Origin of the sequence: Caballeronia sp. GAWG1-5s-s (assembly GCF_023631445.1) — a bacterium.
In the GTDB taxonomy this organism is placed as follows: domain Bacteria; phylum Pseudomonadota; class Gammaproteobacteria; order Burkholderiales; family Burkholderiaceae; genus Caballeronia.
In genome coordinates this window covers 115,064-172,086 of sequence record NZ_JALQDC010000024.1, presented here as the reverse complement: position 1 = coordinate 172,086, position 57,023 = coordinate 115,064, and the positions used below count along the sequence as shown (strand labels likewise).

Annotated in this window: 52 protein-coding genes and 1 pseudogene (3 of these 53 only partly in view); 40 read left to right on the top strand and 13 right to left on the bottom strand. The window is 63.0% G+C overall.

Going from position 1 to position 57,023, the window contains the following annotated elements; all coding sequences use genetic code 11:
* A protein-coding gene (locus NCR34_RS18600) for a lysophospholipid acyltransferase family protein (RefSeq protein WP_250500870.1) crosses the window boundary here: on the top strand, positions 1-13 show its final stretch. Its footprint begins 779 nt before the window's first position; 13 of the gene's 792 nt are visible here — the last part of the coding sequence; its start codon lies off the left edge, out of view; the stop codon is at positions 11-13.
* Positions 1-293: the 3' portion of a phosphopantetheine-binding protein gene (locus tag NCR34_RS18595; RefSeq protein WP_250500869.1), read on the top strand. 7 nt of this gene lie to the left of the window's left edge; 293 of the gene's 300 nt are visible here — the last part of the coding sequence; its start codon lies beyond the left edge, outside the window; the stop codon is at positions 291-293. The genes NCR34_RS18600 and NCR34_RS18595 overlap by 20 nt, the downstream gene beginning before the upstream one ends.
* Positions 294-295: 2 nt before the next feature.
* The gene (locus NCR34_RS18590) at positions 296-547 is read left to right on the top strand and encodes an acyl carrier protein (RefSeq protein ID WP_250500902.1); all 252 of its coding nucleotides are present in this window, start codon (positions 296-298) and stop codon (positions 545-547) included.
* Positions 547-1,185, top strand: coding sequence for a COG4648 family protein (locus NCR34_RS18585; protein ID WP_250500868.1), 639 nt, complete (start codon positions 547-549; stop codon positions 1,183-1,185). The genes NCR34_RS18590 and NCR34_RS18585 overlap by 1 nt, the downstream gene beginning before the upstream one ends.
* Positions 1,182-2,873: an ApeI family dehydratase gene (locus tag NCR34_RS18580; protein ID WP_250500867.1), complete on the top strand. Its 1,692-nt coding sequence runs from the start codon at positions 1,182-1,184 to the stop codon at positions 2,871-2,873. Before NCR34_RS18585 ends, NCR34_RS18580 begins: the two co-directional genes overlap by 4 nt.
* Positions 2,870-4,630: a glycosyltransferase family 2 protein gene (locus NCR34_RS18575; protein WP_250500866.1), complete on the top strand. Its 1,761-nt coding sequence runs from the start codon at positions 2,870-2,872 to the stop codon at positions 4,628-4,630. The genes NCR34_RS18580 and NCR34_RS18575 overlap by 4 nt, the downstream gene beginning before the upstream one ends.
* Positions 4,614-5,054 carry an acyl-CoA thioesterase gene (locus NCR34_RS18570; protein ID WP_250500865.1) on the top strand — a complete coding sequence of 147 codons (441 nt, stop codon included), beginning with the start codon at positions 4,614-4,616 and terminating at the stop codon, positions 5,052-5,054. The genes NCR34_RS18575 and NCR34_RS18570 overlap by 17 nt, the downstream gene beginning before the upstream one ends.
* The gene (locus NCR34_RS18565) at positions 5,051-5,707 is read left to right on the top strand and encodes a LolA family protein (RefSeq protein WP_250500864.1); all 657 of its coding nucleotides are present in this window, start codon (positions 5,051-5,053) and stop codon (positions 5,705-5,707) included. The genes NCR34_RS18570 and NCR34_RS18565 overlap by 4 nt, the downstream gene beginning before the upstream one ends.
* Positions 5,707-8,121 carry an MMPL family transporter gene (locus NCR34_RS18560; RefSeq protein WP_502800107.1) on the top strand — a complete coding sequence of 805 codons (2,415 nt, stop codon included), beginning with the start codon at positions 5,707-5,709 and terminating at the stop codon, positions 8,119-8,121. Before NCR34_RS18565 ends, NCR34_RS18560 begins: the two co-directional genes overlap by 1 nt.
* Positions 8,118-9,302: a beta-ketoacyl-[acyl-carrier-protein] synthase family protein gene (locus NCR34_RS18555; protein WP_250500862.1), complete on the top strand. Its 1,185-nt coding sequence runs from the start codon at positions 8,118-8,120 to the stop codon at positions 9,300-9,302. Before NCR34_RS18560 ends, NCR34_RS18555 begins: the two co-directional genes overlap by 4 nt.
* Positions 9,303-9,304: 2 nt before the next feature.
* Positions 9,305-9,796: an ApeP family dehydratase gene (locus NCR34_RS18550; RefSeq protein ID WP_250500861.1), complete on the top strand. Its 492-nt coding sequence runs from the start codon at positions 9,305-9,307 to the stop codon at positions 9,794-9,796.
* A complete protein-coding gene (locus tag NCR34_RS18545) occupies positions 9,793-10,518 on the top strand; it encodes a 3-ketoacyl-ACP reductase FabG2 (RefSeq protein WP_250500860.1) in 726 nt (241 codons plus the stop codon). The genes NCR34_RS18550 and NCR34_RS18545 overlap by 4 nt, the downstream gene beginning before the upstream one ends.
* The gene (locus NCR34_RS18540) at positions 10,518-11,744 is read left to right on the top strand and encodes a beta-ketoacyl-ACP synthase (protein WP_250500859.1); all 1,227 of its coding nucleotides are present in this window, start codon (positions 10,518-10,520) and stop codon (positions 11,742-11,744) included. The genes NCR34_RS18545 and NCR34_RS18540 overlap by 1 nt, the downstream gene beginning before the upstream one ends.
* Positions 11,741-12,988, top strand: coding sequence for a beta-ketoacyl synthase N-terminal-like domain-containing protein (locus NCR34_RS18535; protein WP_250500858.1), 1,248 nt, complete (start codon positions 11,741-11,743; stop codon positions 12,986-12,988). Before NCR34_RS18540 ends, NCR34_RS18535 begins: the two co-directional genes overlap by 4 nt.
* A 50-nt stretch (positions 12,989-13,038) precedes the next feature.
* Positions 13,039-13,464 (top strand): hypothetical protein, encoded by a 426-nt coding sequence (locus tag NCR34_RS18530; protein ID WP_250500857.1) that lies wholly within the window; start codon positions 13,039-13,041, stop codon positions 13,462-13,464.
* A gap of 25 nt (positions 13,465-13,489) precedes the next feature.
* Positions 13,490-13,924: an excinuclease ABC subunit A gene (locus NCR34_RS18525; protein WP_250500856.1), complete on the top strand. Its 435-nt coding sequence runs from the start codon at positions 13,490-13,492 to the stop codon at positions 13,922-13,924.
* A 57-nt stretch (positions 13,925-13,981) separates the two neighbouring features.
* On the opposite strand, the gene NCR34_RS18520 is transcribed toward NCR34_RS18525, so the two are convergent.
* The gene (locus NCR34_RS18520; RefSeq protein WP_250500855.1) at positions 13,982-14,725 is read right to left on the bottom strand and encodes a class I SAM-dependent methyltransferase; all 744 of its coding nucleotides are present in this window, start codon (positions 14,723-14,725) and stop codon (positions 13,982-13,984) included.
* Positions 14,726-14,852: 127 nt separating this feature from the next.
* Here NCR34_RS18520 and NCR34_RS18515 point away from each other — a divergent pair, with 127 nt between their 5' ends.
* The 5 genes from NCR34_RS18515 to yjfF all read left to right on the top strand — a co-directional run bounded on the left by NCR34_RS18515 (position 14,853) and on the right by yjfF (position 21,673).
* Positions 14,853-16,100 (top strand): NAD(P)/FAD-dependent oxidoreductase, encoded by a 1,248-nt coding sequence (locus NCR34_RS18515; protein ID WP_250500854.1) that lies wholly within the window; start codon positions 14,853-14,855, stop codon positions 16,098-16,100.
* Between the two features lie 932 nt (positions 16,101-17,032).
* Positions 17,033-17,968, top strand: coding sequence for an ABC transporter substrate-binding protein (locus NCR34_RS18510; RefSeq protein ID WP_248323310.1), 936 nt, complete (start codon positions 17,033-17,035; stop codon positions 17,966-17,968).
* A 71-nt stretch (positions 17,969-18,039) separates the two neighbouring features.
* On the top strand, positions 18,040-19,554 hold the full coding sequence (locus NCR34_RS18505; protein WP_250500853.1) for a sugar ABC transporter ATP-binding protein: 1,515 nt from the start codon (positions 18,040-18,042) through the stop codon (positions 19,552-19,554).
* Complete coding sequence (locus NCR34_RS18500; RefSeq protein WP_250500852.1) at positions 19,551-20,588, top strand: ABC transporter permease; 1,038 nt, start codon at positions 19,551-19,553, stop codon at positions 20,586-20,588. The genes NCR34_RS18505 and NCR34_RS18500 overlap by 4 nt, the downstream gene beginning before the upstream one ends.
* On the top strand, positions 20,585-21,673 hold the full coding sequence (gene yjfF / locus NCR34_RS18495; RefSeq protein WP_250500851.1) for a galactofuranose ABC transporter, permease protein YjfF: 1,089 nt from the start codon (positions 20,585-20,587) through the stop codon (positions 21,671-21,673). The genes NCR34_RS18500 and yjfF overlap by 4 nt, the downstream gene beginning before the upstream one ends.
* Before the next feature lie 95 nt (positions 21,674-21,768).
* Here the strand turns inward: yjfF and andR are convergent, their stop codons facing one another.
* Entirely contained in the window at positions 21,769-22,737 is a 969-nt protein-coding gene (gene andR, locus NCR34_RS18490) for an anthranilate 1,2-dioxygenase regulatory protein AndR (protein ID WP_250500850.1), read from the bottom strand.
* 190 nt (positions 22,738-22,927) lie between these two features.
* Here andR and andAc point away from each other — a divergent pair, with 190 nt between their 5' ends.
* The 7 genes from andAc to catA are packed head-to-tail and all read left to right on the top strand — an operon-like array spanning position 22,928 to position 28,675.
* Positions 22,928-24,199: an anthranilate 1,2-dioxygenase large subunit AndAc gene (gene andAc, locus NCR34_RS18485; RefSeq protein ID WP_248323026.1), complete on the top strand. Its 1,272-nt coding sequence runs from the start codon at positions 22,928-22,930 to the stop codon at positions 24,197-24,199.
* Between the two features lie 15 nt (positions 24,200-24,214).
* Complete coding sequence (gene andAd / locus NCR34_RS18480) at positions 24,215-24,688, top strand: anthranilate 1,2-dioxygenase small subunit AndAd (protein ID WP_250500849.1); 474 nt, start codon at positions 24,215-24,217, stop codon at positions 24,686-24,688.
* Between the two features lie 10 nt (positions 24,689-24,698).
* A complete protein-coding gene (gene andAb, locus NCR34_RS18475; protein WP_175942182.1) occupies positions 24,699-25,022 on the top strand; it encodes an anthranilate 1,2-dioxygenase ferredoxin subunit AndAb in 324 nt (107 codons plus the stop codon).
* Positions 25,012-26,235 carry an anthranilate 1,2-dioxygenase system ferredoxin--NAD(+) reductase gene (gene andAa / locus NCR34_RS18470; protein ID WP_250500848.1) on the top strand — a complete coding sequence of 408 codons (1,224 nt, stop codon included), beginning with the start codon at positions 25,012-25,014 and terminating at the stop codon, positions 26,233-26,235. The genes andAb and andAa overlap by 11 nt, the downstream gene beginning before the upstream one ends.
* Before the next feature lie 14 nt (positions 26,236-26,249).
* Positions 26,250-27,389, top strand: a complete 1,140-nt coding sequence (locus NCR34_RS18465; protein ID WP_284506607.1) for a muconate/chloromuconate family cycloisomerase — start codon at positions 26,250-26,252, stop codon at positions 27,387-27,389.
* Positions 27,390-27,402: 13 nt separating this feature from the next.
* A complete protein-coding gene (catC, locus tag NCR34_RS18460; protein ID WP_175942180.1) occupies positions 27,403-27,693 on the top strand; it encodes a muconolactone Delta-isomerase in 291 nt (96 codons plus the stop codon).
* 46 nt (positions 27,694-27,739) lie between these two features.
* Positions 27,740-28,675, top strand: coding sequence for a catechol 1,2-dioxygenase (gene catA, locus NCR34_RS18455; protein WP_250500847.1), 936 nt, complete (start codon positions 27,740-27,742; stop codon positions 28,673-28,675).
* A gap of 38 nt (positions 28,676-28,713) precedes the next feature.
* Here catA and NCR34_RS18450 read toward each other — a convergent pair whose 3' ends face one another.
* Positions 28,714-29,751, bottom strand: coding sequence for a LacI family DNA-binding transcriptional regulator (locus NCR34_RS18450; RefSeq protein ID WP_250500846.1), 1,038 nt, complete (start codon positions 29,749-29,751; stop codon positions 28,714-28,716).
* Between the two features lie 170 nt (positions 29,752-29,921).
* Here NCR34_RS18450 and NCR34_RS18445 point away from each other — a divergent pair, with 170 nt between their 5' ends.
* A complete protein-coding gene (locus tag NCR34_RS18445) occupies positions 29,922-31,355 on the top strand; it encodes an MFS transporter (RefSeq protein WP_284506606.1) in 1,434 nt (477 codons plus the stop codon).
* 103 nt (positions 31,356-31,458) lie between these two features.
* Entirely contained in the window at positions 31,459-32,802 is a 1,344-nt protein-coding gene (gudD, locus tag NCR34_RS18440; RefSeq protein ID WP_502800106.1) for a glucarate dehydratase, read from the top strand.
* Between the two features lie 89 nt (positions 32,803-32,891).
* Here gudD and hmpA read toward each other — a convergent pair whose 3' ends face one another.
* The 3 genes and pseudogenes from hmpA to NCR34_RS18425 all read right to left on the bottom strand — a co-directional run.
* Positions 32,892-34,106: an NO-inducible flavohemoprotein gene (gene hmpA, locus NCR34_RS18435; RefSeq protein ID WP_250500844.1), complete on the bottom strand. Its 1,215-nt coding sequence runs from the start codon at positions 34,104-34,106 to the stop codon at positions 32,892-32,894.
* A 102-nt stretch (positions 34,107-34,208) separates the two neighbouring features.
* Positions 34,209-36,095 (bottom strand): putative bifunctional diguanylate cyclase/phosphodiesterase, encoded by a 1,887-nt coding sequence (locus NCR34_RS18430; RefSeq protein WP_250500843.1) that lies wholly within the window; start codon positions 36,093-36,095, stop codon positions 34,209-34,211.
* 55 nt (positions 36,096-36,150) lie between these two features.
* Positions 36,151-37,728, bottom strand: a pseudogene (locus NCR34_RS18425) (methyl-accepting chemotaxis protein); the annotation flags it as partial.
* Between the two features lie 318 nt (positions 37,729-38,046).
* On the opposite strand from NCR34_RS18425, the gene NCR34_RS18420 reads away from it, so the two are divergent.
* Positions 38,047-39,156, top strand: coding sequence for a GAF domain-containing protein (locus NCR34_RS18420; RefSeq protein WP_250500841.1), 1,110 nt, complete (start codon positions 38,047-38,049; stop codon positions 39,154-39,156).
* Between the two features lie 12 nt (positions 39,157-39,168).
* Here NCR34_RS18420 and NCR34_RS18415 read toward each other — a convergent pair whose 3' ends face one another.
* Positions 39,169-39,807: a LysE family translocator gene (locus NCR34_RS18415; protein WP_250500840.1), complete on the bottom strand. Its 639-nt coding sequence runs from the start codon at positions 39,805-39,807 to the stop codon at positions 39,169-39,171.
* Positions 39,808-40,056: 249 nt separating this feature from the next.
* On the opposite strand from NCR34_RS18415, the gene NCR34_RS18410 reads away from it, so the two are divergent.
* The 5 genes from NCR34_RS18410 (at position 40,057) to NCR34_RS18390 (ending at position 47,039) form a co-directional block, all read left to right on the top strand.
* Positions 40,057-41,091: a methyltransferase gene (locus tag NCR34_RS18410; protein ID WP_250500839.1), complete on the top strand. Its 1,035-nt coding sequence runs from the start codon at positions 40,057-40,059 to the stop codon at positions 41,089-41,091.
* A 255-nt stretch (positions 41,092-41,346) separates the two neighbouring features.
* Positions 41,347-43,515 carry a hybrid sensor histidine kinase/response regulator family protein gene (locus NCR34_RS18405; protein WP_250500838.1) on the top strand — a complete coding sequence of 723 codons (2,169 nt, stop codon included), beginning with the start codon at positions 41,347-41,349 and terminating at the stop codon, positions 43,513-43,515.
* Between the two features lie 164 nt (positions 43,516-43,679).
* Positions 43,680-44,396: a phosphatase PAP2 family protein gene (locus NCR34_RS18400; protein WP_250500837.1), complete on the top strand. Its 717-nt coding sequence runs from the start codon at positions 43,680-43,682 to the stop codon at positions 44,394-44,396.
* Positions 44,397-44,914: 518 nt separating this feature from the next.
* A complete protein-coding gene (locus NCR34_RS18395; RefSeq protein WP_250500836.1) occupies positions 44,915-46,006 on the top strand; it encodes a lipopolysaccharide biosynthesis protein in 1,092 nt (363 codons plus the stop codon).
* Between the two features lie 121 nt (positions 46,007-46,127).
* On the top strand, positions 46,128-47,039 hold the full coding sequence (locus NCR34_RS18390) for a LysR family transcriptional regulator (protein WP_248323043.1): 912 nt from the start codon (positions 46,128-46,130) through the stop codon (positions 47,037-47,039).
* A 7-nt stretch (positions 47,040-47,046) separates the two neighbouring features.
* On the opposite strand, the gene NCR34_RS18385 is transcribed toward NCR34_RS18390, so the two are convergent.
* The 5 genes from NCR34_RS18385 to NCR34_RS18365 form a co-directional block, all read right to left on the bottom strand.
* A complete protein-coding gene (locus tag NCR34_RS18385; RefSeq protein WP_250500835.1) occupies positions 47,047-48,351 on the bottom strand; it encodes an MFS transporter in 1,305 nt (434 codons plus the stop codon).
* Between the two features lie 89 nt (positions 48,352-48,440).
* Positions 48,441-49,250 carry a class II aldolase/adducin family protein gene (locus tag NCR34_RS18380; RefSeq protein ID WP_250500834.1) on the bottom strand — a complete coding sequence of 270 codons (810 nt, stop codon included), beginning with the start codon at positions 49,248-49,250 and terminating at the stop codon, positions 48,441-48,443.
* A 115-nt stretch (positions 49,251-49,365) separates the two neighbouring features.
* The gene (locus NCR34_RS18375; protein WP_250500833.1) at positions 49,366-49,659 is read right to left on the bottom strand and encodes a DUF4148 domain-containing protein; all 294 of its coding nucleotides are present in this window, start codon (positions 49,657-49,659) and stop codon (positions 49,366-49,368) included.
* Positions 49,660-49,687: 28 nt separating this feature from the next.
* Positions 49,688-50,260: a DUF4142 domain-containing protein gene (locus NCR34_RS18370; protein ID WP_250500832.1), complete on the bottom strand. Its 573-nt coding sequence runs from the start codon at positions 50,258-50,260 to the stop codon at positions 49,688-49,690.
* Between the two features lie 151 nt (positions 50,261-50,411).
* Positions 50,412-51,611 (bottom strand): GGDEF domain-containing protein, encoded by a 1,200-nt coding sequence (locus NCR34_RS18365; protein WP_250500831.1) that lies wholly within the window; start codon positions 51,609-51,611, stop codon positions 50,412-50,414.
* Between the two features lie 421 nt (positions 51,612-52,032).
* Here NCR34_RS18365 and NCR34_RS18360 point away from each other — a divergent pair, with 421 nt between their 5' ends.
* From NCR34_RS18360 to NCR34_RS18350, 3 genes are read left to right on the top strand one after another with little or no spacing between them, the layout of a single operon-like run.
* Positions 52,033-53,121 carry an HlyD family secretion protein gene (locus NCR34_RS18360; protein WP_250500830.1) on the top strand — a complete coding sequence of 363 codons (1,089 nt, stop codon included), beginning with the start codon at positions 52,033-52,035 and terminating at the stop codon, positions 53,119-53,121.
* 10 nt (positions 53,122-53,131) lie between these two features.
* Positions 53,132-54,706, top strand: a complete 1,575-nt coding sequence (locus tag NCR34_RS18355) for a DHA2 family efflux MFS transporter permease subunit (RefSeq protein ID WP_250500829.1) — start codon at positions 53,132-53,134, stop codon at positions 54,704-54,706.
* 34 nt (positions 54,707-54,740) lie between these two features.
* The gene (locus NCR34_RS18350) at positions 54,741-56,153 is read left to right on the top strand and encodes an efflux transporter outer membrane subunit (protein ID WP_502800105.1); all 1,413 of its coding nucleotides are present in this window, start codon (positions 54,741-54,743) and stop codon (positions 56,151-56,153) included.
* Positions 56,154-56,267: 114 nt separating this feature from the next.
* On the opposite strand, the gene NCR34_RS18345 is transcribed toward NCR34_RS18350, so the two are convergent.
* Positions 56,268-56,543: a hypothetical protein gene (locus tag NCR34_RS18345; RefSeq protein WP_250500827.1), complete on the bottom strand. Its 276-nt coding sequence runs from the start codon at positions 56,541-56,543 to the stop codon at positions 56,268-56,270.
* Between NCR34_RS18345 and NCR34_RS18340 the strand changes: the two genes are divergently transcribed.
* On the top strand, positions 56,533-57,023 hold the 5' portion of the coding sequence (locus NCR34_RS18340; protein ID WP_250500826.1) for a glycosyl hydrolase. It continues 451 nt past the right edge of the window; the window shows 491 of its 942 coding nt (coding positions 1-491); the start codon lies at positions 56,533-56,535; its stop codon lies off the right edge, out of view. The two genes, NCR34_RS18345 and NCR34_RS18340, sit on opposite strands and share 11 nt — an antisense overlap.

Sequence of the window (57,023 nt, the reverse complement as noted above, 5' to 3'; positions counted from 1 at the left end):
CTTTAAAGCTTGAAATCAAACGGCTTCTGATCGAAGCACTGGATCTCGAAGACCTGACGCCCGACGATATCGCCGACGATGCTCCGCTCTTCTCCACCGATGGCGTCGGTCTCGACTCCATCGACGCGCTCGAGATCGGCATCGTGCTGCGCAAACACTATCAATTGACGATCGCCGCCAACGACGAGCGCACGCGCGAGCACTTCCGCTCGATCAACACGCTCGCCGAACTGGTCGCAAGCCAGCGCGAGACTGCGCGTGCATCGGACGACACTGCAACAAGAGGGGAATGATTGTGACCGACACCGAAATCCTTGAGCGTATCCGCGCGATCTTCAAAGAGAACTTCGGCATCGCGCCCGAGCGCGTGACGCCGCCCGCGCATTTGTTCGAAGAACTCGACCTGGACAGCATCGATGCCGTCGATCTCGCGATCAAACTGCAGGAGATGACGGGCCGCCGCATCAAGCCCGAGGAGTTCAAGTCCGTGCGCACGGTGGGCGATGTGATCGCCGCTGTCGAGTCGCTTCTGGCAGCGCAGGACTGATGCAGCCGCAGACCGCCCGGACTGGCGACGACGCGCATCGCGGCACTATCGGCCTTGCGCTGAACGTCGCGTTCAAGCTCGCGTATCCCGCCGCTATTCTGTGCGGCTGGTTCTGGAACGCGCCGCGCTATCTCGGCTGCCTGCTGTTCGCGTTGGTCTGGCTGCAGCGCTGCGCGGGCACCGGCGTTCTGGGCGCCTCGCTGCGCACACTCACGCGCGTCGAATGGGCGGTCGGGTTCATGTTGAGCGCGGCATCGGCCGCGATCGTCTGGACCGACAGCGAGCAGTTGCTCCATATCTATCCGTCTCTCGTGAATCTCGGCTTGCTGATTGCATTCGCTTCGACGCTCGTGCGCGGTCCGTCGATGATCGAAAAATTCGCGCGCATCCGCACGCCCGATCTGAGCGAACCAGCCGTGCGTCACACGCGTCGCGTCACGCAGATCTGGTGCGTGTTTTTCGCGGCCAACGGCTTGTTCTCGCTCTACACGGCACTGTGCTGGTCGCGCGAGGCGTGGTCGCTCTACAACGGCGCGATCGCCTATGGCTTGATCGGCGTGCTGCTCGTGGCTGAGATCGCGTGGCGTTATCTCGTGATTCTTCCGCGCGCGCGGCGCTTGGAAGCGGAGGCGTCATGAATCCGCTGCACGAACTGTTCTCGGCGAGACGCGATGCACGAACGCCCGTCTCTCGCGACCACACGACCGACGCGGTCATCACGCATGCCGCGTTTCGCGCGCGGGTGGCGTCGCTCGCGCTGCAATTGCGCGAAGAGCCGGCGCGCCGTTATGCGCTCTTGATCGACGATCCGTTCGATTTCGCCTGCGCGCTGTTCGCGCTCTTCGCATGCGGCAAGACGCCGGTGATTCCCGCGAGTTCCGCTCCTGGCTATCTGGCAGATCTCGCCGACGCCTACGACGCCGTTCTGACCGATGCCGACATAGCCGCTGCAACGGTCGACACGCGCGGGCTCGAGACGCTTGCGCTGCGCGTGGATCCCCGTGCCCCGCTCACGCTCTACACGTCGGGCAGCAGCGGCGCGCCGAAGCCGATCAACAAGACCCTCGCCCAGTTCGACGCCGAAGTGCATACGCTCGAACGCGACTGGGGCGCGCTGATCGGCGATGCGACGATGCTTGCGAGCGTGCCGCATCGTCATATCTACGGTCTTCTGTTTCGCATCTTGTGGCCGCTCGCGGCGGGCCGCGCTTTCGACCGCGCGCTTTGCGTCGAGCCGCAGCACACCCAGACGCGTATCGCGCGATGCGGCGCGACGATCATGGTCTCGTCGCCGGCGCAACTCGCGCGTTGGACCGAGCTCGCCGGTTTCGCATCGCTCACGCCTGTGCCGCGTGCGTTCTTCTCGTCGGGCGGGCCGCTCGAAACGGACACCGCGCTCCAATACGCTGACGTGTTCGGCCACGCGCCTGTGGAGATCTACGGGAGCACGGAGACGGGCGGCATCGCATGGCGCAGGCAGAACGAAACGCCGGCGTGGCGTCCTGTCAGCGGCGTGGCAGTGCGGCGTGCCGATGACGGCGCGCTCGAAGTGCGCTCGCCGCATCTGGGCCACGATGGCTGGCATCGCACGGACGACGCTATCGCCCTGGACGCCAACGGCCACTTCACGCTGGAAGGCCGGCTCGATCGCGTCGTGAAGCTCGACGGCAAGCGCGTCTCGCTGCCCGAGCTCGAAGCGCGCCTCACGCTGCATGCCTATGTGGCCGCGGCGAGCGTGGTCCCGCTCGCGGGTGCGACGCGTGAACGCATCGGCGCGGTGATCGCGCTAACCGACGCAGGCCGCGCCGCGCTCGACGACATCGGTCGCGTGGCGCTCGCGAAGATCTTGCGCCGTCATCTCGCCGCCTATTTCGACGTCGTGCTGTTGCCGCGGTTCTGGCGCTTTCGCATCGCGTTGCCGTTCGATGCGCGCGGCAAGCTGCCGGTCAAGGCGGTCGCGGCGGCCTTCGGTCCGCGCGCGGAAGGCTTCGAGTTGCTCGCGGAATCGCGCGAGGGCGATACCTTGCGCTATGAACTCCGCGTGCCGCCTTCGCTCGATCATTTCGCCGGCCACTTTCCGGGCCTGCCGATTTTGCCCGGCGTCGTGCAGGTCGACTGGGCGATCCGGCTCGCGTCCGAACATATCGCGGCGGCGCGTGCAATGGAAAGCGTCGATCGCCTTAAGTTCATGGCGCCCGTGCCGCCCGGCGCGGTGCTCGAATTGCGGCTCGCGCACGATGCCACGCGGCGGCGCGTGCAGTTCGCTTATCGAATGAACGGACGCGAATGCGCGTCCGGCGCGATCGTGTATCGGGAGAACGCATGAGCGGTGCGAATATCGCGGCGTGCATCGTCATTCCGATCTACAACCACAAGGATGCGATCGGCGATACGGTCGCGCGCCTGAGCGTTCACGGCTTACCGATGTTCGTCGTCGACGACGGCAGCGACGACGCGACGCAAGCCGTGCTCGCCAAGCTCGCATGTCGGTATCGCAAGGAGATGACGCTCGTGCGTCTGCCGGTGAACGGCGGCAAGGGCGCTGCCGTGATGGCGGGCCTGCGCGCGGCGAAACGCGCGGGCTTCACGCACGCGTTGCAGATCGACGCCGACGGCCAGCACGACGCGAACGACGTGCCGCTCTTTCTCGACGCGGCGCGCGCCGAGCCGGGCGCGGTCATTCTGGGCCGCCCGGTCTATGACGAAAGCGTCCCGAAATCGCGCTTGTACGGCCGCTATCTGACGCATGTCTGGGTGTGGATCGAGACGCTGTCGTTCACCATCCGCGATTCGATGTGCGGCTTTCGCCTATATCCGCTCGATGCCGCGTGCGCGCTGATCGACAGCGTGCGGCTCGGCACGCGCATGGACTTCGACATCGAGATCCTCGTGCGTCTCTACTGGCGACGCCTTGCGTTCCGCTCGATTCCGACGCGCGTCGTCTATGCGACCGACGGCGTATCGCACTTCGACGTGCTGTGGGACAACGTGCGCATCAGCGCGAGCCATACGCGGCTCGCGTGCGGCATGGTGCTGCGCTCGCCGATGCTGCTCGCGCACAAGCTGATGCCGCGCATCACCACTGCGGACCACGCCGGGCCGGGCTGGTGGCGCGTCGCGGAGCGCGGCAGCCGCATCGGCATGTCCCTGCTCGCGCTCAGTTGCCGCGTGTTCGGCATGCGATTCACGGGGCTGTGGCTGCATCCTGTCGTCGGCTATTTTCTGCTGACGGGACGCGATGCGCGCGCCGCTTCGCACCGGTATTTCACGCGTCTCGCCGAAGCCGCGCCGGGCGAACGCACGCCGCGTCCCGGCTGGCGCTCTGCGTATCGCCAGATGCTCGCGTTCGCGCAGTCGGGGATCGACAAGCTCGCGGCGTGGTCGGGCCGGATAGCCGATCACGACGCCGTTTTCGACGACCCCGCGCCTTTCGAAGCGCTCATCGCGAGCGGGCGCGGCGCGCTCGTCCTTGGCGCGCATCTCGGCAACCTCGAAATGACGCGCGCGCTCGCCGCCCGCAACGGCCGCGCGAAGGTGACGGCCATCGTCTATACGGAGCACGCAAGGCGCTTCAACAGCGTGCTGTCGTCGGCGAATGTCGACTTCGCGAAGCATCTGATCCACGTGAGCGACTTCGGCCCTGATACCGCGATGATGATGCAGGCGCGCATCGACGCTGGCGAGCTGCTGGTGATCGTCGGCGACCGCGTGCCGGCGCATGAGTCCGGCCGCACGACCGAGGCGCATTTCCTCGGCGCGCCCGCGCCGTTCGCGCAAGGCCCGTATGTGCTCGCGCACGCGCTCGGGTGTCCCGTGTATCTCTTCTTTTGCCTGAAAGAGAAAGCGGGCCGGTATCGTATGTACTTCGAACGGTTTGCCGAGCGCATCGAGTTGCCGCGTCGCGAGCGCGCGCAACACATCGCGGCTTGGGCGCAGCGCTATGCGTCACGACTCGAACACTATTGCCGCAAGGCGCCGTACCAATGGTTCAATTTCTTCGATTTCTGGGCGCGTGCCGGCAAAGCCGCACCGATGCCCGGGTCCGGTTTCACCGAAAGCAGGCGTCATGGATCAACTGAATAACAAGAAGACGCTCACCGCGAGCGCGATGGTCGAAGTGCCGTTTCATGATGTCGACGCAATGCACGTGTGCTGGCACGGCCACTACCTGAAGTATTTTGAAGTCGGGCGTGCGGCGTTGCTGCGCGCATTCGGATACGACTACGGCGACATGCTGGCGTCGGGCTATGCCTGGCCTATTGTCGAGGCGCATCTGAAGTACGTGCGTCCGGCGCGATACGGGCAGCGCATCGAGGTGCGCACGGCACTGCTCGAATACGAGAACCGCCTGAAGATCGCGTATGAACTGGTGGATTGCGTGACGAGCGATCGGCTGACCAAGGGCTATACGATTCAGGTCGCCGTCGACGCGGCCACGCAGGAGCTGCAGTTCGTGTCGCCGCCCGTCGTGTTCGATAAGCTGGAGCGTGTATGGTCGCGTCGATGAAATTTCGCTGTGCGCGTGCCACGCTCATCGCGTTGCTGCTGACTGCGACCGCAGGCGCGCTTCACGCAGCCACGCCCGCGCAAAGCGCAAGCCAGAATGGGGCGCTCGTCTCGCAAGTGGCTTCGCGGCTCGGTCAGATCAAGGGCGTGCGCGCTCAATTCACGCAGACTCAGACGCTTTCGGCCATGAAGCAACCGCTCATGAGCACGGGCACGTTCGTGTTCTATCGGGAACGCGGCGTCATCTGGCGCGTGCTGACGCCTTACAAGGCCACGTTCGTCATCACGGACGCAGGCGTCGCCGAAGTCGATGCGAGCGGCAAGCGCATCGGCAGCAAGAGCGCCCGAGGCGTGCAAGGCGTCGCGCAAGTGTCGAAGATGATGCGCGCCATGCTCGGCGGCGACCTGTCCGCGCTGTATTCGCAATTCGATGTGGACGCGCAAGGCTCGCCGTCGCAGTGGACGCTCGATCTCAAGCCAAATCAGCCGCAACTCGCGCAGGCCGTCAAAGGGCTGCAAATGAAGGGCGGCGCGTTCCTGCAGAGTTTGAGGATCGAGCTGGCAAGCGGGGACGTCACGCAGATCGACTTCACGAACAACGAAACGCTCGACAGGCTGCCTGCCGCCGAGCGTGCCTTGCTGGGAGCGCAGTGATGCGGATGGAACGGCATCGCAGCGGCGTGACGCTTTTCGCCATACGAGCCGCGTGGTTCGTGCTTGCACTCGTTGCTGCGTTGTATTGCGTCTATCGCTTCCAAGGACCGTCGCCTCTGGAGACGAACCTGCTCGCGCTGCTGCCTGCCACGGAAGCCGATCCGGTCGCAGAGAAAGCGGTGGATCAACTCGCCAATGCGCTCGGCGATCGCACCGTGTTCCTCGTTTCGAGCCGCAATGCGGACCGTGCGAAGGCGGCGGCGAAGCGCTACGGCGCCGCGTTGCGGGAAAGCGGCGCATTCGCGTCCGTGACGGCGGAGCTCCCGCCGTTCGACGTCGCGCAGATCGCGGCGCTGTATGCGCCGTATCGATTCGGGCTTTTGACCCGCGATGACCGCGACACACTTGCTAACGTCACGAACGGTTCGCAGGCGCTCTCCGATGCCCTGATGCAGCGCATCTACAACCCGGTGCACGGACCGCTCGCGACGCAACTCGCCGACGATCCCTTCGGTTGGCTCGAACACTGGCTCTCCGACTTGCCGCTCGCCACCTCTGGCCTCGACCTCGAAGACAACCTGCTCGTCGCGCATCGCGGCGACATGACGAGCGTACTCGTCGTCACGACGCTGCGCGGCTCGGCCTATGAATCGCGCACGCAGCGCGAAGTGTTGTCGGCGGCGGCGCAGGCGCAGGCAGACATGAAGGCCGCATGGCCAGATGCAACGGTCGCGCGAGCCGGCGCCGTGTTCTACGCGCAGGCGGCGCGCAGCGCGTCGGAGCGCGAAGTGCATCTGATCGGCGTCGTGTCGGCGTGCGGCATCGCGCTTCTCATGCTGTGGGTTTTTCGCTCGCCGCGGCTCTTGCTGCTCGGCTTTTTGTCGACGGCGCTCGGCATTGTGTGCGCGCTCGCCTTCACCATGCTCGTGTTCGGCAAGCTCCATTTGCTGACGCTCGTGTTCGGCGCGAGCCTGATCGGCGAAGCCGTCGATTATTCGATCCAGTATTTCGTGGTTTATCTGGGCGCACAACGCGAATGGGATGCACGAAAGGGCGCGCGATCGGTGCGGCCCGCGCTCTCCGTGGCGCTCGCTACCAGTCTGCTCGGTTACGCGATACTCGCGTGGGTGCCGTTTCCCGCGCTCAAGCAGATCGCGTGTTTCGCGATGGCCGGCATCGGCGTCGCGTTCGCATCCGTGATGTCGCTGCTGCCCGCGCTGCTCGTGCGAGGACCGAAAGCCGCGCGGCGACGCCTCTTTGCGTCCTCCGCGACGTTGCTTGCACGGTGGCGCGGCGCGATCGGTGGCAAGCGTGCGTGGCTACTCGCGGCCGTTCTCGTGGCGATTGCCCTGCCTGGCTGGCTGCGTCTTACCAGCGACGATGACATCCATTTGCTGATACAACGCGATCCCGTGCTGGTCGCGCAGGAGAACGAAGTGCGCGCGGCAGTGGGCGTCGAAGACACCGCGCAGTTCTTCGTGGTGCGAGGCGTCTCCGAGCAAGCCGTGCTCGAACGCGCGGAAGCGCTAGGCGAAAGGCTCGATGCGCTGACCGGCGATCAATCAGTCGACGGCTGGCGCTCGGTCACGCAATTCGTGCCGTCTGCCCGGGCACAGGCGCAAGCGCGCGCGCTCATCGCGGAACATGTGTTCGCCGATCCGGCCGCGTTGCGCGCGACGCTTTCGCGCGCCGGCTTCCGCGATGACATTGCCGACGCGTGGATGGCTTCGTTCGGCCGTGCGGCCGCAGTGCCGCTGTCAGTCGAGCGCTGGCTCGCCGCGCCGTGGTCGCAGCCGTATCGGCATCTGTGGCTCGGCCCTTACGATGCGGCCGGTCAGCGCGGTTACGCTGCCATCGTGATGCCGCGCCGCGTGACGCCCAAGAACGAGCCCGCGCTGATCGAAGCCGCCCGCGCAATCGAGGGCGTCACGTTCGTCGACAAGGCGGCGAGCGTCTCGAAGCTCTTTGGCGCGTACCGCGTCGATAGCGGCATGTGGCTCGGCGGCGCGCTGGTGCTCGTGCTCGCGCTGTTAATGATGCGCTATGGTCCGCGCGGCGGCATTGCGACGACGCTGCCCGTGCTGCTCGCCGTCGGCGTGACGCTCGCGGCGTTCGGCTACACCCGCGTACCGTTCAATCTGTTCAACTGCCTCGCGCTGATGCTCGTGCTCGGTGTCGGCGCGAACTACGCCGTGTTCCTGCGCGAAGGATGCCTGCGCAGCGACGCCGATCTCGGCGCGGTCTGGGCGGGCGTGCTGCTCTCCGCAGCGACGACGCTGTTGTCGTTCGGCCTGCTCATCATGAGCGCGATGCCAGCGTTGAAGAGCTTCGGCGCGACGCTCGCGCTCGGCATTCTCGTCGCGGTGCTGCTCGCGCCGATGAGCATGCCGCCTGAAAGGAGAAACCACGCATGACGCTGCCATCCGTCTATCTGCATGCGCTCGGCATGGTCAATGCGCTCGGCGGCGACGTCGATTCGATCGCGTCCGCGATGACCTCGGCGCGATCACCGGGCATGGGACCGATGCGCACGCGCCGCGGCGATGCGTTCGTCGGCCGCGTGCTGACTTCGCTCGACGTTGCGCCTACCGGGCTCCTCGCGCGCTTCGACTGCCGCAACAACCGCCTGCTGCTCGCGGCGCTCGAACAAATCCGCGCCGAGATCGAGGCGGCGCGCGAGCGGTACGGCTCCGCGCGCATCGGCGTCGTGTTGGGGACGAGCACGTCGGGAATATCGGCGGCGGAAGAGGCGTTCCTGCATCGCGCAAATAAGGGCTGCCTGCCCGAGAGCTTCGACTACCGGCAGATGGAGATCGGTACGGCCGCGCCGTTCGCCGCCGCCGCGCTCGGCGTGCAAGGCCCGGCGTTCACTATTTCCACGGCATGCACGTCGAGTGCGAAGGCGTTTGCCGCGGCCCGGAGACTGTTGCAACTCGGCCTTTGCGATGCCGTGGTCGTCGGCGGTGTCGATACGTTGTGCGAGCTCACGCTACAAGGCTTCGAATCGCTCGAATCCACGAGTATCGAACGCACTAATCCGATGAGCCGCAATCGCAACGGCATCAACATCGGCGAAGGCGCGGCCGTGTTTCTGATGACACGCGACGAAGGCGCCGTGCGTCTGGCGGGCGTGGGGGAATCCAGCGATGCGCATCATGTGTCCGCGCCGGACCCGCGCGGCGTCGGCGGCGAACTCGCGTTGCGCGCGGCGCTCGCGGATGCAGGCGTCGCGCCCGCCGATATCGGCTACGTGAACCTGCACGCGACGGCCACGCGCAAGAACGACGAGATGGAAGCGCATTTGATGGCGCGCGTCTTTCCGCAAGGCGTGCCGACGAGCGGCACGAAGCCGATGACGGGGCATCTGCTCGGCGCGGCGGGCGCGACGGAACTCGGCTTCGCGTGGCTCACGCTCGCGTGCCCCGGTTTTCCGTTGCCACTGCATCGATGGGATGGCGAGGCGGACGCCGATCTGCCCACGCTCGATCTCGTGCAGGAAACGCGCTTCCTCTCGCGCGAAGCGGGCACTCGCCATGTCATGAGTAACTCTTTCGCGTTTGGCGGCAGCAATGTCAGCCTCATTCTCGCAGGTTGACGATGACCGGACACATCCGAATCGACGAACACGGCGGCCAGTTTCCGCCGATAGAAGCGATCATTCCTCATCGCGGCACGATGCTGCTGGTGGACGAAGTGATCGCGTGCAGCGACGCCGCGCTCACCGCGCTCGCCACCGTGCGCGCCGACGCCTGGTATGCGGACGAGCACGGCGCGATGCCCGCATGGATCGGCATCGAACTCATGGCGCAGGCGGTTGCCGCGCATGTCGCGCTCGTCGCGATGCGCGCGGGCGGCCGCGCGCGTCCCGGCGTGCTGCTCGGCACGCGTAGCTATCGGGCGTATGTCAGCGCCTTCTCGCGCGATGCGCGGCTCGCTATTCGCGCGGAAGAAGTGCTGCGCAGCGAAGAAGGCCACGGCGCGTACGAATGCACGATCGACCATGACGGCGAGCGTTGCGCAGAAGCCGTCATCAAGGTCTTTCAATCACACGATTTCCAGACATTCATCGAAGGGAGCCTCAGTTCATGAGCCGGCGAGTTCTCGTAACGGGCGCAAGCCGCGGCATTGGCCGGGCGATTGCGTATCAACTGGCGGCTGACGGGTTCGCCGTCACCGTGCATTGCCGCAGCGGACGCGCCGAAGCAGAAGCGGTGACCGCGGGCATCGTCGCGCAGGGTGGCACGGCGCGCGTCGTGCAGTTCGACGTGCGCGACCGCGCCGCGTGCCGTGAAGCGCTCGAAGCCGACGTCGCCGCGCACGGCGCGTATTACGGCATCGTATGCAGCGCCGGCGTGACGCGCGATGCGGCGTTTCCGGCGCTCAGCGACGAAGATTGGGACGTCGTGATCGAAACGGGCCTCGACGCTTTCTACAACGTGATCCATCCGCTCACCATGCCGATGGTGCGCGCGAAACAGGGCGGCCGCATCGTGACAATCGCGTCCGTATCCGGCGTGATGGGCAATCGCGGACAGGTGAACTACAGCGCGGCGAAAGCCGGTCTCATCGGCGCGACCAAGGCGCTCGCGGTCGAACTGGCATCGCGCAACATCACGGCGAACTGCGTCGCGCCGGGACTGATCGATACCGGCATGCTCGACGACGTTCCCGTCGAACACGCGCTGAAGACGGTGCCGATGAATCGCGTCGGGCAGCCGAACGAAGTGGCCGCTGTCGTCGGCTTCCTCATGTCGGATGCGGCTTCTTATGTGACGCGCCAGGTGATCGGCGTGAATGGCGGGATGATCTGATGAAGCGCGTCGTTGTTACGGGCATGGGCGGCGTCACCGCGCTCGGCAGTTCTTGGAATGAAATCGAAGCCGCGCTAAAGACAGGCCGCAATGCGGTGCGCCGCATGCCGGAGTGGGACTTCTTCGAAGGGCTGCATACGCGCCTCGCGTGTCCGCTGCCCGCGTTCGAGCAGCCTTCGGTTTGGCCGCGTAAAAAGACGCGGTCGATGGGCATTGTGTCGATGTACGCGGTGCGCGCGAGTGAACTCGCGCTGGCGGATGCGGGCCTCGACGGCGACGCGTCGATCAGCGACGGACGCATGGGCGTCGCATACGGCTCGTCCTCGGGATCGGTCGAGCCTATTCGCGCGTTCGGCACCATGCTGCGAACCGGCTCGATGACCGATGTCACGTCGAACAGCTACGTGCAGATGATGCCGCACACGACCGCCGTGAACGTCGGCCTCTTCTGGGATCTGAAAGGCCGCATTCTGCCGACATCGTCGGCGTGCGCGTCGGGCAGTCAGGCGATCGGCTTCGCGTATGAAGCCATCGCCACGGGCAAGCAGACGATGATGCTCGCCGGCGGCGCGGAAGAGCTTTCGGGTCCCGCCGTCGCCGTGTTCGACACGCTCTACGCGACGAGCACGCGCAACGACGAGCCGCATCTCACGCCGCGTCCGTTCGATGCGAAACGCGATGGACTGGTTGTCGGCGAGGGCGCGGCGACGCTGGTGCTCGAAGACTATGAGCACGCCGTGGCGCGCGGCGCGACGATTCATGCAGAGATCGTCGGCTTCGGCTGCAACTCGGATGGCGCGCACATGACGCAGCCGACCGCGAGCACGATGGCGCGCGCGATGCAGCTCGCGTTGCACGACGCGCGGCTCGATCCGCAGGCCATTGCTTACGTGAACGCGCATGGCACGTCCACCGATCGCGGCGACGTCGCGGAAAGTCATGCGACCGCGCAGACCTTCGGCGAGCGCATGCCGATCAGTTCGCTCAAGAGCTACGTCGGTCACGCGCTGGGCGCATGCGGCGCGCTGGAAGCGTGGTGGACCATCGAGATGATGAAGCGCAACTGGTACGCGCCGACACTCAATCTCACCGAAGTCGATCCCGCCTGCGCGCCGCTCGATTACATCGCGGGCGAGGCACGCACGATCGACGCCGAATACGTGATGAGCAACAACTTCGCGTTCGGCGGCATCAATACGTCGCTTATTTTCCGGCACGTTCGATGAACCGAGCGCGAGGCATGCAGCGCGTCGTCGTGACGGGCATGGGCATCGTATCGTGTCTGGGCAATGCGCTCGACACGGTCAGCGCTGCCTTGAGGGAAGGGCGTTCCGGCATCACGCGCATCGATGCTTGGCGCGAGCGAGGCTTTGGCTCGCAGGTGGCGGCGGTGGCGTCGGTGGCGAACGAGCCGCCCTTCGATCGCAAGCTCGAACGCTTCATGGGCGAGACGGCGCGGTTCGCGTGCCACGCCGCGCACAAAGCCATCGACGACGCGCGGCTCGATCACGCCGTGCTGCGTTCGCCGAACGTCGGCGCGGTGATCGGCTCGGGCGTCGGCGCGATGGCCGAGTACGACGCGGCGCTCAATATCGCGGTGACGCGCGGCATCGAAAGGACGCCGCCGTACACGGTCCCGAAGGCGATGAGCAGCACCGCATCCGCGAATGTCGCGCAGGCATTCGGGATCGAGGGCGTCGCGTATTCGCCTTCGTCGGCATGCACGACATCTGCGCTCGCCATCGGACAGGCCATGCAGTTGATCCAGACCGGACGTCAGCAGATCGTGCTCGCGGGCGGCAGCGAGGCGCTGCATGACAACATGACGCTGATGTTCGACGCGATGCACGCGTTGTCGCGCGGCTTCAACGAAACGCCTTCGCAAGCCTCGCGCCCTTACGACAGCGCGCGCGACGGCTTTGTAATCGGCTCCGGCGCCGGTGTGTTGGTGCTCGAAGCGCTCGATCACGCGCTCGCACGCGGCGCGCGCATCTACGCAGAACTGACAGGCTTCGGCGAGAGCACGGACGGCGCGGGCATGGTGTCGCCGCATTCGCACGGCATCGCGCGGGCGCTACGCATGGCGCTGGACCAAGCGGGCGCATCGCCCGATTACATCAACACGCACGCGCCTTCCACGCCGCTCGGCGACGCCGAAGAACTGCGCGCATTGCAGACTGTCTTCGGTGCGAACGTGCCGCCGTTCTCCTCGACGAAGGGACTGACGGGGCACCCTCTCGGCGCGAGCGGGGTGCATGAAGCGATCTACACGTTACTGATGATGCGCGACGGTTTCATCGCGGGGACGCGAACGGCGGGCTCATCTGAACCGCTCGCAGAAGGGTTGCCGCTCGTGCGCGAGACATGCGAGGCGCGCATCGAGCGCGCGATGTCGGTTTCCTTCGGTTTCGGCGGGAGTTCCGCAAGCCTCGTGTTCGAAAGAATCAAGCCGCTGCCCGTCGGCGCATAACGGGCGCCCATTCGTAACCACGCATAACCACAAAGAAGCGAAATCGCACCATGAAAAAAATAATCGTTCTGACGATGATGGCTGGCGTGCTCATCACGCAAGCAGGCTGTACGACGCAGGTCCGTTCGCTGCCGATGCCGCAAGCGGCGCAGACGCAAAGCGCGAAGGACGTCACGTTGTATTTCGGCGACCAGAAGCACGCGAACGTCAAGACGATGCTCGGCAAGAAGGAAGTCGCAGTGCGCGTGCCCCGCACGATGGACGGTCAGGATGCGACCTGCAACATCGCGCTCGGCAAGGCGCTCGATCAGTTGCGCGACTATGCGCGCGAGCAGCACGCGAATGCCGTGATCAACGTCAGGACGCGCTTCCAGCGCACCGAAACCACGTCAGCGACCGAGTACATCTGCGGCTCGAGCAATAACGGCTCGACGCTTGCCGTGCGCGGCGACGTCGTGAAGCTGGACGTCGAATAAGCGATCAATCACGAACTCGGAAAACATGATGCGTCTTTTCATTTGCGCGGCACTCGCCGCCATGCTGCTTTCTTCGCAAGCGTTCGCGCGCAATACGATCCGGATCTATCCCGTCGCACCCGCGCTGGTCAGCGAACCCGACAAGGTCGGCAAGGACATTCCGCTCTATTTCGCGGGGCAAGGGCATCCGGCGGTGGTGAAATCGCTCGGTGTGTTCGCGACCAACAAGAAGACCAACGCGTTCGGCAAAAGCGACGAGGACGCTTGCCAGCACGTTTTCCTTTCGGCTGTGATGGAGTTGCAGGAGCGCGCTCGCAAGGAAGGCGGCGACGCGGTCATCAATATCAAGAGCAACTACCAGAACGTGGAGCGCGAGAGCGCAACGGAGTTCACGTGCGGTGCGGGCGCCGTGGTTGCAGGCGTCGCGCTGAAGGGCGAAGTGGTCAAGCTGAAGAACTGAGGCAAAAGCGAGGAGCGGCGCGTGTCTCGATGTATGCGCCGCTCGCTCGTCACGCCGTCAATCAGAGGTCTTTCTTGCGACGACGTTGACAAGGGTTTCGCGCCGCTTGCCGGGCTTCGGCGTGTAGAGGCCGATGCGTTCCAACAGCCCAAAATCTTTCGCGCGGCTCCACCACAGATACGGCAGCGAAACGTTGTGCGGTTCGAAGCTAAAGCCTCCGTTGCGGATCATGTGGAGATAGCCGTCAGCGCTTTTCTGTACTTGCATCGGATGACGAAAGAGCAGCCGGATGACCCAGGACTTGATATAGGCATCGGTCGATTCGGCGAACATCAGCACGCCGCCTGGCTTGAGTACGCGACGGAATTCGGCGAGCGCGCGTTCTTGTTCGACGAGGTGATGAAACGTCTGGTGACAGAAGACGATATCGGCGCTCTCGTCCTGCAGCGGAAGATTGGCGCAATCGCCGTGAAGCAACTCGATTTGCGTCGCGGCGGTATCGGCGCGCTGCGCGCAGGCGTGCGCGGATTGGGCTGCAAGCGCCAGCGACGGTTCGTGAAAGTCGATGCCGACGATGCGCTGCGGCTTGAACGCTTGCGCAAGCAGGCGGAACGACAAGCCTTGGCCGCAGCCGACATCGACGATCACGGGCGCCTTGGGCAACGGAAAGTCGATGAGACGCTTGAGGTCGTTGATGGCGACGCGCAAAACGTGGTGCTCCCACGTGTGCGTGCGCAAAAACCAGACGCCGAAAGAAGTCTCGGGAACGAATGGCACATTCGATGATTCGGTCAACTGCACGATTGAATCCGGTAAAGAAGTGTTTGGTGTTATTGAAGGATGGTCCGCGCGTGATTGTAATCGGTGATGCGCGGGACATGTGTCGTGTTTGCAATACGTTGCCGCGTGCGACGAAAGGAAGTAGAAGATGCACAAAGAAAGTTCGATGAACGCTGTAGTCGATGTCGCCATCATCGGCGCGGGACCGTCGGGCGCGGTCGCTGCCGCGCTGCTGCGTAGAGCCGGGCGATCCGTGTTGGTGCTCGAGCGCCAGCATTTCCCGCGCTTCTCTATCGGCGAAAGTCTCTTGCCGCAAAGCATGGCGTATCTCGAGGAGGCGGGCATGCTGCGCGCGGTCGTCGAAGCGGGCTTTCAGTACAAGAACGGCGCGCAATTCGTGTATCGCGATCAGGCGGCGGCTTATGACTTCCGCGACAAACATTCCGGCGGATGGGGCACGACGTATCAGGTCGAACGAGCCGTGTTCGACGACCTGCTCATCCGCTGTGCGATGGAGCAGGGCGCCGACGTGCGCTTTGGTCACACGGTGCTCGCCATGAAGACGGGCGATGCGCCGGTGCTCGATGTCGTCGACGAAGCCGGTACGCAATATCAAGTGCACGCGCGCTTCGTGCTCGACGCAAGCGGCTTCGGACGCGTGCTGCCGCGGCTGCTCGACCTCGAAGCGCCGACGCGCCTTGCCACGCGCGCGGCTATCTTCACGCATGTGCGCGACGGCATTCCGGTCGAGGCGCACGATCGCAGCAAGATCACCGTGGCCGTGCACCCCGAGCATCGCGACGTGTGGTACTGGATGATCCCGCTCGCGAATGGGCGGTCGTCCGTGGGCTGCGTGGCCGAAGCGGCCTTCCTCGACGTCGATGAAGCCGAGCGCGAGCAGAAGCTGCGTTCGCTGATTCAAAGCGAACCGACGCTGAACCGCTTGATCGGCAATGCGCCTTTCCTGATGCCGGTGCGGCATATCGGCGGCTATTCCGCGAACGTCGAGACGCTGCACGGCGACGGGTATGCGCTACTCGGCAACGCGGGCGAGTTCCTCGATCCGGTGTTTTCGTCGGGCGTGACCATTGCTTTGCGTTCGGCGCATCTCGCCGTTCAGACCTTGGACCGTCAATTGAATGGCGAAGCTATCGACTGGCATGCGCAATACGACGTGCCATTACGCCGTGGCATCGACACGTTCCGCGCGTTCGTTGAGCGCTGGTATTCCGGCAAGCTGCAGGACATCATCTTTGCACCGAATCAGACGCCTGTGATTCGACGCATGGTCAGCGCGGTGCTGGCCGGGTATGCGTGGGACGAGACGAATCCGTATGTCGCGGATGCCGCTCGACGGTTGGATAGTCTGCATGCTGCGTGCATGCAGCTCGACTGACGGAAAGGGGAAGCGCCGGCTGCGGATTGGCCGGTTGCCTTCGCTTAACGCATGAGCGTCCGTCGCGTCGATCGACGCGGCTTCGATCAGCTGCGCGAGCGGAGAACAGGCAGTCGGCGCAAATGTTGTTGCCAATGATTACCTCAATGGTCCGCTCTGCGTTCCGAGTCCCGGAACTTAGCGTCTTAACCAGCCTCGGCAGTCGTAAAGCGCCGGGTTGCCTTTTACGGTGTGCATTCGTAACCTAGAGTTACCAGGTAGAAGTTAGTTGGGAGCACATACCCACGCCTAGCCGGAGCTCTAATGATCCGGGTAAAAAGCACATTCGTTTTGCTCGGCGTTCTACTCCCAGCAAGCACAACCTCGGCGGCGGCCTCGATACAAATCGAATCCGGCTCATATAACGGAACCTGTGCCTTCCGAGCTTTAGACGCGACCTCCGACCTCGCATCGCACTGCAACTCGACGGAAACATGCCAGTACCCCGTCGCATTGCCCGCACCCCTCCGAACCAGACGACATTGCAAAACCGCTTTCGTCGCCAGATGGTCATGCGGAAACGGAGAGACTCACGAGGCGTCGGTAAGCGCCGTCGACGAGACCGACGGCGTCCTCGTGCTAACGTGCATTCCCGCCACTGGCGCAGGCAAATAGCGAATTCCAAAACGTGGGATAAAACTCGCCGACGAAGCCAGCATTTACTTAGAAGCTTCGCAATCAATAAGCAATACACGAAGCCTATTAACCGTGTTTTCCCTGATATCAGTCTTGGTATCCTCGAGGCCGAATAAGTGATTGGACCCGCATGCGTCGTCAGACTAATCTTGCGCAGGACTCAATCCTGAGTCCAGGACCCCGGACCTAGAGCCGCGGCAAAAATGATCCATCAGGAGACGATAATGAAACAGACCCGACGCACGGTGCTGAGCGCAATGCTTGGTTCGGTCCTGTTGTTTGCCGCGGGCATGAGCGCACACGCCGAGGGCAAGCAGATCACGCTGGGCTTCGCGCAGGTCGGCGCGGAAAGCGCATGGCGGACCGCCAATACCGTCTCCGTGAAAACGGCCGCCAAGGACGCGGGCATCAACCTCAAGTTCTCCGATGCCCAGCAGAAGCAGGAAAATCAGATCAAGGCGATCCGCTCGTATATCGCCCAGAAAGTGGATGTCATCGCGTTCTCTCCGGTCGTCGAATCCGGATGGGAGCCCATTCTCGTCGAAGCCAAGAACGCCAAGATCCCGGTCATCCTCACGGACCGCAATATCGATGTGAAAGACAAGTCGCTCTATGTGACGATGATCGGCTCGGACTTCCTCGAAGAAGGTCGTCGTGGCGGAAAGTGGCTGGAAGATCACTATAAGAACGAGAAAGGGCCGATCAATATCGTGGAATTGCAGGGCACGGTCGGCTCGGCTCCGGCCAATGACCGGCGCGCGGGTCTGCTGGAAGTCATCAAGAACGACCCGAAGTTCAAGGTCATCGCTTCGCAAAGCGGCGACTTCACGCTCGCGGGCGGCAAGCAGGTCATGGAAGCGTTCGTGAAGACCTACGGCAAGCAAATCAACGTGGTCTACGCGCATAACGACGACATGGCGCTCGGCGCGATTCAGGCGATGGAAGAGGCCGGCATGAAGCCCGGCAAGGACGTGACCGTCGTTTCGTTCGACGCCACCAAGGGCGGCTTCGAGGCGATGATCGCCGGCAAGATCAATGTGGACGTCGAATGCAGTCCGCTGCTCGGGCCGCAGTTGATGACCGCCGTGAAGGATATCGTCGCGGGCAAGCAATTGCCCAAGCGCATCGTGACGGAAGAAACCATCTTCCCGATGAGCGTGGCCGCGCAGACTCTTCCGCAGCGCAAGTACTAAATGCGTGCGCGTCCATCGCGCAGGCGTTCGGCCGCGCGATGGACCATCCTTCCCTCTAGCCGGCGCTCTCCATGACCGACGCTCCCGTGCTCGAAACGATCGGCCTGTCGAAGTCTTTTCCCGGCGTGCGCGCGTTGCATGACGTGCGCTTCCGTTTGTTTCCCGGCGAGGTGCACACGCTCATGGGGCAGAACGGCGCCGGCAAATCGACGCTCATCAACGTGCTCACCGGCGTGCACGAGCCCGACGCCGGCGAGATCCGGCTCGGCGGCGAACCGGTGCGCTTCACCGCGCCGCTCGAAGCGGAAGCGGCCGGCATTCAGACGCTGTATCAGGAAGTGAATCTGTGCCCGAACTTGTCGGTGGCCGAGAACATGTTCGCGGGCCGACAACCGAAGCGGCGCGGCGCAATCGACTGGCGAACGATCCACGCGCGCGCGCAAGCGGCGCTTGCCGAACTCAACGTCACGGTGGACGTCACCAAGTCGCTCGATACGTATCCCATCGCCGTGCAGCAGATGGTGGCGATCGCGCGGGCGCTGTCGGTCGATGCGCGCGTGCTCATTCTCGACGAACCCACATCCAGTCTCGACGACGGCGAAGTCACGCGGCTCTTCGACGTGCTGCGCAAACTGCGCGATTCCGGGCTCGCGATCCTCTTCGTCACGCACTTTCTCGAACAGACCTACGCGATATCCGACCGCATCACCGTCATGCGCAACGGCGAGCGCGAAGGCGAATATCTCGCCAAGGACCTGCCTGTCGAACTGCTCGTCTCGAAGATGGTCGGCCATGAGCGCATGACCGAGCGGCTGGAACGCGCGGCGACGGAAGCGCCCGCAGAGCAGAGCAGCGTGCCGCCGTTTCTGGAGATGCGCGGCGTGGCCCGGCGAGGCGTGATGAATCCCGTCGATATCGATGTGCAGCCTGGACAGATACTAGGCCTCGCCGGTCTGCTGGGCTCGGGCCGCACCGAAACGGCGCGGTTGCTGTTCGGCGCGGAACGTTCGGATGCGGGCGCCACGCGTATCGGCGGCAAGACCGTGAAGCTGCATTCGCCGCGCGATGCGGTGCGTCACGGCATGGGCTACTGTCCCGAAGACCGCAAGAAGGAAGGCATCGTCGCGGATCTTTCCATACGCGAGAACATCATCCTCGCGGTGCAGGCGCGGCGCGGACTGTGGCGCTGCATCGGCAAGGCGAAGCAGCGCGAGATCGCCAACCGTTATATCCAGCAGTTCGGCATCAAGGCGCGCGACGCGGAGCAGCCCATCGGCCTGTTATCGGGCGGCAATCAACAGAAGGTGCTGCTTGCGCGCTGGCTCGCGACCGAACCGAAGATGCTGATTCTCGACGAGCCGACGCGCGGCATCGACGTGGCCGCGAAGTTCGAAATCATGGACCGCGTGCTCGCGCTCTGCGCGAAGGGCCTTTCCATTCTCTTCATCTCGTCGGAAGTGAGCGAGGTCGTGCGCGTGAGTCACCGGATCGCGGTGCTGCGCGATCGACGCAAGGTCGCCGAAGTCGCGGGCCATACCGCGTCCGAAGATGACGTGTACCGGCTCATCGCGGGAGGCTCGGAATGAACACGATCAAGGCAATGTCTCAACATCCGCTCGTGTGGCCGTGCCTGACGCTGATCGCGCTATGCGTGCTCGATCTTTCGCACAACGCGAACTTCCTGTCCATCACGATGCTCGACGACCATCTGTTCGGCGCGCCCATCGACATTCTGAATCGCGCGGCGCCGCTCGTGCTCGTGTCGCTCGGCATGACGCTCGTGATCGCGACGAGAGGCATCGACATCTCCGTAGGCGCGATCGTCGCCATTGCAGGCGCGACCGCAGCCACGATTCTCGCCGATGATCCATCGCGCGTGCCGCTCGCCATCGCGGCGGCGCTGGGAGTCGGCGTGCTCGGCGGCATGTGGAACGGCTTGCTGGTGGCGTTCATCGGCATGCAGCCGATCATCGCGACGCTCATTCTGATGGTCGCGGGACGCGGCGTCGCGCAGTTGCTGACGGGCGGACAAATCATCCCCATCGGCGCGAAGGGTTATCTGCTCGTCGGTGGCGGCTATCTCGCGAGCGTGCCGTGTTCCGTGTGGGTCGCGTGCGGCGCACTGGCGCTGACTGCGCTGCTGGTCAACCGCACGGCGCTCGGCTTGTTCATTCGGGCTATCGGCGTCAATCCGGTCGCGACGAGGCTCGTCGGTTTGCGTTCGAGCATGATCGTGTTCGGCGTGTATGCGTTCTCGGGCCTTGCGGCCGCGATGGCAGGCGTGCTCGCCAGTTCGAACGTGCGCAGCGCCGACGGTAACAACGCCGGCCTGCTGCTCGAACTCGATGCGATCCTCGCCGTCACGCTCGGCGGCACGTCGTTGCTCGGCGGGCGCTTCAGTCTCGCCGGCACCGTGCTCGGTGCGCTCATCATCCAGACGCTCACTTACACGACGTATTCCATCGGCGTGCCGCCCGAAGCGACGCTCGTCGTGAAGGCGGCGGTCGTGCTGGTGGTGAGCGTCATTCAATCGGCCACTGCGCGCACTGTGCTCATGCGTCAGTTGAAGCGCGTGTTCCCGGTCGCATCGAAACAGCCGCTCGCGGAGTCATCGAAATGAGAAATGTGTTCGACCGCGTGACGGACCCGCGCGTATTGCCCATCGTCATCACCATCGTGCTGTTCGCCGCGCTTTTCGGCTTCGGTTCGGTGATGTACACCGGCTTCTTCTCACTGCAAGTCTTGCTCGGCCTTTTGATCGACAACGCGTTCCTGCTGATCGTCGCCATCGGCATGACCTTCGTCATCGTGTCGGGCGGCATCGATCTGTCGGTGGGCTCGGTTGTCGCGCTGACCACCATTCTGTGCGCCGTCTTCGCCGAGAAGCTGCATTGGCCGGTGTGGGTGATCGTGCCGCTGGTGCTCGCGGCGGGCGCGCTCTACGGCGCCGCCATGGGCGCGCTCATTCACTTCTTCAAGTTGCAGCCGTTCATCGTGACACTGGCGGGCATGTTCCTCGCGCGCGGCGCCTGCTTCTTGATCACGACGCAATCCATCACGATCAACGATCCTACTTTCCACGCGCTCTCCGGTTTTCATGTGGATGTCGGCGGGGCGTCGGTCACGGCGGGCGCGCTCGTCGCTGTCGCGACGCTGCTGGTGGCGATCTTCGTCGCGCACTTCACGCGCTTCGGCCGCAACGTGTATGCGGTCGGCGGCAACGAACGCTCGGCGTTGCTGATGGGCTTGCCGGTCGCGCGCACCAAGGTCTGCGTGTATGCGCTGAGCGGCTTCTGTTCGGCGCTCGGCGGCGTGGTCTTCACGCTCTATGTGCTTTCTGGATACGGGCTGCAAGGGCAGGGCATGGAACTCGACGCCATCGCCGCGACGGTGATCGGCGGAACGCTGCTCACGGGCGGCGTGGGTTATGTGATCGGCTCGGTGTTCGGCGTCGGCATTCTAGGCACCATTCAGACGCTGATTACGTTCGATGGCACGCTCAGTTCGTGGTGGACGCGCATTGTCATCGGCGCGTTGCTGTGCGCGTTCTGCTTGCTGCAACGCGTGATCGAGCGGCACGCGGCTCGTCGCAAATCGAACGGCACCACGCTCGGCGAAGGACTGAAGCCGAAAAAAGCCCCGGAGCCTTTGACGTCCGATGCGCCCGGCGAAGCGAAGCCGCTCGGATTGGTGCCGCGGAGTTGAGGTCGCGTTGATCGCGGCGGCAGATCGTTCGGTATCCTTAACTATATCTCGCGCCGCTTTTCCCCCTACTGTCGCGTCCTGGCGATGACAGCCCTTCAGCGTGCAGCGCGCTTGCGCAGCGTCTCGGAGGGCGATTCACCGAAAGCCTCCGCATACGCAATCGAGAAGCGGCCCAGATGCAGAAACCCGCACGCGAGCGCGATATCCGCGATACGCGCGCGCGGGCCAGCCGCCAGCAGTGCAGCGCGCGCCTGTTCCATGCGGACCTTGCGCACGAACTGCATCGGGCTCATGCCGCGCGCAATCTGAAACCGCTCGCGCAACGTGCGCGGCGATACGCCAGCCGCTCGCGCGATGTCTTCCAGTTGCAACGGCTCGCCTGCATGCGCGCGGACGAACTCTTCGGCACGCTTCACGAACGCAGGCGCGAGGGCCGGGTGCGTAACCGGAGAAACCGGCGCACTCGGCAACGAGCACGTCAGCAGATCGATGAGCAGCGCTTCCATATGTCCGGCGATCTGCCCGTTCGAGCGGGCGCTCTCGAGCAGCGCCGATGACCCCGTCAGCGCGCGCAACTGCTGCATCCATCCGCGAAGGGCTGGACTGTCGATGGACAGGCGCGGCGACAACAGCGCGCCGGCATCGTGACTCGCTTTCTCGAACACCTCGGCATCCATGCGAAGCACGAACTGTTCGCAATCGGGCGATAACCACGCGTCGAACGGCTGACCCGGCGCGCACAGCACCGCATTCTGATGATCGACGTCGAGCGTCGCGTTCAGCGTGCGCACCTGCGCATGGCCGCGGAGGCAGAACATCAGAAGATAGTAGCCGTCGACGGATTCGACGTCCACGCGCATGGACGCGCCGAACGATATTGCGCCGAGACCGAGCCGCCCGAGCTTCACGAAATCCATGTACGCAGGTCCGCGATCCTTCCCCGATGGCACCAGCACATGCGGCTGCATCACGCGCGAGATGAGGTCGCGCGTCTCGTCGAGATCGCTCGATTCGAAGAGCCGATAGCTGCGTAAGGCGTCGGGCGTGAGCACAGTCGGGGTCATGGAATACGGGTAAACGCAGGTCCGCACCGGGCCGTTCGCGTCCTGCGAGACCCGATGAATAAAGCCGCCGTTTTTGGATAGTACGTGAAAGAGCGGCGCTTTTGGTGGATAGACCCGCCATTTTGTCTCTCCAAAAATGCGCTGACACCGTGACGCATCGATTACGGCGCCCCCGCACAGGAGAACATCCGTGGAAACGGCTGAACTGGTATTTCGCCCTCAAGGTCCGACCGAATCGGACCATGTTCACTTTCCGCGCGACGACGGCTCGCGCGTGCCTTACAAGGTCTTCAGTTCTCAAGCGGTGTACGACCGCGAGCAGGAACGCATCTTTCGCGGTCCGACCTGGAACTTCGTGGCGCTGGAAGCCGAAATCCCAAATGCAGGCGATTACAAGAGCACGTTCGTGGGCGATACGCCCGTCGTCGTGACACGGCTCGAAGACGGCGGGCTCGCCGCATGGGTCAACCGCTGCGCGCATCGCGGCGCATCCGTGTGCCGCAAAGCGCGCGGCAACGCGACATCGCACACCTGCGTCTATCACCAGTGGAGCTTCGACAACAGCGGCAACTTGCTCGGCGTGCCGTTCAGGCGCGGCCAGAAGGGCATGACGGGCATGCCCGCCGACTTCGACCCGAAGAACCACAGCCTGCGCAAACTGCGCGTCGATAGCTACAAGGGCCTTGTGTTCGCCTCGTTCAGCGACGACGTCGCGCCGCTGCCCGACTATCTCGGCGCAGAGATGCGCCCGTGGATCGACCGCATCTTTCACAAGCCGATCGAGTATCTCGGTTGCACGCGTCAGTATTCGAAGTCGAACTGGAAGCTGTACTTCGAGAACGTGAAGGACCCGTATCACGCAAGCATGCTGCATCTGTTTCACACCACGTTCAACATCTTTCGCGTCGGCATGAAGGCGCGTTCGATCCCGGACGCGACGCATGGTCTGCATAGCATCATCACCGTGACGAAGACCGGCGAGGACACGTCGTCGGCATACAAGCAGCAGAACATCCGCTCGTTCGATGAGGGCTTCGCGCTAGAAGACGACTCCATTCTCGGCCTCGTCTCCGAATACGAAGAAGACACGACGAACCACATTCAGCCGATCTTCCCGCAACTCGTCATCCAGCAGATTCACAACACGCTGGTCGCGCGTCAGTTGCTGCCGAAAGGGCCGAACAGCTTCGAGCTGATCTTCCACTTCTTCGGCTATGCGGACGACACGCCCGAGCTGCGTGCGCTGCGTATCAAGCAGGCCAATCTCGTGGGGCCCGCCGGCTATATCTCGATGGAAGACACCGAAGCCACCGAGCTCGTGCAGCGCGGCACCGTGCGCGATGCGGATGCGACGTCGGTCATCGAGATGTCGCGCGGCAATCCCGATCAGCAGGACACGGTCATTACCGAAAGTCTGATCCGCAAGTTCTGGGTCGGTTATCAGAAACTCATGGGCTATTGAGCGGCGAGGCGACGCATGGAACAGATGAAGCTGTGGTTCGAACTGCACATGTTGCAGGACCAATACATCAACGCGCTCGATAACGACAGGCTCGAAGCGTGGCCGACGCTCTTTACCGAGGACTGTCTCTACGAGATCGTGCCGAAAGAGAACGCGGACATGGGCTTGCCGGTTGGCATCATCCACTGCACGAATCAGAGGATGCTGCGCGACCGCGTGGTGTCGCTGCGTCACGCGAATATCTACGAGGAGCATAGCTACCGGCATATGACGTCCGGGCTTACCGTCACGCGCGACGAAGACGGCGTGATCGAAACGGAAAGCAACTACGTGGTGATCCAGACGCGCAGCAATGGCGAGTCGAACGTCTATCAGGCGGGCCGGTATTTCGACAAGGTCGTGCGCACGGCGGATGGCCTGCGCTATCGGGCCAAGCGCGTGATCTACGACACGTCGCGCGTGCAGACGCTGCTCGCCACGCCGATTTGAGGAGCGCAACATGGAACAACTGACGAATGCATGGCACGCCATCGGCAAGCTCGACGACTTCACCGAGGGCGAGCCCGCGGCGGTCGTCGCGAACGACAAGCCGGTGGCCGTCTTCCGCATCGGCGATGAAGTCTTCGCGCTGCACGACCTCTGCACGCATGGTCACGCGCGGCTGTCGGAAGGCTTCGTCGAAGATGGGTGCGTGGAATGTCCGCTGCATCAAGGGCTATTCGATATCCGCAGCGGCGCGCCGCGTTGCGCGCCGGTCACCGAAGCCGTGCGCAGCTATCCGATTCGCATCGTCGATGGACAGGTCGAGATACATGTCGAGTAAGCCTTATGTGATCGTCGGCGGCGGACACGCCGCGCGCCGTGCGGCCGAAACGCTGCGAGCGCGCGATGCGGATGCGCACATCGTGATGATCGGCGATGAGCGTGCCTTGCCCTACGACCGCCCCGAACTCTCGAAAGCCGCGCTGCTGTCGGAAGAAGGCGAGCGCCGCATTTTCATTCGCGATGCCGCATGGTACGACGCACAACGCGTCGATATGCGGCTCGGCATGCGCGTGGAGGCGATCGATCGTGAGGCCCAATGCGTCGCCCTAAGCGATGGCGCGCGCATCGAATACGAGCGCTTGCTGCTGGCGACGGGCTCGCGCGTGCGGCCGTTTCCCGGTCATGTCGATGAGGGCGTCAAGCTGCACTATGTTCGCACCGTCGATGATGCGCGCGCGTTGCGGGCGGCGTTGCAACCGGGCACACGCGTGGCGGTGCTCGGCGGCGGCTTTATCGGACTCGAAGTCGCGGCTTCTGCGATCAAGACCGGTTGCGCGGTCACGCTCGTCGAACCTGCGGAGCGCTTGCTGATGCGCTCGATGCCGCGCGAAGTGGCCGACTTCCTGCATGCGCTGCATCGCGCGAAAGGCGTGGACATGCGGCTGCGCACGAAGCCTCTGGCCGTAAGGCGCGGCGCAGAGCATGCAATCGTCGAGACCGATCGCGGCGATATCGATGCAGATATCGTCGTGGTGGGTATCGGCGTGGTGCCGAACGTGGAACTCGCGCAAGCGGCGGGGCTCGCGGTGAACAACGGTATCGTCGTGGACGAGCAATGCCGGACCGATGATCCTTCGATCTTCGCGGCGGGCGAGGTCACGATGCATTTCAATCCGCTATTGAAGCGGCACGTGCGCGTCGAATCGTGGCAGGTCGCAGAGAATCAGCCCGCCATCGCGGCGGCCAACATGCTCGGCGCAGAGGAGCGCTACGCGGAAACGCCGTGGCTGTGGTCGGATCAGTACGACTGCAACGTGCAAACGCTCGGCATCTTCGATGCGACTCATACGATGATTCTGCGCGGCGATCCGTCGGCGGGTTCGTTCTGCGTGCTTGCGCTGAATGAGGCGGGCGCGCTTGCCGCCGTCGCTGCCGTCAATGCGGGCCGTGACATGGGCGCGTGCAAGCGGCTGCTCGCGGCAGGCACGCGGCTCGACATCGCAGCCCTGCGCGACACCGCTGTTTCACTGCGTGCGTTGCTCAATGCATGAACAGAGATCACAAAATGATTCGTACCACTAACATCGAGCGCATAGAAACGCGCCTCGTCGACTTACCGACGATACGCCCGCACAAGCTCTCCGTCGCCACGATGCACGGGCAGACGCTGATGCTCGTCAAGGTGTTTTGCAGCGATGGCGTTGTCGGCATCGGCGAAGGCGCGACCATCGCGGGCATGGCCTATGGCCCGGAGAGTCCCGAGTCCATGAAACTGGCAGTCGATGCTTATCTGGCACCGGCTGCTATCGGCCGCGACGCGACGCGCATACAGGCATTGATGGCGCATCTCGGCAAGCTCGTGAAGCTGAATCACTTCGCCAAGAGCGCGCTGGAAACGGCGTTGCTGGATGCGCACGGCAAGCGCCTCGGCGTGCCGGTGAGCGAACTGCTCGGCGGCCGCCGCCGTGATCGTCTGCCGGTCGCATGGACGCTGGCTTCGGGCGATACGGCGCGCGATATCGCGGAAGCCCACACGATGCTCGAAACGCGACGCCACAATATCTTCAAGCTGAAGATCGGCGCCAAGGCGATCGAGGACGACATCGCGCACGTCGCGGCCATCAAGCGCGAACTGGGCGATGCCGCGGCCGTGCGCGTCGATGTCAACATGGCGTGGAGCGAGACGCAGGCGGCGCGCGCCATTCCCGCGCTCGCCGATGCAGGCTGCGAGCTCGTCGAGCAACCCGTTGCATCGCCCGCCGCGATGGCACGCCTCACGCGCCGCTTTTCGGTTGCATTGATGGCCGATGAAATACTTCAAGGCCCGGACAGCGCGTTCGAGATTGCGAAGAACGATGGCGCTGACGTATTCGCCATCAAGATAGAGCAGAGCGGCGGCCTCTTCGCGGCGCAGCGCGTGGCCGCTATTGCCGATGCCGCCGGCATCGAACTGTATGGCGGCACGATGCTCGAAGGCGCCTTCAGCACGGTCGCATCGGCGCAGGTGTTCTCGACCTTTGCAAACTTGCAGTGGGGCACCGAGCTATTCGGCCCCTTGCTCATGACCGAGGAAATCTCGACGAAACCGCTGGAATACCGCGATTTCGAACTGACCGTACCCGACGGCCCGGGCCTCGGCATTGAACTGAACGAAGCAGTGGTCGAGCGCTTCACGCGCGATGGCCTCATGAAAGTCACCCGTTGAGAGGACAAGAGCGATGCTGTTCCACGTTCGAATGGATGTGAATATTCCGGCTGACATGCCCGCTCATGTCGCCGACGAGATCAAGGCGCGAGAAAAGGCCTATTCGCAGGGGCTTCAGCGCAGCGGCAAGTGGCGCCACATCTGGCGTCTTGCCGGAGAGTACGCCAATTTCAGCATCTTCGATGTCGAAAGCAATGCCGAGCTGCACGACATTCTCACTGCATTGCCGCTCTTCCCCTACATGAAGATTTCGGTGACGCCGTTGTGTCGCCATCCGTCGTCCGTGAGAGACGACGACGCTTGAGCATCAAAGCCAAATTCAAATTCCCATACGAACGGAGACATGAATCATGAGCGTCAAGGTATTTCAGAGCGAGGAAGTGCAAGGCTTGCTGAAGGCGGCGGCGAATCTCGCGGGCGATGGCGGCAATGCGCGTGCAAAGCAAATCACGCATCGCTTGCTGAGTGATTTATTCAAGGCGATCGACGATCTCGACATGACGCCCGATGAGATCTGGGCCGGCGTCAATTATCTGAACAAGCTCGGCCAGGACGGCGAAGCGGCTTTGCTGGCGGCGGGCCTCGGACTCGAGAAGTACCTCGACATTCGCATGGATGCCGAAGACCGCGAGGCGGAGCTGAACGGCGGCACGCCGCGCACCATCGAAGGCCCGCTGTATGTGGCCGGCGCGCCGGTGCGCGATGGCGTGGCGAAGATCGACCTCGACGCGGATGAGAACGCGGGTCCGCTCGTCATTCGCGGCACGGTCACGGGACCGGATGGCAAGCCGCTCGCGAACGCTCTCGTCGAATGCTGGCATGCCAATTCGAAGGGCTTCTATTCGCACTTCGATCCGACTGGCGCACAGAGCGACTTCAATCTGCGTGGCGCGGTGAAGACGGATAGCGAGGGCAAGTACGAATTCCGCACGCTGATGCCAGTGGGTTATGGCTGCCCGCCGCAAGGTTCGACGCAGCATTTGCTCAACGCGCTCGGCCGGCATGGCAATCGCCCCGCGCATGTTCACTTCTTCGTGACTGCGGACAACTGCCGCAAGCTGACGACTCAGATCAATATCGAAGGCGATCCGTTGATATGGGACGACTTCGCTTATGCCACGCGAGAAGACCTGATCCCGCATGTCGTCGAAAAAACGGGCGGCAAAGCGCTGGGCCTGAAAGCCGACGACTATAAGGAAATCGAGTTCGATTTCAGGCTGACGCCGCTGGTCCAGGGCAAGGACAATCAGATCGTCCAGCGAAGCCGCGCATCGGTCGAGGCGTGACGCTGCCGGTTCGCCAATGAGTGCTTGCGGCCCGAACGTCAAGCGCTCTCGCGGTCGATGATCGCAAACCCCGTGTCGACCCTCAGTGCCGGTTGCGCGGGGTGCCTTCCGTCCAGCCTGTTCACGAGCGCGTCGGCCGCCAGTCTGCCGATCGACGCGCCGTCGATGCGCACCGTCGACAGCGAAGGATGGACATGCGCCGCGGTGCTCAGATCGCCGAAGCCCATCACGGCTACGTCGCGAGGAATGGCGATGCCGCGCTTCGCTGCCTCGGCGAGAATCCCCTGCGCGAGCGTGTCCGTGCTGCACACGATGACGTCAGGCAAGCCGCGGTCCAGCAGTCGAGCGAACCCTTCGCGCCCGGTCTGGAGCGTGGCCGGAGCGGGCAGCACTTCTATGGGTACGTCGCTGGTTCCGTGGCGCTTCAGTTCATCGATCAGGCTCATGCTTCGCCGCACGCCGCGCGGGTCGTCGGCCGACAAGACCGCGAACCGCCGATAGCCCTTCGCGAGCAGATGGCGCGCGACTTCGACGCCGACTGCCTCGTGCGAGAAGCCGATCAGCATGTCGATAGGGTCGTCGGTCAGGTCCCATATCTCGATGATCGGCACCTTCGTCCTCCGCAGCCGTTCCCGCGTGAGCGGCGAATGCTCGGTGCCCGTCAGGACGATGGCGTCGGGCCGTCGCCCGAGCAGCGTTTCGACAAGCTGCTCCTCGCGCTCCGGAAGATAGTCGGTCAGGCCGAGCAACGTTTGATAGCCGGCAGGCGCGAGCGTCGCCATCAGGCTCTGAACCATGTCCGTGAAAATCGACGTGGCGATGGTCGGCAGCAAGAGGGCGATCAGATGGCTCTTGTTAGTCGCAAGCGCGCCCGCCAGCAGGTTCGGCACGTAGCCGGTGGCGCGCACGGCATCCATCACGCGCTGGCGCGTTTCCTCGCGAACGAGTTCGGGGCGCTTGAGCGTGCGCGAGACGGTCATTGCGGTGACGCCCGCCAGACGCGCGACGTCTTCCAGCGTCACGCTGTCGTTGGCTTCTGTCGAACCGAGCTTCGCCGGCGCGTAACTCTCTTCCATTCGAGTCCCCTAGTTTCGCTCGATTGTAGCCTCGGAGACTCACGTCCGAACGATCGTCGAAATAAGACGTCGTATGTCTGCGCAGCGGGAAAACCCGGATTTCGGCGATGTTTGCGCTAACATATGCTTCGCTAACGATGAGACATCGCACAACTTAGCCGGAGACGACGATGGAGCGAGGCATACAACGGACTGCGACTTCGATAGCCGCGGACCAACTGGGCGAACGACCGGCCAGCGCGGACAGTCAGACTTCGAGCTACGCGGGACGCAGCAAGGCGCGGTTCCTGATCGTCTTCATGCTCTTTCTCGTCACGACGATCAACTACGCGGACCGCGCGACCATCTCCATCACGGGTTCGTCCATTCAGAAAGCGCTGCACATCTCGACGGTCGAGATGGGCTATATCTTTTCGTCGTTCGCGTGGGCCTATGTGATCGCGCAGATTCCGAGCGGCTGGCTGCTGGACCGCTTCGGGTCCAAGCGCGTCTACGCATTCAGCATCTTCTTCTGGTCGTTGCTCACCGCGGTGCAGGGGTTCGTGGCCGCCTTGCCGGTCGGCGTCGCGTTCGCCACGCTTTTCCTGATGCGCTTTCTCGTCGGCGCGGCGGAAGCGCCCGCGTTTCCGGGCAACGCGCGCCTGACGGCGACGTGGTTCCCGACGGCCGAGCGCGGCACGGCATCGGCCATGTTCAATTCGGCTCAGTACTTCGCGACCGTGCTCTTCTCGCCCATCATGGGCTGGATCACGCACGCTTACGGCTGGCCGCATGTCTTCTATGCGATGGGCGCGCTGGGCATGCTCGTCGCCGGCCTGTGGTTGAAGACCATCTACGCGCCGCGTCAGCATCCGCTCGCGAACGAGGCCGAGATTCGCTACATCGCCGACAACGGCGCAATGGTCGACCTCGAAGACCGGCAAGTGGCGAAGGAACGTCGCGCCGCGCAAAGCCATACGCATACGCAGAACGGCAGCACGCATGGCCGTCATGCGCTCGCGCAGTTGCTCAAGAGCCGCATGATGCTCGGCGTATTCATCGCGCAGTACTGCATCACGACGCTCACGTATTTCTTCCTGACCTGGTTCCCGATCTATCTCGTGCAGGAACGGCATATGTCGATCCTGAAGGCGGGCGTGGTCGCATCCATTCCGGCCATCGCCGGTTTTCTCGGCGGTCTGCTGGGCGGCGTGGTGTCGGACCGGCTGATGAAGCACGGCTTCTCGACGAGCACCGCGCGCAAGGTGCCGATCGTCGTCGGCCTGCTGCTCTCGACCTGCATGATCGCGTGCAACTACGTCGATAATCAGTGGCTCGTGATCGGCATCATGGCGGCGGCGTTTTTCGGCAAGGGCATCGGCGCGCTCGGCTGGGCCGTCGTATCCGACACCGCGCCGAAGCAGGCGAGCGGCCTGTGCGCGGCGCTCTTCAACACCTTCGGCAATACGGCGGGCATCACGACGCCTATCGTCATCGGCTATCTCGTGCAGGGAACCGGCTCGTTCGCGGCGGCGCTCGTCTTCGTGAGCGCGAATGCGTTGATTGCGATCGTCTGCTACGTGTTCGTCGTCGGCAAGATCGAACGCTTCCAGCTGACCGAATGAACGCATGGAATAAGCATAAAGTTAGGAAACCGAAGCAAGCCGCCGTCGGATTCACACGACGCGCGCATTGTTCAAATCAACCGATGGTATTTCGCATATGTCCATGACTTCGACTCGCGTCAACGCGACGCCCACCGTTACCGAATTGCGCGTGATTCCCGTTGCGGGGCGCGACAGCATGCTGATGAACCTGTCGGGCGCGCATGCGCCGTTCTTCACACGCAATATCGTGATTCTCACGGACAGCGCGGGCAATACGGGCGTGGGCGAAGTGCCGGGCGGCGAGAACATCCGCAAGACCATCGACGACGCGCGTGCGCTTGTCGTGGGCCAGTCCATCGGCAACATGCAGGCAGTGCTCAATCGCGTGCGCACGCAGTTCGCCGACCGCGATGCGGGCGGTCGCGGCCTGCAAACCTTCGATCTGCGCACGACCATCCACGCCGTCACCGCGCTGGAAGCGGCATTGCTCGATCTGCTCGGCCAGCATCTCGGCGTGCCGGTCGCGGCGCTGCTCGGCGAAGGCCAGCAACGCGACGAAGTGGAGATGCTCGGCTATCTGTTCTATATCGGCGATCGCAATCGCACCGATCTGCCTTACGCATCCGGCGAGGACGGCAAGGACGACTGGGAGCGCCTGCGCACCGAAGTCGCGCTGACGCCGGAAGCGGTGGTGCGGCTCGCGGAAGCGGCGCAGGCGCGTTACGGTTTCAACGACTTCAAGCTGAAAGGCGGCGTGCTCGCCGGCGATGCGGAGATCGAGGCCGTGACGGCGCTCGCCGAACGTTTCCCGGATGCGCGCGTGACGCTCGATCCGAACGGCGCGTGGTCGCTCGCGGAAGCCATTCGCCTGTGCCGCGATCAGCACGACGTGCTGGCCTACGCGGAAGACCCGTGCGGCGCGGAGAACGGCTATTCGGGCCGCGAAGTGATGGCCGAGTTCCGCCGCGCGACGGGCCTGCCGACTGCGACGAACATGATCGCGACGGACTGGCGTCAGATGGGCCACGCCATTCAATTGCAGTCGGTGGATATTCCGCTAGCCGATCCGCACTTCTGGACGATGCAAGGCTCCGTGCGCGTGGCGCAGATGTGCAACGACTGGGGCCTGACATGGGGCTCGCATTCGAACAATCACTTCGACGTGTCCCTCGCGATGTTCACGCACGTCGCGGCCGCCGCGCCGGGCAAGATCACGGCGATCGACACGCACTGGATCTGGCAGGACGGCCAGCGTCTGACGCGCGATCCGCTGCAAATCGTCGGCGGCAAGGTGAAGGTGCCGAGCACGCCGGGCCTCGGCGTCGAACTGGATATGGACGAGATCGAGAAGGCCCACACGCTGTATCAGCAGCACGGCCTCGGCGCGCGCGATGATGGCATCGCCATGCAATATCTCATCCCGAACTGGAAGTTCGACAACAAGCGGCCTTGCCTCGTGCGTTGAAGCGCATCAACGAAGCGCATCAACGAAGCGCATCAACGAAGCGCATCAACGAAGCGCATCAACGAAGCGCACGGCGCGCGCGCCGTGCGTCACTCCGCAAAGAGATCGGGGCCGAAGACCTCATAATGGATTCGCGCCTCGTCGATGCCTAGCCTGCGCAGCGCGTCGTGCTGCAAGCGCATGAACGGAATCGGGCCGCAGATGTAGTAATCGGCTTCGGAAAGCAGGATCTCGTCCTTCAGGCCGTTTAGGTCGATGAATCCGCGGCGGTCATAGTCTTCGCCTTCGACATCGGTAGGCAAGGGGTCGTCGTAATAGATCAATGCCTTGAAGTTCGGCTGAGTGGCAGCCGTTTGCTTCAGCCGGTCGCGCATGGCATGCACCGCGCTATTGCGCGCGCCGTGAACGAATACCACTTGCCTGTGCGGGTTTTGAATCGCCCGCTTGAGCATGCTGACCATCGGAGTGAGACCTACGCCGCCGCTGATCAGCACGATCGGCGTCGTTGCATCGACGTCGATATGGAACGTGCCGTATGGCGCGGCGATCAAGATCTCGTCGCCCACTTCCACATGACGATCCAGCAGCGACGACACATAGCCCGGTGGCCGCGCGGCGTCGCCGTCTTCGCGCTTCACGGAAATGCGATACGTCCGCCCGTTCGGCATGTCGGAGAGACTGTACTGGCGTATCTGACGCAGCTTGAGCGCGGGCACGTCAACCGCGACGCTGACATACTGCCCCGGCTCGAAGTTCATGACGGGCTGACCGTCGGCGGGTTCGAGAACGAATGAAGTAATCACGCTGCTGTCGGGGCGCTTCTCTTTCACGATGAACGGCCGCCAGCCTGTCCAGCCGCCCGCGGCCTCGGACGACTTTTCGCGCAGCGCCTTCTCCATGGCGATCAGCACATCGGCAAGGTTCTGATAAGCCTGTGCCCACGCGCCGATGATCTCGTCGGTCGCCGCATCGCCCAACACGTCCTTGATCGCGCCGAACAGATGTTCGCCGACGATCGGATAGTGCTCGGGCCGCACGTCGAGGCTCGCATGCTTGTTCGATATGTTGCGAAGCACGGCCGCGAGGCTTTCAGGATTCTCGATGTTCTCCGCATACGCATACACGGCGCGCGCCAGCGCCGTCTGCTGCTCGCCTTGCTCCTGGTGCGCCATGTTGAAAACGTTCTTCAGTTCCGGGTGCGCTTCGAATAGCCGGATATAGAAGCGTTTGATGATGGGCAGTCCGTGCTCGGCGAGCACAGGCGCGGTCGCCTTGACGATGTCCTTCGTCTCTTGACTGAGCATCGCGGTACCTCCTGTCGATCGTTCGTCCACTTAACGTGAGCAACCGTCGTACCGAAAGAGAGAAGGAGAGGCGTCCGGCGTGCTTGGCGCGCCACCACCACATCAAACGGCGGTGCAATCGCGCAAATACGCATCCACGCTGGCCGCCGGCATCGGCCTGGCGAAGTAATAGCCCTGAATGGCCGCGCCGCCCAGTTCGCGCACGATCCGCAACTGGTCCGTCGTCTCGACGCCTTCGATGATGCATGTCACGCCGAGGTCGTGACACAACGTGATGAGCGATCGCACGATGTTTCTGCTTCGCGGATTCGCCCCGATATCGCTGATAAAGCTCTTGTCGATCTTCAGCTTGTTGATGGGCAATGCGTGCACATAGCTGAGGCTCGAATAGCCGGTGCCGAAGTCGTCGAGCGAAATGCGCACGCCGACCTTCTGAAGCAGCGCCATGTTCGCGTTCGTCTGCGCGAAGCTGTGCATTAGCGCGGTTTCCGTCAGCTCGATCGCGATGCGTTGCGGCGACACGCGGCTTGCCTGAATGATCTCGATGAGCCGGCGCGTACGCGCTTCGCTCGCGATATCGTACGGCGAGACGTTGAAGGAAAGGTCCACGTCTTCCGGCCAAAGCTCGGCTGCGGCAAGCGACTTCTGCAACAGAATGGGCGTGAGATCCGCGATGATGCCCGCCTGCTCCGCCACCGAAATGAACGTGCCCGGCGGCACCGCGCCCAGCACGGGACTCTGCCAACGCGCGAGGCTTTCGAGCGCGAGCGTGCGGTTCGTCGATGCATCGACGATAGGCTGAAACACCGGATAGAACTCGTCGGCAAGATTCGCGCTGCGCAACGCCTGCTCGACCGCGCCTTGCTCTTTCAACAGTTGCTCGTGTTCCAGCGAGAACATGACCGAGCGCGAACGGCCCGAACGCTTCGCATGATAGAGCGCGTAGTCGGCGCGTTCGTAGAGCAGATCGGCCGTCGCTGCCGCGCGCGGATACATCGCGAAGCCGATCGAGCATCCGACCGATGTCACGAGGCTGCCGACCGCGATGGGCCTGCTCACCGCCTGAATGATCGCATCGGCGGATGCCTGCAGCGAGGCTTCGTCCGCATCCACGACGATGAATGCGAACTCGTCGCCGCCCACGCGCGCCAGCAACGCGGCGTCCGTCGTCATGCGTTCGATGCGCCGCGCGATTTGCGCGAGCACGTGGTCGCCGACGCGGTGCCCGTGCGTGTCGTTGACGGGCTTGAAGCCGTCGAGATCCACGACGCCCACCGCCACCGTGCGCTTCGTCGCGGCGGCATTCGCAATGGACGACTGCAACTCCTCGAAGAACTGCCGGCGGTTAGGCAGACCCGTGAGCATGTCGAGGTTCGCGAGCCGCACGTTCTCCTTGCTCAATGCCGCTGTTTCGGCCTCCGAACGAATCAGGCTCGCGAAGTCGCGCTGATAGCCGAACATGACATAGCTCATCAGCGCGACGGTGATCGCGATGTCGACCGCCGATGCCGTCGCGCCGATATCGCCCATGCTCAGCATGAAGCCGAGGAACGGCAGCATCATCGCGAAGGCGACGAGCGCCGCCGCCGCGCGCAGATGCATCAGACAGAAGAAACCCGCCATCGTCGATGCCACGATCTGCATCAGGATGAAGTACTTCGCGTGAACGTCGGCGTATTCGAACAGCATCACGTCCACGCCCATTGCGAAGAGGGCGCTCACGATCAGCACGGTCGTCGCGCGGGCGAGATGGCGGCTCGCTTCGGCGTCGGTCACGTCGTCATGGCGATGCACGACCCACCACCAGCCGCGCCAGACGAGCAGCACGATGAAGATCGACGGCATGCCGAGCACAAGCCACGCGGGCGCGCGCTGACCGAACACGACCATCACCGACAGCATCGTGACGACGAGCGATGCATAGAACGGCGGAATCTTCGCTGCAAACGACCGGAACTGCGCGGTGGCGACGCCGGGCAACGTCTTCATCTCATGGTGCACGACTTCCTCTCAGTGGCTGTCTTCGCGCGCCGCGCGTTGGTCATGCCGCAGCGTGTTCGATGCGGAATTGCGACACCGTCTGCGAAAGATGACGCCCCTGATGATCCAGCGCCTGCGATGCCGCAGCCGCCTGCTCGACGAGCGCGGCGTTCTGCTGCGTGACGCGGTCCATCTGCGAGATCGCCTGATTGACCTGCTCGATGCCGCGGCTCTGTTCGCCCGTCGCCGCCGCGATCTCGTCCATGATGTCCGACACGCGGCGCACCGCGGTCATCACGTCGCTCATCGTCGTGCCTGCGTCCTGCGCCAGCGCGAAGCCCGCTTCCACCTTCGCCACCGACGCGCCGATCAGTTCCTTGATCTCCTTCGCCGCATGCGACGAGCGTTGCGCGAGCGAACGCACTTCCGACGCCACCACTGCAAAGCCGCGCCCCTGTTCGCCCGCGCGCGCGGCTTCGACTGCCGCGTTCAGCGCAAGAATGTTGGTCTGGAACGCAATGCCTTCGATGATGCCGATGATGTCCGCGATCTTCGTCGAGCTCTCGCTGATCGCCGTCATGGTTTCGACGACGCGCGTCACCACGGCATTGCCTTGTTGCGCGACATGCGACGCGTTGCTCGACAGCGTGCTCGCCTGCTGCGCGTTGTCGGCGTTCTGGCGGACCGTCGAGGTCAGCTCTTCCATGCTGGCCGCCGTCTCCTGCAGCGACGACGCCTGCTCCTCTGTGCGCGCCGACAAGTCGGCATTGCCCGAGGCGATCTGCATGGAGCCGGTCGCGATGCTGTCGGCCGCCGTGCGCACTTCGGCAATCAACGTGACGAGGCTCTTCTGCATCGCGTCCATCGACGAAAGGACGCTGCCCGCCGGTACCGCGCGAGTCATCGCGACGGGGCTGAGATCGCCCGACGCCACGCGCTGCGTGATTTCCTTGAGCGTCGCCGGCTCCGTGCCGAGCGCGCGCGTCAGACCGCGCGTGATGATGACGCCTGCTGCCACCGCAGCCGCTACCGCCGCGAGGCAAATGGCGATGAGGATGGCCCGCTGCGTCGCGAAGTGCTCGTGAGCTTCGGCCACGAGCGTCTCGGCGCGCTCGTGCGTGTAAGCGGAATAGGCGTTGGTGGCGTTCACGAGCGCGGCCAGCAACGGGCGGCAGTCTTCGTTGATCTTGCGCACGGCTTCCTCTTGACGGTGCTCGGTCGCGAGGTTGACGATCGCCTGGGCGACCGGCGCATACAGCGCTTCAATGCGATTGATCTCGGCGACGAGCGAGCGCGCCTTCTCGGTCGTGTCGGTCGCCGACGCGATCATCGCGTCGAGTTTGGCGAGGCGTTGAGAGACATCGGCTTGCGCCTGCGCTTCGGCGGCCTTTTCCAGCTCGAAATCGGCAGGCGTCGTGACCAGCGCCATGTTGCGCGCGGCGATCGCGCGCCGGTCCACTGCCTGACGCACCTGTTCGCCCAGCGCCGCCCGGGTGTTGATGCCTTCGACAAAGCCGAAGAAGCGTTGATTGGCGTCGCCGAGCGCGGTGATGGAGACCGCTGATACGATCAGAACGACAGCCGTTAGCAGCGAGAATGACAAGGCCAGTTTTGCCTTGACCGACATGGTTTTGAGGTTCATAGCGTGTTTTGTGTGTTCGCCGTGGTCTTCGGCGCCGCAGGCGTTGTGCGCCTACGTCGTTTATAGAGACTTCCGTTTTTACCAATTGTCGACGTCTTGTCAAAGCCAACGATGCCAGCCATAATTACCATGTGGAGAGGAAAGGCGTGGTAATTGCGACCGAAGACCGAAAAAGACAGCGAAATGGCGTATTAAGCGTAGATTTAACCGACAAATCGCGCAAGCGAAAACTTCCATTTCTATCAATTTCGGCGATTGTGCTTTCATCTGAAGGTAGCTATCGTTTGCGCCTCGTTCGCGCTTTACCGTAAGGACCGCATGACAAAGGAAGACGATCCCATTCTCACCACGCGCGACGTCGCGGCTCGGCTCGGCGTTTCGGTGAAGACAGCGCAAACGTGGATCGAGCAGGGGCAAATCGAATCGTGGAAAACGCCGGGCGGACATCGACGCGTGCGCGCGAGCGCAGTCGACGCGTTGCGCGAGCAACTCGGCAACCGGCGGCCGGCATCGAACCAAACGGAAAGCGCCGTGGCGCTCGTCGTCGCGTCGGAAGCCGCGTTGCCGTCGTACATGCAAGCGGCCGCGGCGGCGGGGCTGCGCGCCATCGGCCAAAGCGACCCGCTGAACGCGATGCTCGACGCGGGCATCGCCATGCCCGCCGTGATCGCGGTCGAACTGATGCGCGGGGACTGGGAGCGCCTGTCGATGTGCCGGCGGCTGCTGCATTCGCGCGATCTGGCGCATATGCGCATGCTTCTCGTCACCGACATGCCCGCCGCGCAACTCGAAGCGGACCTGGGCGGCCTGTCGCGCATTGCGTTGCTGCCGGCGCCCGCTGACAAGCGCGCATTCGCCGCTGCGCTCGTTGCGTGTCTGTCGCTCGCGCCTTCGCGCGAACAGGACGCGTTGCCGTATCCGGTCGCGGCGAACGAAGCCGCGCGCCTGCGGGCGGTCGAGCGCACGGGACTCGTCGATTCGGCGAGCGACTCGGAGTTCGACGAGGTCGTGCAACTCACGGCGGAGACGCTGCGCGTGCCGATCAGCCTCATCACGCTGCTCACGCCGGACCGCCAATGGTTCAAGGCGCGCTGGGGGCTCAATGCGCATGAGACGCCGCGCTCGTGGGCGTTCTGCAACTTCACGGTCATGCAGAACGATGCGTTCGTGGTGGAAGACGCGACGGCCGATCCGCGCTTCGAAGCGAATCCGCTCGTCACCGACGAGCCGCGCATTCGCTTCTACGCCGGCGCACCGTTGCGCGACGCGGAGGGGAACGCGCTCGGCGCGCTATGCGCCATCGACCGGCAGCCGCGCGTCATGGATGCCACGCAGAAGCGGCGCCTCGTCAATCTGGCGGCGCTTGCATCGAACCGCATTGCGCTCGTCACGCGCAAGCGGCTGGATCGCTGGAACAGGGGCGCGTGAGGCCGCGGTAGTTCAGACGCGCGACATCAGCAAGCGGATACCCGCTGCGCCGAAGACCAACGCGAGGCACGCATCGAGATAGCGCTGCATGCGCGCGTACAGGCGGCGCGGCGCTGGCATCGAGAACAAGACCGCATAGCCGCCGAAGACGCTCATGCCGATGCACAGGCACCCTGCGACCACAGTCAGCGTGTGCATTGGCGGCATTGCGGTGGATGAGCCGAGCGCGGCGACGGACATCCACACGAGAATGGCTTTCGGGTTCGTGAGATGCAACAGCGCGCCGCGCGCATAGAGCCGTCGCGCGTCGGGTGCCGAAGCATGTCGCGAAGCGTCGCGCAGGGGCGGACGCCACGCCGCGCGAGCCGACTTCGCCGCGAGCCACAGCAGATACGCCCCGCCGCACATCTTCAGTGCGATAAGGAAGCCGGAATAGGCGGCGAGCGCGGCCGACAGCCCGAGCGCGGCGAGCACCGCCCACGTCAACGAGCCGGACATGACGCCCGCCGCGAACGCCAGCGCTGCGCGCCTGCCGGAAGTGCTCGCGATGGACATGATCGCCAGATTGCTCGGCCCGGGGCTGGCCGTTCCTACGAAATAGGCCGACCAGGCGAGCAACAGGTTGGCGTCGAAGAAGGTCTGTGCGGTCATGGCGGTTTCTCTTGCGGGTTCGCCCGAGTGTTCCGCAGGCGGTAGCTGTCTGAACAGAGACAATCCGTTGCGGCCGGCACGGGCCAGTTTTGGGCAGTCGGGCCAGTTCGGGCCGCGATGCCTGCGCGCTTTGCGCGGCGGCCCACATACGTCGCTTGATCCGGGACGACGCAGCGCCTACAGTGGACGCTGTGCTTTCAGCCGGCCTTAGCACCCCTTACGTTATTCTCATTGAACGAAGGATGCGATATGAACAAGGCGCCGTCGCCCGTCACCACCGATCAGCCTTCTCCCGAAAGGCTTCTACAAATAGGCATGGGCTTCTGGGCGTCGAAGACGCTGCTTTCCGCGGTCGAACTCGGTGTCTTCACGCAACTGGCGTCCGGTCCGCGAGAAGGGGCGGAACTGGCCGAAGCCCTCGGACTGCATCCACGGGCAGCGAGCGACTTCCTCGATGCTCTCGTCGCGCTAGGCTTGCTCGACCGCGAAGGCACCGTCTACAGCAACAAGGCCGACACGGATCTCTTTCTCGACAGGTCCAAGCCTTGTTATGTCGGCGGATTGCTGGAGATGGCGAACGCGCGGCTCTATCCGTTCTGGGGCGCGCTGACCGAAGCGCTCCAGACCGGTCTGCCGCAGAACGAAGCGAAGCGCGGCGGCAATCCGTTCGACGCGATCTATCACGATCAGGCGTCGTTGCGCGGCTTCCTTCAGGGCATGACCGGCGTGAGCCTCGGTACCGCTCGCGCCATTGCCCAGAAGTTCTCCTGGGGCGATTACAGCACGTTCATCGATATCGGCGCGGCGCAGGGCGCGCTGCCCGTCCAAGTGGCGATGGCGCATCCGCATCTGACGGGTGGCGGCTTCGACTTGCCGGCCGTCGGTCCGGTATTCGAGGAGTACGTCGCCGCGCACCGCCTGAGCGACCGGCTGCGCTTCTATCCGGGCGATTTCTTCAAGGACGATTGCCCGTCGGCGGATGTGCTCGTCATGGGGCACATCCTGCACGACTGGGCGCTGCCGCAAAAGCTCGAACTCCTCGGCAAATGCCATGCGGCGTTGCCGCCGGGCGGCGCGCTTATCGTCTACGACGCGGTCATCGACGACGAGCGCCGCGAGAATGCGTTCGGCTTGCTGATGAGCCTTAACATGCTGATCGAGACGCCGGGCGGCTTCGATTACACCGGCGCGCAATGCCGCGAATGGATGGAGCAGACCGGCTTTTGCAACATACGCGTCGAGCATCTCGTCGGGCCCGATTCCATGGTTATCGGCTATAAATGACGCCATCGCAGCGTCAGGCGGGCGGTCGCTCGCACCGCGACTTCCCATCCGGCGCCTTCAGCGCCTTACACGCGCTTCCCGCGTAATTCAGTGCTCGCCAGGCAGCCATCCGCCGCTGCATCGCTCTTACTCGCAGATAAGGTCCGACTGCTGAAATCGCTATATAGTCGGATCATCGAGGCGTTTTCTCTCGACGGTATCCCGTGACGTGCGTGACCCGAACTCACGCGCGTCTGTGCAAGGACGGATTGCACAATGGACGAAGAAGACGAAGTCTCTCTGGAGCTACCGCCTCCGCATCGGAACTTTGCGGCGACGCGTGCCATCATCGTCCTTCTCGCGGTCATGTCGGTACTCGGCCCTCTTGTTTGCGTGAGCGGCTACGCCTGGTTCGATTACCATCGCCGGCTATCCGAAGCATTCGACCAAGTGGACCGCCTGACGCGAGTCGCCGAAGAGCAGGCCGCGACCGTGCAAGGCCTCAACGCGGAAGTGCTGGACCGTATCGACGAACTCATGGACGACCAAAGACCGGACTGGATCGCGCGTGAGGAAAAGGCCGCTCATGAATCGCTCAACGCGATAGTCGGCCGCTTTCCACAGATCGCGAGCGCCGCGGTCTACAGCGCAACCGGACAGTTGCTTGCGAGTAGCCGCTTCTACCCGGTTCCCAATGTGTCGATCAGCGGAAGCGAAACGCTACAGGCGGCATCGCATGCGCGAGGGGAACCGCATATCTCGCTGGCGCAACCGGGCTTCCTTACCGGTAGCAACGTGTTCACGGTAAGCACTTCATGGGTCGATAAAGAGGGCAGGTCGCTCGGCGTATTGTCGATCGCGCTACGACAACAGTACTTTCTCGACTTCTACCGCGAACTGACTGGTGATGAGCCTTTCGTTCTCATCGGCCTGTATCGCGCTGATGGCGGTATATTGGCCCGCTTCCCGAATTCGCGGCCTCAAGCGACGTCGGCGGCGGATTCCGGCATCAAGCATGCGATGAAAGAAAACGCGCGGTTCGGGCATCTGCTTTCAGTTTCACCTGTCGACGGGCGCGAACGAGTGCTCGCTTACCGGCGCGTGGGCGGCTATCCGATGTATGTCCTGGCGGGCATCGAGACCGCTTCCATTGCCGCGAAATGGCGCGCCAATCTGCTCGCCATCACCACCATATTGCTGGTTCCTTGCGTCGTCGTATGGGTGCTGCTCTGGATGTCGTTACGAAGGCTCGGCGAAGAAGAAATAGCGTGGCACAAGTGGCATGCCGAAGTCAGCCGGCGCGTGTCCGCCGAAGAATCGAACCGGCAACTGCGTCGCATGGGCGCGCTCGGTAATCTCGTCGCCAATGTCGCGCATGACTTCAACAATCTCTTGATGGTCGTGAACGCGAACGTGGAACTCGCGCGACGCAAGCACTACACGAATCTCGAGAAGGAAGTGTTGGCTGTGCAGCATGCGGCGAAAGGCGCGCAAGGACTCGCGCGTCGCCTGACGAGCGTGGCACGCAAGCAGCCGGTAAAGCTCGAGTGCCTGAATGTTTGCGAATGGCTGGACTCCGTGCGTGATCTCATCGAGACGTCGTTGGGCGAACAGGTCGAGTTGGACCTTCAGCTGACGAGTCGAAGAGACAGCGTGATGGTCGATCCTGTGGAACTCGAAGCGGCCGTCATCAATCTCTGCGTCAACGCCAAAGACGCCATGCCCGACGGTGGAAAATTCACTGTGCGATGCGAAACCATCACGCTATCGGAACAGACATTCGACTTGCCGCCCGGCGATTATGTTCTCCTCCGCTTCACCGATACCGGCAAAGGCATGAGCGATGCCGTGCTGCGCCGCGCATTCGAGCCACTATTCACCACGAAGGCGAAAGGAGCCGGCACCGGGCTGGGACTGGCGCAAGTCATGGCGACCTGCGAGCAGTCGGGCGGCACCGCGCGCATAGAAAGCGCGCCGGACCGCGGGACGACGATCAGCATTTACCTTCCGCGTATCGAGGGCGAAGAAGGCTGCGCGGAACCCGGTGTCGAGCCGGTTCAGGAGGAGCCGGCTGACGTACTGGCTTCGGGCGTGAGCGTGCTATTGGTCGAAGACAACCAGAGCGTCGCCGATGGTATTGCCGCGGTGCTCGATGTGTTCGGCTGCAACGTGCGCCATGAGTTGACGGCCGACAGTGCGATCGCACTGCTGGAAAGCGGATACCACGCCGACCTCGTGCTCTCCGATGTTCAGATGCCCGGCAAGCTGGATGGACTCGACCTCGCCGAGTACGTGCGGGACCGTTGGCCGGATCAGATGATCGCGCTCATGACCGGCTATGCGCAGGAATTGAGGCGCGCATCCGAAGCGGATGTTGTTATCCTTGCCAAACCATTCGACATCAACGAATTGCGATCGGTTGTGAAGAACTGCGTGCGCAGTTGATTTGAGCCATGCGTCGTGGAGGAACGCGGGGTAAATCAACGCATAAGACACAGGGTCTCTGCCGTCTACGCATGACGGCGTTAAGCGCTTCATAAGCTCCAGCGTCGGAGTAAGCGTTACCGCTCATGTCGAATAACTATTAGAACGTACGGAGACAAGACTGCGTGAACGCGCTCGACTCATCGATTCAAATATGGCTGCTGCATATCCTTCCTTCGTCGGGCCTCTTCGTTCACGCGGCCGGCGTCGTGGCGGAATTCTATTTGTTCAAGGGGCTCGTTCCACTCGCCATTCTGTGGGCGATCTGGTTCAAAGAGGGCAGTACGTTGAGCTACCGGCGAGAGATGGTGGTCGCGATCGTGTTGTCCGCGCTGCTTGCCTTCGCCGTCGGACGCCTTCTCGCACTCATTCTGCCGTTCCGGCTCCGGCCGATGTATAGCCCGAGCTTTGTCTCGATCCTTCCGGATGCGAGCCACGCGAGTAATCATCTGCGACTATGGAGTTCATTTCCTAGCGACCACGCAGCACTGTGGATGTCGGTTGCGGTGGGCATCTTCCTCGTATGGCGATGGATCGGTGTGCTGGCCATTCTGCATTGCCTGCTGTTGATCTGCCTGCCTCGCGTGTATGTCGGGCTTCACTATCCCTCCGATGTCGTTGCAGGCGCGCTGATTGGCACGGCTGTCGTCATCTTGATGACCCGCGATCCGATCAGGACGCAATTCGCTCCGCGTATCGTGAACTCGATGCAGCGACGACCGGGCACGGCGGCTATGCTCGCTTTCCTTTTCTTCTTCGAACTCGCCACGATGTTCGATGAGCCGCGACTGCTTGCGATCGCGTTGCACAAGATAATTCAGGGCATCGGCGAACGTCCTTAGGTCTGCTATAGCCTCGCACATCTATTCATATGAATAGTCGATAACCCTAATAGCCGGGGCTACGTAGACCATTAAAGCGACAAGCCTGTGTCCCGCTGGCAAAAATACCCGTTTCGGAAGTTTCTTCCTGCTGAATGATTTCAGACGAATTTTTTTCTGAAATGTGTGTTTACAGCCATCTCATTAGACGATAACCTTGCTTCCGTGCTGACCGATTCGGAAAAGGATGCCTTAAACGAAGCGGTTCACAGCATGAGTCGGTAAGTAATACCCTGAACCAGTTTTGCATCGGTGACCATCCGTAGCACGGTCATCGGCCTTCCTCGGCAGGCAATCGTTTGCTGGCATCAACGCCAGCGCGATAGGAACCAGGCACAGCTCGACGGCCGGTTCAACGCAGTGCGACCGAACCGGTTCCCCAGTTAAGCGAAATACGTTCTTGGTCGTCGGCATGACATGTCGGCAACCTACATAAACTCTGCGAGCGAATGCTCGCTCCTTAGTACTGCCAAGTGATCATGAACAACAATCAAGCGACGCAATCCCTGAACTTCCTCGCCAAATCCAAAGCTGCAACGTTCGCAGCCGCAGTGGTCCTGAGCGCGATGCTCGCGGCCTGCGGCGGCGGTGGTGAAGCTGCTGTCGATGCCGCCACGAACAAGGCCGCCGATCTGCCCGAGGCGACCGATAAGGCAGCGACCACCGGCTCGATCTTCTATGGCGTGAACGGCCACATCACGAACGGCGGCGCATATGACAGCACCGCGTACGCAACGCAGCTCGCCCAGCTCCAGAACCTCGGCGTGAAGATCTACCGCAACGACGTCTACAGCCAGGCGTCGGCGAAGGTTGTCGCTACGGTTGCGAAGACGTTCGCCGCAGGCGGCGTGCAGGTTTATCCGGTGATCATGCTTGGCCTGAACTACAACAGCGAGCAAGCGGCCTACAACGCCGGCTACACGCTCGGCCAGCAGACGGCGCAAACGTACAACTACACGTACTACGAAGTGGGCAATGAGATGGAAGCCCGCACGCTCGCCGGCAACTATGACGGCAACGTCTGGAACCACTACAGCAATCAGCCGTTCACCATCGCGCGCGGCGCGATCCGCGGCATGATCGCGGGCGTGAAGTCGGTCAACAGCTCGGCGAAGATCATCGTCGACGGTACGTGGAAGCACACCGCGTTCTTCCAGATGCTGGCAGACGGCTCGCAGCCGGACGGCACGCATGGTCACCCGACCGTCAGCTGGGACATCACGGCGTGGCACTGGTACTCGGACCAGGGCGACATGACTCGCGCCTGCGGCAATACGGGCTGTCACGACGTGCTCGGCGTACTTCAGTCGATGGGCAAGCCGATCTGGATCAACGAATACGGCGTTCGTCCCACCTACGGCACGTACTCGTCGATTGCGTCGTACATGACCGGCAGCCTGATGATGCAGCAGTTCTACAACAACGCAGCCAAGTACAACATTCAGTCGATTCAGGCTTTCGAGATGTATGACGACAGCGAAGGCGCGTACGGCTTGATGCAGAGCGATGGCAAGACGCAGAAGCCGGCTTTCACGGCGGTCAAGAACTTCATCGCAACTCACCCGAAGTAAGCAGTCGAAAAAGGGCCTCCGGGCCCTTTTTTCACGTTGTTTCGTGCAAGTCCCGGTATCTCAAGTCCTTGCCGCTGGTTATGATGCTGGCTTCCCATCCCGCTCAGACTGGCATCGCAACATGAAGGACGAACGCCTCGTCGAAATGAGGATTTTCAAGGCCGTCGCGGAGACCGGCGGCTTCACAGCAGCGGCGCTCATGCTGGACCTGCAACAGCCGTATGTCAGTCGCGCCGTGTCCACGCTGGAAAAGCGCCTCGGCGTCGCGTTGCTCAGGCGCTCGACACGCCGTCTGCAAGTCACGCAGGAAGGGCATCAGTACCTTGCGCTGTGCAAGCGCATTCTCGATGAGATCGATGTCGCCGAAGCGCAATTGTCGCGCGCCGGACAGCACATGACGGGTGGTATCCGCGTGACAGTGGCGACTTCGTTCGGCATGGACCAGATCGTGCCGCTCATTCCTGGCTTTCTCGAACGCTATCCCGGCCTGCGTGTTCGGCTATCGCTCTCGGACACGCTCGCGGATGTCATCGGCGAAGGGTTCGATGTCGCGATCCGCATGGGCAGTCTCCAGGATTCGAATCTGGTGAGCCGCAAGCTGTGTCATCTGCAACGCGTGGTGACGGCATCGCCTTCTTATATCGCGCGTCACGGCGTGCCGTTGACGCCGGCAGATCTCGCGCACCACAACTGTCTGATGTGGGAGCCGCCGATGGACCATCTGAATCATTGGCCCTTCGTCATCGACGGCGAGCGCACTTCCATGCTCATCAACGGAAACTTCCAGACGAGCAGCGGCGTGAGTTCGGTGTACATGTGTCTCGCGGGCGTCGGCATCACCCGAATGGCGGAACATATGGTGCTTCCGTCCATTCGCAGCAACATGCTCGTGCCGCTTCTCACGGACTTTCAGCCGAGCGACGAAACCGCGATCTACGCACTCTATCCGCGTGATTCGTCGCTTCATCCGCGAGTCCGGGCGTTCATCGACTACATCGGCGAAAAGCTCGAGCGGCCGCCGTGGGCCGCGTGAGCAATCGTTATTTGTCGTCCAGCGTCTTCGGCAGTCGCATCGTCATGGCTGCGCCGAGCACGAGGAATGCGGAGATCACATACATGCCGACGTCCGACTTGCCCACGGTCACGTTCAGCATGCCGACGAGATAAGGCGACACGAACCCGGCGATATTGCCGACCGAGTTGATGAACGCGAGCGCCGCAGCCACCGATGCGCCGACAAACAGACTCGTCGGCAACGCCCAGAAGAGCGCGACGCACGAGTACACGCCGGCCGCAGCAATGGAAAGACAGACAGTGGTCACGACGGGCCCGGCCGACAACCACATGCTGGTGGCGAGCCCCACGGCGCCGATCAACATGAATAGCGCGAAGTGCGCGCGGCGGCCGCCGGTGCGATCGGCGCTGCGATTGGAGACGTAAAGCGCGATCGCCGCGACGATATTCGGAATCGCGGAATAGAGGCCGATGGCGAACGGATCGATTACGCCGCTGCGCTTGATGAGCGATGGCATCCAGAAGCCGAGTGCATAGAGACCCATGATGAGGCAGAAAAAGATCGCGCAGAACTGCCACAACTTCCGGTTCGCGAGGAACGCACCGGCGCTCGAATGATCGATCTTGCCTGCGTTTTCCGCGCGGATTTCCGCGAGCACGTCTCTGCGCTCGTCTTCGCTGATCCAGCGCGAGCGGGCAGGATCGTCGTCGAGAAACGCGAGGACGATAAAGGCGAGCACGACAGCGGGAATCGCTTCGATCAGAAAGAGCCATTGCCACGCGGCCAGATGTGCATTGCCGGAGAACGCATGCAGGATATAGCCGGAAATCGGGCCGCCGACGACGAAGGCCAGCGGCGCGCCCATCACGTAGATGGACATGGCGCGGCCGCGATAGCGTGCCGGAAACCACAGCGTGAGCAGATACATGATGGCCGGCGCGAAACCGGCTTCGGCGGCACCGAGCAGAAAGCGCGCGATGTAGAACATCGTCGGCGTCTTCACGAAGATCATTGCCGCCGAAATCACGCCCCACGTCAGCATGATCCGCGCGATCCACTTGCGCGCGCCGACCTTTCGCATGACGAGATTGCTGGGCACTTCGAAGAAGAAATAGCCTGCGAAGAAGATGCCCGAGCCGAGGCCGTAAATCGCGTCGTCGAAATGCAGTGCATCGAGCATCTGCAATTTGGCGAAGCCCACATTCACGCGATCCAGATACGCGACCAGATAGCAGATCAACAAGAGCGGCAACAGCCGCCAGTAAGCCCGGTAATACGTGCGGCTCGTGTCGGCCGGCGTGACGGCTTCTTCGCCATATAGCGCTTCCATGCTTGTCTCCGGTATAGTTATTTGCGCTGCTTGCGGCATGCGCATTCGAACGTTCGCGCATGCCGGCCCTGCGGGAACACCTCGTTGCATCAGTCGAGGTAATCGGGCTCCTGTTCCGCGATCTCGTAGAGCATGGTCTGGAAGTGCAGCCAGCTGATGAAAGAGTTACCGAGATGCTCGTGCGAATATTCGGCGAACTTGGGATCGATGGGAATGGGGCGCGACTCGGTTGCGTCCATCAGCAATTGCATCTTGCAGCAATGATCCAGAGCGATGAAGGTCCACACCGCGTCGTCGATGCTGTGCCGGCTCGCCGTGAGCAGGCCGTGGTTCTGATGAATGATCGCCTTGTGCTCGTTGAAAGCGCGCGCAATCGGATTGCCCGACTCGTTCGCCACCGGCACTTTGCCGGCGCCGTCGCGCACGACGGTATGGCTGCCGTAGAACATGCACGCGTCCTGCGTCACGTAATCGAGCGGCTTGCCCATGGCGGCCCACGCGTCGCCGTGCACGGTATGCGCGTGGCATGAGCCGATGATGTCGGGATTCTCGGCATGAATCGCCGAATGCAGCACATAGCCCGCGCGATTGACTGCGTACTTGCCTTCGATCACCGTGCCCGAATGATCGACCAGCACCAGTTGCGAAGTCTTGGTGCGCGACCACGGCACGCACATCGGATTGGTCCAGAAGAGCTCCGGATGCTCGGGATCGCGCACCGTCAGATGCCCGCCGAAACCGAAGCTGAAACCGTGGCGCGCGAAGATTCGGCACGCTGCCGCGAGATGCTCCTTGCGATACCTTCGCTCCTCGGCGGAACTCGAAAACGTCGGCTCTTGCGGAAAAATGAGGCCTTCCTGCGTCGGGCTATAAATCGATTCCTTGGCGTCCATTAACATGCAAGCGTCTCCTCCTTGATGTTCGAGGCGCCAGTATAGAAGCGGATTCTTCGACGATTCAGGGGCCGTCAGGAATAGGTTTTATGCATGTGCGAGGTCAAATGGACGCCGCCGGCTATTTCGATGGCTTGCCCGGGCGCGGCGCGGGTTTCGAGGCGGCGTCGGGCTTCGAGCAGCCGGGGTCCTGCAATCGCGCTCGCGCTGCATCGACATCGTTGGGGTAGGTGATCTCGTCGGCGACCGGGTTGTATCCGGCGCATCGATAACGGGCGAGATCCGAGCGGACTTGCTCGCGGGTGGAATCGTTGGAATCGGCGTGTGCCTCTAAAGGCAATATCAGTCCGAGCGACAAAGCGAAGACGACAGCGAGGCCAGCCGTCGTGCATTTGCCATTACTATTGCGAGCCATTCGAGTTCTCCGTGCCGTCGCGCACCGACTACTGCGCCGATGAGATCGGCAAGTCTTGCAGAAGCTGAGAAGCATGCTGTAGATGATTCTCTCCTATCGGCACGCCTCGCGCCGCGAACGCTTTCACCTGAGGGTCTTCGCCGTGTTGCGCCTCGCTGGCATAGAGCGCATTGCCCATCTGATGGATATGCACTTGCGCGATCGCATATTCGTGGTCGAACGCGGCCCCCGTCATGGTTCCGAGCTCGTCGTACAGCGTGCGGTTTGCCGGGTCCATTGCCTGTAACAAGCGGACGTGCTTCTCATCGGCAATCTGGGACAACTCGCCGTTGATGCGCGTATGCTCGGCTACCATCTTCTGCCCGAACTCGCGGACGGCCGCTGAACCGCCGCGCTCGGACGCGAGCTTGCCGAGATCGATCTCAGCCTTGCCGACGCTCGCCGCAGTGAGCATGAATTGCTGATCGGAAGGGCTGACCTGGGCGCCGGACTGCATCAGACGGCAACCTGAGGCCGAGAATGCAGTCGCGCAAACGAGGGACGCGAGAACCGCTCGACTGTGTAGCCGCGATACGATCGAGCCTGCCGCCTTCGCATTCATATCGCGCTTAAAAGCCGGGTGCGCCGGCGCCTTGGAATCCTGACACATCGCGCTCTCCGTTCAGGTAGCGTTGGTGACAGCATCCGCAGCAAAGCGCGGTCCACGGGCGCGGCTTTGGCCCTATGCCGTGTCCATCGCGTCGACGTCGAGGCTAGAGTTTCAGTGCCGCATCGGGCATGCGTGAGCCGGTAACCGGCAGAATGTCCTGCGCGAGCTCGACGCGATTGCGGCCATTGTCCTTGGCACGATACAGCGCCTCGTCCGCTTGCTTCAGCAACTGCTCGATGCTTGCGTCGGCCGAGCCCACGTAAGCGACACCGATGCTGCACGTATAGGAAGGCAGGGACGAATCGCTCATGCTTGCAATGCGTGTCTGCAATGCGCGTCCGAGCCGCAATGGCTCGTGGATGCTGTCGCACGGAAACAGCACGGCGAACTCCTCTCCGCCCCAGCGTGCGAACTGCGCTTCCGCGGGAAGCGAGAGACTCGCACGTCGCGCGAAATCCACGAGAATGTCGTCGCCCATCGAGTGACCGTACGTGTCGTTGATCTTCTTGAAGTGATCCAGATCGATCAGCAATAACGACAGGTAGCGCCTCGCCTTGCGAGGTGCCTCTCGCGACATCGTGTGAGCGCCGAGCAGAGCGCGTCGATTGAGTAATCCAGTGAGAGGATCGATGCGCGACAGTCCTTCGAGATGGACTCTGAGCCGGTTGACTGCGGTAAGCATGAAGCCGACCGTGATGCTCAACGACATGAATGCGCCACTGCTCAAATAGACCATTTGCATCCGGTCGTGCGCATACAAGCCTTCTTGCAACGCGCCCGGTTGCATGGACGTCAGCACTCTCGCCGATGCGATGACCGTCTCGAACGCGAACAGCGTGCCCACGACTTTCGCCCCGCTATCGTCGCGGCCGAATCGCAACAACTCATACGCGAGACGCGCGAAAAGCAGCGTGAGAATTACATTCGTGCACAGCGCGCGCCCGTGAGGCGTGAAATGCACCCACGTCATCCAGCTGAGACTGACTGCGTCCACGACAGCCAACGCTGCAATGAGTCGAATGAATGGTGGGCGACCCAGATAGCGTTGACTACCGATAAGCCAGAGTCCGATGCTGCCGACGATACACGCATTGCCGACGACGACGGACAACCAGTCGGGCAGCGCACCGCGCAGCGCCATCACGAAAGCGGCGGCGGAAAAGAGCAGCGAGCCCTGCGCCCATTGCGCGACACCTGGAATGGTTCTCGGGAATGTTCTGCCGATGGAGAACACGACAAGAGCCATCAGCCCAGGCATCACGGATGCCATCAGCAGGACGGTACGCAAGTCGAACGTGGGCATGATGGGCTTGTCAGTGCGCGATTAACGTAGTTTTCTAAGCGTAGTGCTGCCGCATCGAAGCCTTGCGGCTTGCAAGCGCAGACAAGCGTGGGCAAGGCAACCGTCCTGAACTGCAACGGGCGGTGGGCTATTTGCGCGCATGACTGATGCGTCGGTCAACGTCAGTTATCGGCGCTGGATGGGGAAACTTTAGATAAGCGCGAGCCCTGCAATCAGCGTCCGTAGATGAGAACCATTCTGTTAGCGAAGCAGGAGCGGCACCTTCAGAGTTGCCGACGCACGATTATTGTCGCCATGACATTTGTCTCGTGCCGCCGGCGCGGCTTGACGTCGTGCATATGCACAGATACTCTCTCAGGCTATTGAAGCAGCGACAGCTGCCTTTTCATACGATCAGAAGTGCATATGCACTAGAAACGAAATGACGACGCCCACCACGCAACTCCCATCGACGACCGCTCCGGCGCTCAGCCGGCCCGCGCGTCGCATTCCCTGGATGCTGCTCGCGCTCGGCCTGGTCGCGGCCGTCGTAATTGCGGCGCTCACGTACTGGGCGCTCGTTCTGCGGTTCGTGCAGACGACCGACGACGCCTACGTCGGCGGCGATGTCACCGTGCTCGCGCCGAAGGTCAACGGCTTCGTGACCGACGTGCTCGTTCAGGACAACCAGCGCGTGACCGCGGGCCAAGTGCTCATCCGTCTCGACGCGCGCGATTACGACGCACGTCTCGCTCAGGCTAATGCGGAAGTATCGAGTGCTCTCGCGGCCGTCGAGGAGCTGCGTGCAAAAGACGCCTTGCAGGCCGCGTTGATCAATCAGGCGCAGGCGGAAGTGCGCGCGTCAACGGCCGAACTCACGCGTAGCGGACAGGACCGCGTGCGGTATCGCGAACTCGTAAAGGACGACGCGGTGTCGAACCAGCTCGTCGAACGCGCGGATGCCGACTACAGCAAGGCGCAGGCGTCGGTTGACAAAAGCGGGGCATCGCTCGTCGCGGCGAAGCGTCAGTTGTCCGTGATCGACGCGCAGATCGCCGATGCGCAAGCTCGCGTCGCGACCGCCGAAGCCGCGCGGCGCGTGGCGCAACTGAACGTCGAATATACGACCATCCGCTCGCCTGTGGACGGCTATGTCGGAAATCGCACGGCGCGCGTGGGCGTGCTGGCGAACGTCGGCACATCGCTGCTCACCATCGTGCCCGCGACCGGCCTCTGGGTCGATGCGAACTTCAAGGAAGACCAGCTGAAGAAGATGCGTGCCGGTGACGCCGCCGATGTGGAACTGGATGCATCGAACATTCCGTTCACAGGCCACGTCGAAAGTCTCGCGCCCGCGACCGGGGCCACGTTCAGCGTGCTGCCCGCCGAGAACGCGACCGGCAACTTCACGAAGATCGTCCAGCGCGTGCCCGTGCGCATTCGGCTCGACGTGCCGAAAGGCGCCGAGTCGGTGCTGCGTCCCGGCTTGTCCGCGACGGTCAAGGTCCACCTTCGCAAGCACAACGGTTGAGGCGCGCATCATGAATCGAACCGTGCTCGACAATCCGGCCGAAGCGCCCGTGAGGGAGCGCGTCTTTGCGTTCGCGCTCATGTGCCTCGGCTTTTTCATGGCGACGCTGGATATCCAGATCGTCGCGTCATCGCTCAAGGATATTGGCGGCGGACTGTCCGCTAGCCAGGACGAGCTGTCGTGGGTTCAGACGTCGTATCTGATCGCGGAAATCCTCGTCATTCCCATGTCCGGCTGGCTGTCCAAAGTCTTCTCGACGCGGTGGCTCTTCGCGGCGTCGGCCATCGGCTTCACCGTGACGAGCATGCTATGCGGTCTCGCATGGGACATCAATTCTATGATTCTCTTTCGCGGCATGCAGGGCGCGCTTGGCGCAGCGATGATTCCAACCGTCTTTACTACCGCGTTCGTGTTGTTCCCGGGCAAGCAGCGGCTCATTGCGTCGACGACCATTGGCGCGCTGGCTTCCTTAGCACCAGCCATCGGCCCGGTCATCGGCGGATGGATCACCGACCAATGGTCGTGGCACTGGCTGTTCTATCTGAATCTCGTGCCGGGTCTGGTCGTCGCCGTGCTCGTGCCGAAGTATGTGCATATCGACAAGCCCGATCTCTCACTGCTCAAGAGAGGCGACTATTTAGGCATCCTGCTTATGTCAGGGTTTCTCGGATGTCTCGAATACGTGCTGGAAGAGGGCCCGCGCAAGAACTGGTTCGGTGACAGCGCCATCATCGCGTGCGCGTGGATCTCGGGCATCTGCGGTTTCCTGTTCATCGTCCATGCATTGACGGCGAAGGATGCGATCGTCGATTTGCGCGCGTTGTCCGTGCGCAACTTCGGTATCGGCAGTCTGCTTTCGTTCGTGACCGGCATCGGCATCTTCACCTCGGTCTTTCTCACACCGGTGTTTCTCGGCCGAGTGCGCGGCTTCGATTCGTTGCAGATCGGCATTGCGTTGTTGTCGGTCGGATGCTTCCAGCTGGCATCGATCGGCGTGTACGGCTACGCGTCGCGCCTCGTCGACATGCGTGTGCTGCTCGTATTCGGCCTGATTTGCTTCGGGCTTGGCTGCTACTTCTACACGCCGCTGACGAACGAATGGGGCTGGCAGCAACTGCTCCTGCCACAAGCTTTGCGAGGCATCGGCCAACAATTCGCGGTGCCGCCCATCGTGACGATGGCGCTCGGTTCGCTGCCGCCATCGCGTCTCAAGTCGGCTAGCGGATTGTTCAATCTGATGCGCAATCTCGGCGGCGCGATCGGTATCGCGGTGAGCGCGACCATGCTTAATGACCGCTTGAATCTGCATTACCTGCGACTGGCCGAGAACGTGACCATCGGACGGCCCGCCATCGAAGACGTGCTCGCGCGCAGTTCCGCACACCTCGCGGCCGTAGCAGGCGATGCACTCGACGCGACGCAGGCCGGTCTCGCATCGCTCAACGCGATGGTGTTGCGCGAGGCGCTCGTGTTGACCTTCGCCGACTGCTTCTACGTGCTGGCGCTGTGCTTTCTCGTGGGGATCGTCAGCGTATTGTTTGCGCGGCCTATCGGCAGCGCGCCGCCGTCCTCGGAAGCGCATTGAGGCAATCATGAGAACGAGCTACTTAGGAATACTAATGACATTCGCGCTCGCCGCCTGCGCGGTGCAGCCCGCCACCTACGCGGACTTGCCCGCCACGGTGCAAACCACCGCGCCGGCCGACTGGAGCGTGAACGTGCCGAAGGCCGACACGGATGCCGCGACGTGGTGGAATCATTTCAACGATCCCGTCATGCACGAACTCGTCGCTTCCGTGCTCGACAGCAATCTGGATCTGCAAGCCGCAGTCGAGCGCGTGAAGCAGGCGCAAGCGTTGACGACGCAGCGCCGGGCCGCGCTCTTGCCGCAACTCGATGCCAACGCAGGCGCTTCGTATACGCGGCAGAACACGCCGCCACCCTTGGGCTACGTTCGTCAGGCGGGGTTCGGTCTCGCACTCAGTTGGACGCCTGATGTGTTCGGCGGCGAGCGGCTCGAACTGCTTGCGTCGCAGGCGCAACTCGTCGGGCGCGAGCATGCGGCCGATCAGATCAGGCTCGCGCTTGCGGCGGATACGGCATCCGCCTATGTTGACCTTCGGTGGGCGCAAGCGGAGCTCAAGATACTTCAGGATAATCTGGTCATCCGCGAACGCGCGTTGGAACTCACGCAGCGGCGCTTGCAATACGGTCTTTCGACGCAACTCGATGTCGCGCGCGCGCAGAATCAGTTGAGCGACCTGCAAGCGCGTATTCCGCGCACGAACGCGACCATTCAACATCAGTTGAGCCTGATCGCGGTGTATGCGGGCCGCACGCCGGAATCCGTCGATACGCTGCTGCTCGCCGATGCCGGGACCACGCCCGTCATACCGGTGCCTGCGCAAGGCGCGCCGCAGATGTTGCCGTCGGACGCGCTGTTGCATCGCCCGGATGTGCTCTTCGCTTATGCGCAGGTCCAGCAGCGCGCCGCCGAAGTGGGCGTCGCGCGCGCGGAGCGTTATCCGAAGTTCTCGCTGCGTTTGACCGACGGCTTGCTCGCTTCGTCGTACCTCGGCTTGCCGACGCTCACCGATAATCTCTTCTCGGCGGCGCTTAACGCGACCAGCCCGATTTTCAACGCGGGCCGCATTACCGCGGAAATCGAGCAAAACGAAAGCCGGATGCGCGAGTCGGAACTGAACCTGCGGCAGACGCTGCTGCAGGCGTTGAAGGACGTCGAAGACACGCGCAGCGATCTTGTCAGCAGCACGGATCAAACGGCGCGTCTAAGCGATGCGCTCGCCGCGTCCGGCAAATCGCTCACGCTTTCCACGCAGCTGTATAAAGGCGGCGCGGCGAGTTTTCTCGACGTCCTCGACGCGCAGCAAGCGTATCTACGCGATGCCGACGCGCTCAATCAGTCGCGCCGCGAACACGCGTTGGCGGCCGTGGCGATGTATCGCTCGCTGGGCGGTGGGTGGAGCGTGACGAACGACGATGGTCCGATCGAGACCGCGATGCGTCGGTAAAACCGTCACGCGTCGTCGAAATTTTCGGGCACGAAGCGCGAAAGACGCCTAAAGAGGGCGCCGGGCATCGCCGTAAACGCGGGCATCAACGCCATCTTTTACGGCCATGCCCGCTCACGACGACGCTACCCCCTCCGCGCCCTTCGCGCTTTCGAAGGCTTCCGCTCGCACTCTCGATCGCCGCTCGTTTCTCGCGATGATGCTGGCTTCGGCCGGCGGCGCCGTGCTCGCGGGCTGCGGAGGCGGAGGCGGAGGCGGCGCGGCCAGCAATGCCCCGGTCGCCGGCACCACGAGCGCGGCGACGAATCCGGCTACGTCGACATCGACCGGCAGTGCTTCTGCCGCAGATTCGACCAGCACTCCGGCGACGCGGTCTGCAATGTCGACCACGAGCGGACTTTTCTACGGCATCAACGGCCATATGGCCTGGGGCGGCGGCATCTATCGGACGATGTCGCCGGCAGCGCAACTCGCCATTCTGCAAGACCTCGCCGTGACGAACTATCGCTGCGACGTGGCGGACGGCGGCATGGCGACCATCATCGCCGAAGCGTTGCAGGGGCCGTTCGCGAATAGCGGCGTGTCGATATTGCCGGTGTTGAATACGCTTTCCGCGCAGTGGGACCCGCACAGCACGGAAGCGGCTGCCTATTCGCTCGGCTATGACATGGCCGTGCGTTGCACGAAACCGCTGAAGGGTCTCGTCAAATACATCGAATGCGGCAACGAGCTCGACGTGCCGTTGAAGATCGGCGGCGACGGCAGCTCCTCGGCGGATTGGGACCCGGCGTGCTGGCCTTCGTTTCGCGGCGTGCTGCGCGGCATGGTCGACGGCGTGCGCTCGGTGGACCCGGCCATTCAGTGCGGCGT

Bases quoted from the DNA above. Each gene is read 5' to 3' on its own strand.
- NCR34_RS18585 (WP_250500868.1), top strand. From the start codon at position 547: ATGCAGCCGCAGACCGCCCGGACTGGCGACGACGCGCATCGCGGCACT.
- NCR34_RS18580 (WP_250500867.1), top strand. From the start codon at position 1,182: ATGAATCCGCTGCACGAACTGTTCTCGGCGAGACGCGATGCACGAACG.
- NCR34_RS18575 (WP_250500866.1), top strand. From the start codon at position 2,870: ATGAGCGGTGCGAATATCGCGGCGTGCATCGTCATTCCGATCTACAAC.
- NCR34_RS18570 (WP_250500865.1), top strand. From the start codon at position 4,614: ATGGATCAACTGAATAACAAGAAGACGCTCACCGCGAGCGCGATGGTC.
- NCR34_RS18565 (WP_250500864.1), top strand. From the start codon at position 5,051: ATGAAATTTCGCTGTGCGCGTGCCACGCTCATCGCGTTGCTGCTGACT.
- NCR34_RS18560 (WP_502800107.1), top strand. From the start codon at position 5,707: ATGCGGATGGAACGGCATCGCAGCGGCGTGACGCTTTTCGCCATACGA.
- NCR34_RS18555 (WP_250500862.1), top strand. From the start codon at position 8,118: ATGACGCTGCCATCCGTCTATCTGCATGCGCTCGGCATGGTCAATGCG.
- NCR34_RS18550 (WP_250500861.1), top strand. From the start codon at position 9,305: ATGACCGGACACATCCGAATCGACGAACACGGCGGCCAGTTTCCGCCG.
- NCR34_RS18545 (WP_250500860.1), top strand. From the start codon at position 9,793: ATGAGCCGGCGAGTTCTCGTAACGGGCGCAAGCCGCGGCATTGGCCGG.
- NCR34_RS18540 (WP_250500859.1), top strand. From the start codon at position 10,518: ATGAAGCGCGTCGTTGTTACGGGCATGGGCGGCGTCACCGCGCTCGGC.
- NCR34_RS18535 (WP_250500858.1), top strand. From the start codon at position 11,741: ATGAACCGAGCGCGAGGCATGCAGCGCGTCGTCGTGACGGGCATGGGC.
- NCR34_RS18530 (WP_250500857.1), top strand. From the start codon at position 13,039: ATGAAAAAAATAATCGTTCTGACGATGATGGCTGGCGTGCTCATCACG.
- NCR34_RS18525 (WP_250500856.1), top strand. From the start codon at position 13,490: ATGATGCGTCTTTTCATTTGCGCGGCACTCGCCGCCATGCTGCTTTCT.
- NCR34_RS18515 (WP_250500854.1), top strand. From the start codon at position 14,853: ATGCACAAAGAAAGTTCGATGAACGCTGTAGTCGATGTCGCCATCATC.
- NCR34_RS18510 (WP_248323310.1), top strand. From the start codon at position 17,033: ATGCTTGGTTCGGTCCTGTTGTTTGCCGCGGGCATGAGCGCACACGCC.
- NCR34_RS18505 (WP_250500853.1), top strand. From the start codon at position 18,040: ATGACCGACGCTCCCGTGCTCGAAACGATCGGCCTGTCGAAGTCTTTT.
- NCR34_RS18500 (WP_250500852.1), top strand. From the start codon at position 19,551: ATGAACACGATCAAGGCAATGTCTCAACATCCGCTCGTGTGGCCGTGC.
- yjfF (WP_250500851.1), top strand. From the start codon at position 20,585: ATGAGAAATGTGTTCGACCGCGTGACGGACCCGCGCGTATTGCCCATC.
- andR (WP_250500850.1), bottom strand. From the start codon at position 22,737: ATGACCCCGACTGTGCTCACGCCCGACGCCTTACGCAGCTATCGGCTC.
- andAd (WP_250500849.1), top strand. From the start codon at position 24,215: ATGGAACAGATGAAGCTGTGGTTCGAACTGCACATGTTGCAGGACCAA.
- andAb (WP_175942182.1), top strand. From the start codon at position 24,699: ATGGAACAACTGACGAATGCATGGCACGCCATCGGCAAGCTCGACGAC.
- andAa (WP_250500848.1), top strand. From the start codon at position 25,012: ATGTCGAGTAAGCCTTATGTGATCGTCGGCGGCGGACACGCCGCGCGC.
- NCR34_RS18465 (WP_284506607.1), top strand. From the start codon at position 26,250: ATGATTCGTACCACTAACATCGAGCGCATAGAAACGCGCCTCGTCGAC.
- catC (WP_175942180.1), top strand. From the start codon at position 27,403: ATGCTGTTCCACGTTCGAATGGATGTGAATATTCCGGCTGACATGCCC.
- catA (WP_250500847.1), top strand. From the start codon at position 27,740: ATGAGCGTCAAGGTATTTCAGAGCGAGGAAGTGCAAGGCTTGCTGAAG.
- NCR34_RS18450 (WP_250500846.1), bottom strand. From the start codon at position 29,751: ATGGAAGAGAGTTACGCGCCGGCGAAGCTCGGTTCGACAGAAGCCAAC.
- NCR34_RS18445 (WP_284506606.1), top strand. From the start codon at position 29,922: ATGGAGCGAGGCATACAACGGACTGCGACTTCGATAGCCGCGGACCAA.
- gudD (WP_502800106.1), top strand. From the start codon at position 31,459: ATGACTTCGACTCGCGTCAACGCGACGCCCACCGTTACCGAATTGCGC.
- hmpA (WP_250500844.1), bottom strand. From the start codon at position 34,106: ATGCTCAGTCAAGAGACGAAGGACATCGTCAAGGCGACCGCGCCTGTG.
- NCR34_RS18430 (WP_250500843.1), bottom strand. From the start codon at position 36,095: ATGAAGACGTTGCCCGGCGTCGCCACCGCGCAGTTCCGGTCGTTTGCA.
- NCR34_RS18420 (WP_250500841.1), top strand. From the start codon at position 38,047: ATGACAAAGGAAGACGATCCCATTCTCACCACGCGCGACGTCGCGGCT.
- NCR34_RS18415 (WP_250500840.1), bottom strand. From the start codon at position 39,807: ATGACCGCACAGACCTTCTTCGACGCCAACCTGTTGCTCGCCTGGTCG.
- NCR34_RS18410 (WP_250500839.1), top strand. From the start codon at position 40,057: ATGAACAAGGCGCCGTCGCCCGTCACCACCGATCAGCCTTCTCCCGAA.
- NCR34_RS18405 (WP_250500838.1), top strand. From the start codon at position 41,347: ATGGACGAAGAAGACGAAGTCTCTCTGGAGCTACCGCCTCCGCATCGG.
- NCR34_RS18395 (WP_250500836.1), top strand. From the start codon at position 44,915: ATGAACAACAATCAAGCGACGCAATCCCTGAACTTCCTCGCCAAATCC.
- NCR34_RS18390 (WP_248323043.1), top strand. From the start codon at position 46,128: ATGAAGGACGAACGCCTCGTCGAAATGAGGATTTTCAAGGCCGTCGCG.
- NCR34_RS18385 (WP_250500835.1), bottom strand. From the start codon at position 48,351: ATGGAAGCGCTATATGGCGAAGAAGCCGTCACGCCGGCCGACACGAGC.
- NCR34_RS18380 (WP_250500834.1), bottom strand. From the start codon at position 49,250: ATGTTAATGGACGCCAAGGAATCGATTTATAGCCCGACGCAGGAAGGC.
- NCR34_RS18375 (WP_250500833.1), bottom strand. From the start codon at position 49,659: ATGGCTCGCAATAGTAATGGCAAATGCACGACGGCTGGCCTCGCTGTC.
- NCR34_RS18370 (WP_250500832.1), bottom strand. From the start codon at position 50,260: ATGAATGCGAAGGCGGCAGGCTCGATCGTATCGCGGCTACACAGTCGA.
- NCR34_RS18365 (WP_250500831.1), bottom strand. From the start codon at position 51,611: ATGCCCACGTTCGACTTGCGTACCGTCCTGCTGATGGCATCCGTGATG.
- NCR34_RS18360 (WP_250500830.1), top strand. From the start codon at position 52,033: ATGACGACGCCCACCACGCAACTCCCATCGACGACCGCTCCGGCGCTC.
- NCR34_RS18355 (WP_250500829.1), top strand. From the start codon at position 53,132: ATGAATCGAACCGTGCTCGACAATCCGGCCGAAGCGCCCGTGAGGGAG.
- NCR34_RS18350 (WP_502800105.1), top strand. From the start codon at position 54,741: ATGACATTCGCGCTCGCCGCCTGCGCGGTGCAGCCCGCCACCTACGCG.